Raw genomic sequence first — 56,430 nt, 5'->3', positions numbered from 1 at the left:
TCCAGAAAGAGCGCGTCCACGTCGTGGCGCTCCAGGGCACGCAGCGCTTCGGCGCCGCTGGTGGCCTTGTGGACCTCCCCGATCCGGGAATCCCGGGCGAGCAGGTACGCCAGGGCCTCGACGGCGGGGGCTTCGTCATCGGCGACAACCACATTGACCATGGCCCACAGTCTATTAGGCCCCGGGGTGTAGCTCCGCGCCGGCCGCTTCAGTCCACCAGGTTCCCGGGCTGAGACTTGGGTAGCCGCAGCGTGACCAGCGTGCCGGCACCGGGCGCCGTGTCGACCACCAGGCCGTGTTCGTCGCCGTAAACCTGCCGCAGCCTCACGTCCACGTTGCGCAAACCCACATGGTCGCCTTCGGCGCGGCCGGCCAGCACGGTGCGCAGCCGCTCCGGATCCATGCCCACGCCGTCGTCTTCAATGGTCACCACGGCGTACGCGCCGGCGTCGTGGGCGGTGATGGTGATCTGCCCCGGCCCTTCCTTGGCTTCGATCCCGTGGCGCACCGCGTTCTCCACCAAGGGCTGCAGGGAGAGGAACGGGATGACGGTGCTGAGGACTTCGGGGCCGATCTGCAGGCTGACCCTGAGCCGGTCGCCGAACCGGGCCCGTTCCAGCAGCAGGTAGCGGTCGATCGATTTCAGTTCCTCCGCCAGGGTGGTGAAGTCTCCGTGCCGCCGGAAGGAGTAGCGGGTGAAGTCGGCGAACTCGATCACCAGCTCCCGTGCCCGCGCCGGGTCGGTGAGGATGTAGGAGGCGATGGCGTTCAGGGCGTTGTAGATGAAGTGCGGGCTGATCTGGGCCCGGAGCGCGCGCACCTCGGCCTCCATCAGCAACGTCCGCGAGGTGTCCAGTTCGGCCAGTTCGATCTGCGTGGCCACCCAGGCCGCGACCTCGTTGGTGGCCCGCACGAGCGACGCGGCGACGTGTCCGGTGTAGGCGCCGACGGTGCCGACCACCCGGTCCTGCACCCGGATCGGGGCGAAGACCGCTTCCGTCGGGCCGCCGTTCCGGGCGGCGGCCCCCCGCGGGACCCGGCCCTCCGGCAGCAACTGGTCGCCGCGGAAGACCTGGGTGCGGCCCGATCCGATGGTCTTGCCGGCCAGGCGCAGGGCCGACTCCGGCGGCTGGCCGGCGCCGTCCCAGCCGAGCACATCGTCCAACCCGGTCAACACCAGCACCTCGGAGCCCAACAGGCCGCGCAGGTGCTTGCTCGCCTTGCCGGCGCCGGCCGGCGTCAGTCCGGCGCGCAGGTACTGGCCGGCAAGCCCGGCGGTATGCAGCGTGGCGTAGGTTGCGCGGTCGGCCTCGGAGCCAAGGTCCCGATAGGACCGGGTCAGTTTAAAGCCCACCAGCGCGATCACCGCCACCGCCGCCGCGGCCAGGGCGGCGATGAGCGCGATGTCCACGGCCGGGCTGAGCATGCCCTCCAGCCTAGCCGCCGGACGGCCGGGCCGATTGCAGCTCGGCGCACGGAGGTGCCGTTCACCGCAGCCGGAGAGCCGTTGGGCGACCCGACCCGCCCGGCCGCTGGCCACCGGCCCCGCCAGCTAGCAGAGTGATCGCAGTCACACACGCCACGCGTGTGCCCGAAGAGGAGGAAAAGATGGGCAACAACCCTCACCCGGACGCCGGAACCGCCGCGGCCGTGGACTTCCGAGAGGTCCAAGGCAGTCCGGAATTCACCGAGCTGCGCAGGCGCCACCGCTCGTTCGTGTTCCCGATGGCAGTGGCCTTCCTGCTGTGGTACTTCGCCTACGTGCTCCTGGCCGACTACGCGCACGACTTTATGTCCACCAAGCTGTGGGGCAACATCAACGTCGGCCTGGTCCTGGGCCTGCTGCAATTCGTGAGCACCTTCGCCATCACCACCTGGTACGTCCGCTACGCCAACAGGAAGCTGGACCCGATCGCCACTGACATCCGCCGCAGCCTCGAGGACGAGGGTGTCGGCCTACCGGAGGACACCAAATGAACCACTCCGTCACCATCCCGCTGGCCGTCACGGCGGACGACATTAAGGATTCCACCTGGATCAACATCCTGATCTTCGCGCTGTTCGTCGGCGTGACGCTCGTGGTGGTGCTGCGGGCCAGCCGGAATAACAAGACCGCCGCCGATTACTACGCGGCGGGCCGGTCCTTCAGCGGCGGCCAGAACGGCACCGCCATTGCCGGCGACTACCTGTCGGCCGCATCGTTCCTGGGCATCTGCGGCGCGATCGCGATCAACGGCTACGACGGTTTCCTGTACTCGATCGGATTCCTGGTGGCGTGGCTGGTGGCCCTGCTGCTGGTGGCCGAACTGCTGCGCAACACCGGCAAGTTCACCATGGCAGATGTGCTCTCCTTCCGGCTGCGGCAGCGCCCGGTGCGGATCGCCGCGGCCATCACCACGCTGGCGGTGTGTTTCTTCTACCTGCTGGCCCAGATGGCCGGCGCCGGCGGCCTTGTCTCGCTGCTGATCGGCATCGACTCCAAGCTGGGACAGTCCCTGGTGATCACCGTCGTCGGCGCGCTGATGATCCTCTACGTCCTGATCGGCGGCATGAAGGGCACCACCTGGGTCCAGATCATCAAGGCCTGCCTGCTGATCGCCGGCGCGTTCATCATGACCGTCTGGGTGCTGGCACTGCACGGCTTCAACCTGTCCGAGCTGCTGGGTGCCGCGGTGGATACCGCCGGCAACCCCGAGCTGCTCAATCCGGGCCTGCAGTACGGGGTCTCGGAGGCGTCCAAGCTGGACTTCATCTCGCTGGCGCTTGCCCTGGTGCTGGGCACCGCGGCCCTGCCGCACGTGCTGATGCGCTTTTACACCGTGCCCACGGCCAAGGAGGCCCGCCGGTCCGTGGTCTGGGCCATCTGGCTGATCGGCGCGTTCTACCTGTTCACCCTGGTGCTGGGCTACGGCGCCGCGGCCCTGATCGGCCCGGAAGCCATCAAGAGCGCTCCGGGCGGGGTCAACTCCGCCGCGCCGTTGCTGGCCTTCGCGCTCGGCGGCCCGGTGCTGCTGGGGCTGATCTCCGCGGTCGCCTTCGCCACCATCCTGGCGGTGGTGGCCGGCCTGACCATCACCGCGGCCGCCTCCTTCGCGCACGATATCTACGCGAACGTGGTGCGCAAGGGACAGGTCGACTCGGCAGGCGAGGTCAAGGTGGCCCGCCGCACCGTGGTGGTCATCGGCGTCGTCTCCATCCTCGGCGGCATCGGCGCGCAGGGCCAGAACGTGGCCTTCCTCGTGGCCCTGGCGTTCGCGGTGGCGGCCTCGGCCAACCTGCCCACCATCGTCTACTCGCTGTTCTGGAAGCGCTTCACCACCCAGGGTGCGGTGTGGAGCATGTACGGCGGCCTGGGCGCGGCCATCGTCCTGATCGCGTTCTCCCCGGTGGTCTCCGGAAAGGAGACGTCGATGATCCCCGGCGCGGACTTCGCCATCTTCGGCCTGAACAACCCGGGCATCGTCTCCATCCCGCTCGCTTTCTTCCTGGGCTGGCTGGGAACCGTGCTGGACAAGAACCGCGAGGACGCGTCCAAGCAGGCCGAAATGGAGGTCCGCTCGCTCACCGGCGTCGGAGCGGAGAAGGCCACGGTTCACTGAGACGACGACGGCGGCGCGCGCCTGCTGCAACGCGCCGCCACAGATGACACTGCGGGCCCGGCGGCCGATTGCCGGGCCCGCAGCCGTGCGGGTCGCTTGGCGCTAGCCGGTTGCCCGGGCCCCGCGGGAGAGCAGCGGTTCGATCCGGAACGGGATCAGTTCGTGCATGGCCAGCGACGTGTCGGTCCGCTCCACGCCGTCGATCGCCAGGATCTTGCCGTTGACGCGGAACAGGTCCTCGGCGCCCTCGGAGACGACGCGGGCCAGAATGTCCGCCTGGCCCGTGATGCCGATCGCTTCGAGTACCTCCGGAATGCGGGCCAACTCGTCGGTGATCTGTTGCAGTTTCGGCTGGTGCACGTGGATGTGGATGAAGGCCGCCAGCGGGTAGCCCACGGCGGCGGGATTGATCCGCCGGTCGAAGGAAAGGAATACCTGGTCCTTTTCCAGCCGGGCCATGCGCGCCTGCACCGTGTTGCGGGACAGGCCCAGGATCTGCGCCAGGGCCACGACGGTCCGGCGCGGATCCTGCGTCAGGGCTCCCAGTAACCGCAGGTCGGTGCCGTCCAGATTCCGCATAATGCGCAGACTAGCACGGCCTGCCCGGCCCCGACAGGGCAATCTGCTCAGTTTTTGTCCGGATCATTGCGCTACTTGCGGGATGTGAGTAGTGTCACAATCAACCGCGGGCAAAGGTGCAGGCGGGGCTGTCCGGCGCCGGGAGGTCCACAAGACCTTCCCGGCCCTGAAGACGCAAAGGGAGTGTCGCAAGTGTCCTTACCAGGCACGGACCCGGCCGGTCCGCATCACCAGGAAAGCTACATCCAACTGCTCGCGCCGGACGGCACGCGGGCCCCCAGCGGGGAGTTCGACCCCTGGCTGGAGGATATCGACGGCGACCGACTCGCCGGCCTCTACCAGGACATGGTGGTGGTCCGCCGCCTGGACCAGGAAGCCACCGCCTTGCAGCGGCAGGGGGAGCTCGCCTTGTGGCCGCCGCTGCTGGGGCAGGAAGCGGCCCAGATCGGTTCCGGCCGCGCCCTGCGGAAGGACGACTTCGTCTTCTCCAGCTACCGGGAAAACGGCGTCGCGTACTGCCGCGGCGTGGACCTGACCGATATGATCCGCGTCTGGCGCGGCAACAGGCCCTCCGGCTGGGACCCCTACGAGATCAACATGGCCACCCCGCAGGTCATCATCGGCGCCCAAACGCTGCACGCCACCGGCTATGCCATGGCGGTCAAGTTCGACGGCGACGACGCCGTGGCGGTGACGTATTTCGGCGACGGCGCCACCAGCCAAGGCGACGTGAACGAGGCCATGGTGTTTGCCGCCAGCTTCCAGGCACCGGTGATCTTCTTCTGCCAGAACAACCAGTGGGCGATCTCCGAACCGGTGTCGCTGCAGGCCCAGGGCAAACTCTCCGACCGGGCGCCCGGTTTCGGCATTCCCAGCTACCGGGTGGACGGCAACGATGTCCTGGCCTGCCTGGCGGTGACCCGCCGGGCGTTGGAGCACGCGCGCAGCGGCGGCGGCCCGTCCTTCATCGAAGCGGTCACCTACCGGATGGGACCGCACACGACGGCGGACGATCCCACCCGCTACCGCGACGCGAACGAGCTGGAGGACTGGAAGAGCCGGGATCCGATCGACCGGCTGGCCGCCCATCTGGCGGCCGAGGGCCTGTTGGACGAGGGCCTGCAACAGCGCGTCCGGGACGCCGCCGACCGGGCCGCGGCCGAGATGCGGGCCGGCTGCACGGGTATGGCCGACCCTGCGGACTTGGAGCTGTTCGAGAACGTCTACGTGGCGCCGCACCCCGTGCTGGCGGAACAACGCGCGCACTACGAGCGCTATCTTGATTCGTTCGACGCTGCCGAGGGAGGCCGCTGATGACCACCATGACGTTTGGACGCGCCATCAACACCGGGCTGCGCAAGGCCCTGGAGAACGACCCCAGGGTGGTGATCATCGGCGAGGACATCGGAGCATTGGGCGGGGTGTTCCGCATCACCGACGAACTGCAAAAAGACTTCGGCTCCCACCGGGTGATCGACGCCCCGCTGGCCGAGTCCGCGATCCTGGGCACCGCCGTCGGGATGGCCTACCGGGGCTACCGGCCGGTCTGCGAAATCCAGTTCGACGGCTTCATCTACCCGGCGTTCGACCAGATTGTCAGCCAGGTAGCCAAGCTGCACTACCGCACCCGCGGCCGGGTCAAGATGCCGCTGACCATCCGGGTGCCCTTCGGCGGTGGCATCGGCGCGGCCGAACACCACTCCGAATCCCCGGAGGCGTATTTCACCCACACCTCCGGGCTGCGGGTGGTGGCAGTGTCCAACCCGCAGGACGCCTGCACGATGATCCAGCAGGCCATCGCCGCCGACGATCCGGTGGTCTACTTCGAGCCGAAGCGGCGGTACCACACCAAGGGCGAAGTGGACGAGAATGCGTTGGGCTCCGCGCTGCCGATGGGCAGCGCCCGGGTGGAGGTGCCCGGGTCCGACGTGACCCTGGTGGCGTACGGCGCGCTGGTCCAGACGGCGCGGGAGGCGGCCCAGGCCGCCGAGGACGACGGCGTGTCGGTGGAAGTCATCGACCTGCGCTCGCTGTCGCCGCTGGACTTTCCCACCGTGGAGGCCTCGGTGCGCAAGACGGGCCGCCTGGTGATCACGCACGAGGCGGCCCGGACCGGCGGGCTCGGCGCGGAGATCGCGGCCAGCCTGACCGAGCGCTGCTTCTATCATCTGGAACACGCTCCCGTGCGGATCGCCGGGATGGACATTCCCTACCCTCCGGCCAAGCTGGAGCGGCATCACCTCCCGGACCTGGACCGCATCCTGGACGGGGTGGACCGGGCGCTCGGCAGGCCCAACTCGCTGACCGGACTGGAGGACTGAAGCCGTGGGGATCAAGGTATTCAAGCTGCCGGACCTGGGCGAGGGGCTCACCGAGTCGGAGATCGTCAGCTGGAGCGTGGCGGAGGGCGACGCGGTCCAGCTCAACCAGATCCTGGGCGAGGTGGAAACCGCCAAGGCCGTGGTCGAGCTGCCCTCGCCGTTCGCCGGGGTGGTCCGGACCCTGCATGAGGTACCCGGCACCACGGTCAGCGTGGGGGAGCCGATCGTCTCCATCGAGGTGGAAGAGGCGGGGCAGAGCGACGACGGCGCGAAGGCCGCGGGAAGGCCGCCGGAGCCGCGCCGCGAGGCGAACCTGGTGGGGTACGGTGCTGCCGCCGAAGGGAACGGGCGGCCGGCCCGGCGCCCGCGCAAGACCGGAGGGGCGCCGGCCACCGCGGCGGTGCCGGCCGCCTACCCGGCGACCCTGGCCGGGCGCGCACCGGACACGGAGCCCGCCGGAGCCGCGAATGGTGCGGTTGCCGCCCGGCCGGCCGGGGCGCCCGGCGAGGCCGCGGCCGAACCGTCCGGGAAGATCCCGGAGCGGCCACGCTCCACCCCGCCGGTCCGGAAGCTGGCGAAGGACCTCGGCGTCGAGCTCGCACGGGTGGCCGGGACCGGCGAACGGGGCCTGATCACCCGCGACGACGTCCTGGCCTTCCACGAGGCGGCCGCAGCGGCCCCGGCCGTCGCGGCCCGGGGCGCCGTGTCCGGGACGGCCGGCGGCTGGCTCGGCGGCGCCGCGGAGGCCGAGACGCGGACCCCGGTCAAGGGCGTCCGGAAGCACACCGCCGCCGCCATGGTGGCCAGTGCCTTCACCGCCCCGCATGCGTCCTCGTTCCTCACCGTCGACGCGACGGAGAGCATGGAATTGATCCGGCGGCTCAAGGCGGGCAAGGCGTTCGCCGGGCTGAAACTCACGCCGCTGACCATTACCGCCAAAGCCCTGTGCCTGGCGCTGGAGCGCCGCCCCGAGCTGAACTCCCGCTGGGACGGGGACGCCGGCGAGATCGTGCGGCAGAACTACGTGAATCTGGGCATCGCCGCGGCGACCCCGCGCGGGCTGACGGTGCCGAACATCAAGGACGCGCACCGGATGGACCTGCACAGGCTGGCCGAGGCCCTGGGGGAGTTGACCGAGACGGCACGCGCCGGCAGCACCGCCCCGGCCGAACTGCGCGGGGGGACCATCTCCATCACCAACATCGGGGTGTTCGGCATCGACGCCGGAACGCCGATCCTGAACCCGGGGGAGTCGGCCATCCTGGCCCTCGGCGCGGTGCGCCGGCAGCCGTGGGAATACCGGGGTGAGGTGGCGCTGCGCGATGTGGTGACGCTCAGCCTGTCCTTCGACCACCGCGTGGTGGACGGGGAGCAGGCGGGGCGCTTCCTCGCCGACATCGGCACCATCCTGTCGGACCCGGCCATGGTGCTGGCCATGGTGTGATCAGCCCGGCCATGGTGCTGGCCATGGCGTGATCCCGGTGGGGAGGCGCGTCAGGCCAGTTCGAGGATCTCCTCGGTGACCACGGCGCCGCGGGCGTTGGCGAAGCCCTGGGCCTCGCCGACGGTCCGGAAGCCGAGCTTGTGCAGGACCTTGACCGAGCCAAGGTTGTCCTTGACCACCCGCGCCCGGATGGGACGCGCGGAAAATTCCCGCAGGAAGGCCTCGACGGCCGCGGTGGTGACGCCCTTGCCCCACTGCGACTTCGCCGTCCAGTAGCTCAGTTCCGGGTACCCCTCGTTGGGGTAGGCCAGCACGCTGCCCACCACCTCTCCGTCGACGGTGACGGTGCGCACGGTGATGGACTCGTCGTCGAGCAGGCTCTGCCAGTGAAGATTAAACACGCCGCGGTCAGACGGATTCCGGGCGGCAAATGCCGCCATATGGTTGGCGTCGGGATCCTGCTGGTACTCGAAGAACTCGTCGAGGTCGGCAGGTTCTACAGGACGAAGCTCAATCACAGCAGACCTTTCGGCTAGTTGGTGTCTGATACACCCTACTCGGCTTTCAACGCGGCCCAAGCCATTTGTTCCAGCAGATTGCGGCGCCAGGCTTCCCGCGGCTGCCGGCTCCGGTGGGTCGAATGCGGCGTGGAGTTGATCAGTCCGAAGACCGCGTGTGCGCGGACCCGCAACTGCGCCGCGTCCGCCTCCGGCAGCAGCCGCGCCAGCACGGAAACCCACACCTCCACATAGGTGCGCTGCAGCGTCCGGACCAGCGCCGAATCCTCGGCGGGCAGGCTGTCCAGGTCCCTGTCATGGACCCGGATGACGTCGGGATGCTTCAAGGCAAAGTCCACGTGGAAGGCGACCAGGCCGCGGAGCGCCTCCTCGGCATCCTGCTGGCCGGCCGCCACGTCCTGGCCGCCGTCGAGCAGGTCCTGGCTGACGCCCGTGAGCAGCGCCGCCAGCACCGCATGTTTGCTCTCGAAATGCCGGTAGACGGCCGGCCCGCTGACGCCGGCCGCCGAGCCGAGGTCTTCGATGGAGACGCCGTTGAAGCCGCGCTCGGCGAAGAGGCGGGCGGCGGCGTCCAGCAGTGCGGCCCTGCGGGTGGCCTTGGCCAGGCTGCGGCCGGTCTGGCGCGTCCCGGCGGCATGCGGTGCTGTGGGCATGGATCGGTTCCCTCGAGAAGGTGCTGAATAAGTGCTGGACAAGACACTTAACGGCCACTAGCCTGATTTCAGTTAGTACAGACTAACCAAAATGCGTCCTGCAGGCCAGCTGCCCGGAGCGGGCGGCGGGCCGGACGCGCGACGGCTTCGGCCAGGAAGGTGTCGATGGAGACACTGGCTTCCCGGGTGGACACTACCAGTGACAGCTTCCGGGCCAACGACGAGCAGCAGCGCCGGCTGGCTGCCGACCTGCACGCCCGCCTGGCGTCGGTGGCGGCGGGCGGGCCGGAGAGCTCGCGCCGGCGCCACCTGGAACGGGGCAAGCTGTTGCCGCGGGACAGGGTCGACACGCTGCTGGACGAGGGCAGCCCGTTCCTGGAGATCGCGCCGCTGGCCGCCGAGGGAATGTACGACGGCGATTCGCCTGGGGCGGGGATGATCGCCGGCATCGGCCTGGTGCACGGCCGCCACGTGCTGGTGGTCTGCAACGATGCGACCGTCAAGGGCGGGACCTACTATCCGATGACGGTCAAGAAACACCTGCGCGCCCAGGAGGTGGCGCTGGAGAACAACCTGCCGTGCATCTACCTGGTGGACTCCGGCGGCGCGTTCCTGCCCAAGCAGGACGATGTCTTCCCGGACCGCGAGCACTTCGGCCGAATCTTCTACAACCAGGCCCGGATGTCGGCGGCTAAAATCCCGCAGATCGCCGCGGTGCTCGGTTCCTGCACGGCCGGCGGCGCCTACGTTCCGGCGATGAGCGACGAAACCGTGATCGTCCGCGGCCAGGGCACCATCTTCCTGGGCGGCCCGCCGCTGGTGAAGGCGGCCATCGGCGAAGTTGTCACCGCGGAGGAACTCGGCGGCGGCGAGCTGCATGCGCGGACCTCGGGGGTGACCGACCACCTGGCCGAGAACGATGTGCACGCGCTGGAGATTGTCCGCGACATCGTGGCCACGCTCCCGTGCCGGGCGCCGGCTTGGGAGACGGCGCCCGTGGAGGCCCCGGCGGCAGACCCGCAGGAAATCTACGGAGCCGTTCCGGTGGACGTCAACGCCGCCTACGACGTCCGCGAGGTCATTGCCCGGCTGGTGGACGGCAGCCGCTTCCACGAGTTCAAGCGGGAGTACGGCACCACGCTGGTCACCGGGTTCGCCCGGCTCCACGGGCATCAGGTGGGCATCGTGGCGAACAACGGCGTGCTCTTTTCCGAATCTGCCCTCAAGGGCGCGCACTTCATTGAACTCTGCGACCAGCGCGGCATCCCGCTGGTTTTCCTGCAGAACCTCTCCGGCTTCATGGTGGGCCGCGACTACGAGGCCGGCGGCATCGCCAAGCACGGCGCCAAGATGGTGACCGCCGTCGCGACCGCCCGGGTGCCGAAGCTGACCGTGGTGATCGGCGGGTCCTTCGGCGCCGGCAACTATTCCATGTGCGGCCGCGCGTACTCGCCGCGCTTCCTCTGGATGTGGCCGGCCGCGCGCATCTCGGTGATGGGCGGCAACCAGGCATCCTCGGTCCTTGCCACCGTCAAACGGGACCAGTTGGAAGCCCGGGGGGAGGAGTGGAGCGCCGAGGCCGAGGAGGCGTTCAAGGCCCCCATCCGGGAGCAGTACGAAGCGCAGGGCAACCCGTACTACTCCACCGCCCGGCTTTGGGACGACGGGATCATCGACCCGGCGCAGACCCGGACCGTGCTCGGCCTCGCCCTCGACGTCTGCGCCAACAGTCCCTTGCCCGAGACTTCCTTCGGCCTGTTCAGGATGTGATCAGAGTGTTTGAAACCGTCCTGGTTGCCAACCGCGGCGAAATCGCCTGCCGGGTCATCCGCACGCTGCGCGCCATGGGCATCCGGGCCGCGGCCGTCTATTCGGACGCCGACGCCGGGGCCCGCCACGTGCGCGAGGCCGACATCGCGGTGCGGATCGGGCCCGCCCCGGCCGCCGAGAGCTATCTGCGCATCGACGCGGTGATCGAAGCCTGCAAGGCCACGGGCGCCGAGGCCGTCCACCCCGGCTACGGCTTCCTCAGCGAGAACGTGGCGTTCGCCCAGGCGCTGGAGGCCGCCGGCATCGTGTTCATCGGACCCAACGTGGGGGCGATCGGGATCATGGGGGACAAGATCCGCTCCAAGAACCACGTGGCATCGCATGGGGTCCCGGTCATTCCCGGGATCGCGGAACCGGGGCTGGACGACGACGGGCTGGTCCGGGCCGCCGAAGAGGTCGGCTATCCGCTGTTGATCAAGCCGTCGGCCGGCGGCGGCGGCAAGGGGATGATGGCCGTGCAACGGCCCGAGGAACTGCGCGCCGCGCTCGCCGCCGGGCGCCGGGTAGCCGCCTCCGCCTTCGGCGACGACACGCTCTTCCTCGAGCGGCTGATCGCCCGGCCGCGGCACATCGAGGTGCAGGTGCTGTGCGACCGGCACGGCAACGCCATCCACCTCGGGGAGCGCGAATGCTCGCTGCAGCGCCGGCACCAGAAAGTCATCGAGGAGGCTCCGTCGTCGCTGCTCGACGCTGCCACCCGCGACAGGATCGGCGAGGCGGCCTGCAACGCCGCCCGCTCGGTGGACTACACCGGGGCCGGAACGGTGGAGTTCCTGGTCTCCGACGACGCCCCAGACGAGTTTTTCTTTATGGAGATGAACACCCGGCTGCAGGTGGAACACCCGGTCACCGAGCTGGTGACCGGCCTGGACCTGGTGGAGTGGCAGGTGCGAATCGCCGCCGGTGAGGTGCTCACGCCGGCGCAGTCCGACGTCGTGCTGACGGGACACGCGGTGGAGGCGCGCGTCTACGCGGAGGATCCCTCGCAGCAGTTCCTGCCCTCGGCGGGCACGGTGCTGGCCCTAGAGGAAGCCGCCGGGGAGGGCCTCCGGGTGGACAGTTCGCTGCTGCCCGGACTGGTCATCCCCTCCGACTACGACCCGCTGCTGTCCAAGGTGGTCGCCTGGGGCGAGGACCGGCAGCAGGCCCTGGCACGGCTGGACGGTGCGCTCGCCGACACCATGGTGCTCGGCATCCATACCAACATCGAGCACCTCCGCAGCCTGCTGGCCGACGAGGACGTGCGGGCCGGGCGGCTGGACACCACGCTGATCGACCGGAAGATCGAACACCAGCAGTTCCGCCGGCCCGGTGACGCCGAACTGTCCGTGGCCGCCGTGGACTGGCTGCTCCGACAACAGGACGCGCGGGCCCAGGCATGTGCGGCCGGCGGGGTGGGGTCCGCCTGGCGGAGCGAGGGCTGGCGGCTGAGCGGGCCGCGCCCGGGCACCGTCAGCTTCGACCTCGGCGGAGAGCACCGCGAGGTGACGGTGGCCTGGACGGGGGACGCGGCCGCCGGCGGGCCCGCCGGCGCCGTGGTGACGGCCGGCGGCGGCAGCTACGCCGTCGTGCTCGACCGGGCCGGGCACGCGGCGGAGGTCGACGGACTCCGCCGGCCGCTGCGCCACGCGTTCGGCGCAGACGGCACGATCTGGCTGGGCGACGCCGGCTGGTCGGCCCGGGTGACCGTCCGCGGCCGGGAGCGGCGGCTCGCCGATGCCCTCGCGGGGGTCCGCCAGGCCGAGGGGGAGGCATCACCCGAGGTGCGGTCGCCGATGCCCGGGACGGTGACGTCCGTGGCGGTGGCCAACGGCGAGCGGGTGGTGGCCGGCCAGCCGCTGTTGACGGTGGAAGCCATGAAGATGGAACACCAGCTGAGCGCCGCGATCGCCGGCGAGGCCAGCATCAACCTCAAACCCGGCGACCTGGTCAAGGCCGGCCAGATCGTCGCCGTCGTGCGGGCAGCGGATCCTGTCCCCGAAGAACCTGAACAGAAAGGGGCATGACCATGCCTGACTTTTCACTGAGCGAGGACTACCAGGACCTGGTGGAGACCGTGCGGGAATTTGCCCGCGAGGTGGTGGCCCCGGTATCCGCCAAGCACGACGAGGAGCACAGCTTCCCGTACAAAGTGGTGGCACAGATGGGCGAGATGGGACTGTTCGGCCTCCCGTTCCCCGAGGAGTACGGCGGCATGGGCGGCGATTACTTCGCGCTCGCCCTGGCGCTGGAAGAACTCGGTGCGGTGGACCAATCGGTGGCGATCACCCTGGAGGCCGGGGTCTCGCTGGGGGCCATGCCCATCTACCGCTTCGGGAGCGAGGACCAGAAGCAACAGTGGCTGCCCATGCTGGCCAGCGGCGAGGCGCTCGCCGGCTTCGGCCTGACCGAACCCGAGGCGGGCTCCGACGCGGGCGGCACGAAGACCCGGGCCGAACTCGTGGACGGGCAGTGGGTGGTCAACGGGCACAAGGAATTCATCACGAACTCCGGCACCGACATCTCCCGGCTGGTCACCGTCACCGCGGTCACCGGAACCTCGGAGCGCGACGACGGCTCGCTGAAGAAGGAGATTTCCACCATCCTGGTTCCCACCGACACCCCGGGCTTCACCGCCGAGAAGGCCTACAACAAGGTGGGCTGGAACGCCTCCGACACGCATCCGCTCACCCTCGACAATGTCCGCGTCCCGGAAGAGAACCTGCTGGGCCGCCGCGGCCGGGGCTATGCCAACTTCCTGCAAATCCTGGACGAGGGCCGGATCGCCATCGCCGCGCTGGCCACGGGCGCGGCGCAGGGCTGCGTGGACGAAGCGGTGCGCTACGCCAAGGAGCGCCAGGCCTTTGGCACCAGCATCGGCTCCTTCCAGGCCATCCAGTTCAAGATCGCCCGGATGCAGGCCCGCGCGCACACGGCGCGGCTGGCGTATTACGACGCCGCCGCCCGGATGCTCGCCGGCCAACACTTCAAAACGCAGTCCGCGATTGCCAAGATGGTGGCAGGCGAAGCCGCCATGGACAACGCCCGCGATGCCACGCAGATTTTCGGCGGCTTCGGCTTCATCAACGAATTCCGGGTGGCGCGCCACTACCGTGACTCGAAGATCCTGGAGGTCGGGGAAGGGACCACCGAAGTGCAGCTGATGCTCATCGCCCGCGAACTGGGGCTTTGACGGACCGCGCAGGCCAAGGAGGACGCAGTGATCGACAAGGTAGTAGCTTCCGCCGCGGAGGCCGTGGCGGACATTCCCGACGGCGCCTCGCTGGCCGTGGGCGGCTTCGGCCTGTGCGGCATTCCGGTGGCGCTGATCCAGGCCCTGCACGACGCCGGCACCACCGACCTGGAGACCATCAGCAACAACTGCGGCGTGGACGACTGGGGGCTGGGCGTGCTGCTGGCCGACGGGCGGATCCGGCGCACCATCAGCTCCTACGTGGGCGAGAACAAGGAGTTCGCCCGGCAGTTCCTGGCCGGCGAGCTGGAAGTGGAGCTGACCCCCCAGGGGACGCTGGCGGAGAAGCTGCGGGCCGGCGGTGCCGGGATTCCCGCGTTCTATACGGCCGCCGGGGTCGGCACCCAGGTCAGCGAGGGCGGGCTGCCGCGCAAGTACGACGCCGACGGCGCGGTGGCCAAGGCGTCGGAACCGAAGGAGGTCCGCAGCTTCGGCGGGGCCGACTACGTGCTGGAGGAGTCCCTGCGGCCGGACTTCGGACTGGTGCATGCCTGGAAGGGCGACCGGCTGGGCAACCTGGTGTTCCACGTGACCGCCATGAATTTCAATCCGCTGTGCGCCATGGCGGGCAGGATCACGATCGCCGAGGTCGAGGAACTCGTGGAACCGGGCGAACTGGACCCCCAGCAAATCCACACCCCCGGCATCTTCGTCCAGCGGGTGGTGGTGGCGCCGGAAGTGGAAAAGCGGATCGAAAAACGCACGGTGCGGCTGGCCGGCCAAGACACCGCGACCGGGAAGTAAGGAGCACGCCATGGCGCTGACGCGCAACGAACTGGCCGCCCGGGTGGCCCGGGAACTGGAAAACGGGCAATACGTGAACCTGGGCATCGGCATGCCCACCCTGATTCCGAACTACATCCCGGACGGCGTGGAAGTCATCCTGCATTCGGAGAACGGGATCCTCGGTGTCGGCCCGTATCCGACCGAGGAGAACATCGACCCGGACCTGATCAACGCGGGCAAGGAGACCGTGACGCTCAACCGGGGAGCGGCGATCTTCGACTCCTCCGCTTCCTTCGGCATGGTGCGGGGCGGGCACGTCGACGTGGCCGTTCTCGGCGCCATGCAGGTGTCCCGGACCGGAGACCTGGCCAACTGGATGATCCCCGGGAAGATGGTCAAGGGCATGGGCGGTGCCATGGACCTGGTCTTCGGTGCCAAACGGCTGATCGTCATGATGGAACACGTGGACAGGGACGGGAATCCCAAGATTTTGACCGAATGCACGCTGCCGCTCACCGGCAGGGGCTGCGTGGACACCATCATCACCGACCTGGCGGTCATCGACGTCGCGGAGCAAGGACTGGTGCTGCGCGAGACGGCCCCCGGCGTCGAGGTGCAGGACGTCGTGGCCGCCACCGGCACCGAACTCCGGGTCGACCAGTACCAGGCGGGTGCCCGGTGAACACTGATGCCGGGGCAGCGGCCACGCCGTCGGAAGCCGCCGGGGCGCAGAAAGTGATCATCCAGCGCGGGCTCTACTTCGAGGAGATCGAAGCGGATGTCATCTACGCGCACCGGCCGGGCCGGACTGTCACCGAGGCGGACAACGTCTTCTTCACCACCGCCACCATGAACAACCAGGCGCTGCACCTGGACGCGGCGTGGGCGGCGGAGCAGCCGTTCGGCCAGCGGCTGATGAATTCCATGTTCACCCTCGCCACGGTCGTGGGCCAGTCCGTCGGCCAGCTCACCCAGTCCACGATCGTGGCTCAACTGGGCATGACCGACGTGACGTTCCCGCACCCGCTCTACCACGGGGACACCCTGTACACGGAGACGGTGGTCACCGACAAGCGGCTGTCCCGGTCCCGGCCCGGCACCGGCGTGGTGAACATGCACCATACCGGCCGGAACCAGCACGGGGACGTGGTCGCCACGGTGACGCGCAGCTGCCTGATGTGGACCAAGGACGGCCACGCGCACGCCATCGCGGGCTCGGAAACGGCCGACGCCGAACTGTGGGACGGCCGGCCCGGGGACGGAATCCGATGACCGGCTTCGCCATGGGGCCGGCCATCCTGTTTTGTCCGGCGGACCGCCCGGACCGGTACGGCAAGGCGGCCGCACGCGCCGACGCGGTGATTCTGGACCTGGAGGACGCCGTTGCCCCGGGCGACCGTGCGGCGGCCCGGGCGGCCATCATCGAGAACCCGCTGGACCCCGAACGGACGATCGTGCGGGTCAACGCGGCCGGCACCGCCGACCACGCGCCGGACCTGGACGCCGTCCGGCGGTCCGGGTACCGCACCATCATGCTGGCCAAGGCGGAGGACGCGGCGGCCGCCGTCGGCCTCGGGGAGTACTCGGTGGTGGCCCTGTGCGAGACGGCGCTGGGCGTGCTGCACGCCGCGGAGCTGGCACGCTGCGCGAACGTCACCGCGCTGATGTGGGGAGCCGAGGACCTGGTCGCCTCATTGGGCGGCAGTTCCAGCAGGTTCGCGTCCGGAACCTACCGGGACGTTGCCCGGCAGGCGCGTGCCCGGGTCCTGCTCGCCGCCGGCGCCTACGGCAAGGCCGCCATCGACTCGGTCTACCTCGACATACCGGACCTCGGCGGGCTCGCGGCCGAGGCTGAGGACGCCGTCGCCTCGGGCTTCGCGGCCAAGGCCATCATCCACCCCAGCCAGGCCGACGTGGTGCGGGCCGCCTACCGTCCGGGCGAGGAGGAAACCGACCGTGCGGCCGCGCTGCTGGCCGCCGCCGCCACCGAATCCGGGGCCTTCCGGTTCCGCGGCCAAATGGTCGACGGGCCGGTCCTCAAGCACGCGGAGCAGATCCTGCGGCGGGCGCGGCAAACCCCGTCGTGACGTCTGATCGGGACGTAGGCCCGTCCTGACGCCTGCTCGGGACCGGCAGGCCCGTCCTAACGGCTGATCGGGACGTAAAACTTTTCCGGCCGGCCCGCTGCCCCGTACCGCGGGGTGATCCGTGCCTCGCCGCGCGAGACCAGGTACTCCAGGTACCGCCGCGCGCTGACCCGGGCCAGGCCCAGCCGCCCAGCGACCTCGGACGCAGAGGAGGCCGCGCCGGCCGCATTCAGGTCGGCGATCACCGCCTCCAGGGTGGGCAGGGACAGGCCCTTGGGCAGCGGGCCCGCGGCCCCCGAGCCGGACAGCGCCATGGCGGAAAGCGCGGTGCGGCCGGCGTCGCTTCCGGAGGCGGCGGCAGCGCGCGGCAACAGGCGGGGTGCGCCCGAGGCACCGCGGGGCGCCGGGCCTGCAGCGGTTGCGTCCGCGTCCCGCCGGGCGGACTCCCTGCCGGCATCGAGCTGCGGCGCGAGCAGCCGGTCGATGCCGTCCTGGTCCAGCACGGCGGAGTCGTCGCTGCCGCTGATTTGCCGGCGGTGTTCCACATAGGCGTCCAGCCGCTCCATCAGAACCCGCGCGTTGAACGGCTTCACGAGGTAGTGGAGCACTCCGCCGGCCATCGCGGCCCGCACCGTGTCCAGTTCGCGTGCCGCAGTAATCGCGATGACGTCGACAGGTTCCCCGGGAAGGTTCCGGACCGCGCGCAGGACTTCGATGCCGCTCATGTCCGGCAGGTGGATGTCCAGCAGCACCAGTTCGGGGCGAAGCGCCGCGACCATGGCCAGGCCCTCGGCCCCGGTGTACGCGGTGCCCACGGCGTCGAAGGCCCCGTGGGCCAGCAGGAAGCCGGTGTGCACCCCGGCAACTTCTTTGTCGTCGTCGATGACGACCGTGCGGATCTGGCTCATGGGACCGGAACTCCCTGCGCGCGGGCGTTGGGCGGGGTGGGCGAGAACGTGACCGTGAATTCGGCGCCGCCGGAGGCCGAGGCCGCCACCCGGGCGCTGCCGCCGCGCCGCGCCGCAACGCGGCTGACCAGCGCGAGGCCGAACCCCCGGCTGCCCGGCAATGCGGCCTCCTTGCCCGAGACGCCCGGCTCGAAGATGCGGTGGTATTCCTCCGCCGGGATGCCGGGGCCGTCGTCCGCGACCGTGATGGTGCAGCCGGCCGGGCCGCTGGCGACGGCGACGGTGATGGTTCCCTGCATCCCCACGGCCTCGATGGCGTTGTCGATCAGGTTCCCGAGCACCGTGACCGCATCGGTGGTGCCGTCCGGGGCGAGCTCGGACGCCGGATCGATGAGCAGCCTGATGTCCTTTTCGTCGCAGATGGTGGTCTTGGCCATCAGCAGGCTGGCCGCGTCCGGGTCCGTGATGCCCGGGGCCAGTTCGCCCGCCACCACCGACCCGCCGTGGCCGGAACGCGAGATGAAGTCCACCGCCTGTTGCGCGCGGCCCAGTTCCAGCAGGCCGGAGATCACATGCATCTTGTTGGAAAATTCGTGCGCCTGGGCACGCAGGGCCTGGGTGACATCCCGTGCGCCGTCCAAATCCTGCAGCAGCTGGTGCAGTTCGGTGCGGTCCCGCAGGATGAGGACGCTGCCCACGCGTCGCGAGTCCACGGTGGCCGCGTTGGCCCGGGCCAGCAGCACCCGTTCGCCGGCGAGGACCGTTTCGTCGGCGCCGCCGGTGGCCGCGAGCATTGCTGCCAGCTCCGGTTCCAGGATGGTGGTGGCTGGCTGGCCCAAGGCGCTGTCGGAGACCTCCAGGAGCCGTTTCGCCTCATCGTTGAGCAAGGCGAGGCGCCCGCGGTCGTCGACGGCGACCACGCCCTCGCCGATGCCGTGCAGCATCGCGTCGCGCGTCTCGAGCAGGGCGGCGATCTCCTCCGGCTCGAGCTGATAGATCCGCCGCCACACCAGCCGCGAGATGTAGATCGCGCCCGCCGATCCCACCAGTGCCGCCGCGATGAGCCAGGCCAGCAGAACGGGCAAGTCGTCGTTGAGGTCATCGCGCAGCGTCGATTCCAAGGTGCCGACCGACGCGGTGCCGATCACTGTGCCGCCCGACCGGTCATAGACGGGCACCTTCACCCGCCACGACTCGCCCAGCGTGCCGGTCTGCCGGCCGACGAACGTCTCGCCGGACAACGGGATCGACGGGTCCGTGGAAACCATCTGCCCGATCAACGCCGGGTTCGGGTGGGAGTAGCGGATCCCGCGGTCGTCCGTGACCACCACATAGGTCACGCCCGTGGACTGCGCGATGAGCTCGGCGATCGGCTGGATGGTCTCGCTGGGGTCTTCGTCGTCGAAGGCGTCCACAATGGACGGCAGTTGCGCCACCGAGCGTGCCACGCCGATCATCCGTCCCTCGTAGGCGTCGCGGATCTGCTGCTCCTGCATCGAAATGGCGACCGAGCCGGCCACCAGCACGACGGCGAGCAGGATGGACAGCTGCAGCACAAACAGCTGGGTCCGCAGCGACAGGGATTGGAACACACCACCATTTTCGCATGCTGTTAGCTGCGCCACTTTGCAGCCGTTATCCGGTGCCTCAGGGGCGGGGCGCGGTCGTGACCACAATGACCAATACGGCCACAATGACCGCATTCTTCCCGCGCGGCGCACCGGTCCCTACGCTGGGGCGCACGGCATGGTGATGCCCATCACGCCGGCTGGAGGAGGAAGAACCTACATGAAGCTCGACCGTACGATGAGACGCCGTTCGGCCCTGGTGGCCGCCGCGGCAGCATCCGCCCTGGTCCTGGCCGCCTGCGGCTCCACTACTGGCGGCGGTGGCGGTGCCGAAGAAGCCGGCATCGACAAGCTCAACATCATTGTCCCGGCAGACCCGGGCGGCGGCTGGGACCAGACCGGCCGCGCCATCCAAAAGGATCTGCAGGAGAACGACCTGGTTTCCAGCGCCTCGGTGGTCAACATCGGCGGCGCCGGCGGCACAAACGGGCTGGCGAAGCTGGCCACCGAACAGAACCCGGACACCCTGATGGTGATGGGGTACGTCATGGTCGGGGCCGTGGAAACCAACAAGTCGAAGAACCGGATCGAAGACACCACGCCGATCGCCCGGCTCACCGAAGAGCCGCTCGTCGTCGTTGTTCCCGCCGACTCGCCGTACCAGACAATCGACGACCTGATCGCCGACGTCAAGGCCAAGGGCAAGGGCGTCTCCATCACCGGCGGGTCCGCCGGCGGCGCCGACCACATCCTGGCCGGCCTCATGCTGAAGGAAGCCGGAATCGGCGCCGACAGCCTGAACTACATCCCGTACTCCGGCGGCGGGGAGTCGCTGGCGGCGCTGCTGGGCAACAAGGTCTCGGCCGGCATCTCCGGCGTGGGCGAGTACGCGGAGCAGGTCAAGGCCGGCAAGCTGCGTGCCCTGGCGGTCTCCGGTCCGGAGGCCGCGCCGCAGTTGCCCGAGGTCAAGCCCCTGAAGGAGCAGGGCATGGACGTGGTGCTCACCAACTGGCGCGGCGTCGTGGCTCCCGGGTCCATCGACGACGCCCAGGCGGAGAAGCTCACGGCGCTGATGACCGAGCTGCACGAAACCGACGCGTGGAAGGAAACCCTGTCCACCAACAACTGGGGCGACGCGTTCCTGGCCGGCGAAGAATTCGCCAGCTTCCTGACGGAGGACATCGAGACAGTCACCGCGACCCTGACGGATATCGGTCTCGTGAAGTAATCATGGCCTCTTCCACTACTGGAGCGGTCCGGGGCGGCACTGCCGCCCCGGGCAAGCCGCTCGGAGAAATAATCTTCGCGGCCGTGATCCTGAGCATCGGGATCGTCGGCTTCGTGGCCGGGGCAGGGATCGAAACGCCCGACTCGGCCAGCGACATCGGACCCCGGGCGCTGCCGTACATCGTCTCCGGCCTGCTGGTGGCCGTCGGTGCCGGGCTGATCGTGCAGCTGCTGCGCGGCGTCACCGGCGAGGCCGAAGAGGGCGAAGACATCGATCCGGATGTCAAGACGGACTGGCTGACCGTCGCCAAGATGGCGGGCGCCGTCGTCGTTCATATTTTCCTGATCGTGCCGCTGGGCTGGCCGGTTGCCGCGGCGGTGCTGTTCGTCGGCGCTGCGTGGGCGCTCGGCGCCAAGCCGCTGTGGCGTGCGGCCGTGGTCGGGGTGGTCATGGCGCTGCTGCTGCAGTTCGCGTTCGCCGGGCTCCTCGGCGTCTCGCTGCCCGCCGGCGTGCTCGAAGGGGTGCCGTTCCTGAATGGATAACTTCTACGCCCTCCTGGAGGGCTTCTCCGTGGCGATGCAGCCGATCTACCTGCTGTACGCCCTGGGCGGCGTCCTGGTCGGAACGGCGGTGGGCGTGCTGCCGGGTATCGGGCCGGCGATGACCGTTGCCCTGCTGATGCCGATCACGTACAGCCTCGAGCCGACGGCGGCGATCATCGTCTTCGCCGGCATTTACTACGGCGGCATGTACGGCGGCTCGACCACGTCGATCCTGCTGAACACGCCCGGTGAATCCGCCTCCATCGTCACCGCGCTCGAGGGCAACCGGATGGCCAAGGCCGGCCGCGGCGCCGCGGCGCTGGCGACGGCGGCGATTGGCTCCTTCATTGCCGGCACGGTCGCGACGGTGCTGCTGAGTTTCGTGGCGCCCTATGTTGCCGCGTTCGCGGTGCAGATCGGGCCGGTGGAGTACGTCGCCCTGATGGTCGTGGCGTTCCTGACCGTGGGCGCGCTGCTGGGCGCCTCGGTGCTGCGCGGCCTGGCCTCGCTGGGGCTGGGACTGTTCATGGCGTTCATGGGCGTGGACCTGATGACCGGCCAGCAGCGCTACACCTTCGGCAGCCCGTTCCTGGCGGACGGGATCGACGTGGTGCTGGTGGCCGTGGGGCTGTTCGCGCTGGGCGAGGCGCTGTACGTGGCGTCCCGGCTGCGGCACGGGCCCGTCAAGGTCATCCCGGTGACCGGCGGCTGGACGTCGTGGATGAAGAAGGAGGACTGGCGGCGGTCCTGGAAGCCGTGGCTGCGCGGGACCTTCATCGGCTTCCCGATCGGCACCATGCCGGCCGGCGGCGCCGACGTGGCCACCTTCCTGTCCTATGCGTCCGAGAAGAAGCTGGCCCGGGGCGCGCGCAAGAAGCAATTCGGGCGCGGCGCCATCGAGGGCGTGGCCGGGCCCGAGTCGGCCAACAACGCGGCCGCGGCCGGCGTGCTGGTCCCGCTGCTGACGCTGGGCATTCCGACGACGGCGACGGCGGCGATGATGCTGGTGGCCTTCCAGCGCTACAACATCCAGCCCGGGCCGCTGCTGTTCGAGGTCGAGGGTGCCCTGGTCTGGGCACTGATCGCCAGCCTCTACGTTGGCAACCTGATGCTGCTGGTGCTGAACCTGCCGCTGGTGGGCATCTGGGTGAAGATCCTGCAGATCCCGCGGCCGTACCTCTACGCCGGCATCCTGGTCTTCGCGGCCATGGGCGCGTTCTCGGTGAACTTCACCCCGGTCGACGTGTTCGTGCTGCTGGTGGTGGGCGTGCTGGGCTTCTTCATGCGCCGGTACGGCTACCCGATTGCCCCGCTCGTGGTGGGCATGATCCTGGGGCCGATTTTCGAGAGCCAGCTGCGGCGTTCGCTGGCCATCTCCCAGGGGGATCCGATGGCGCTGGTGTCCACCCCGATCTCGGCCGGCATCTACGTCGCGCTGGTCATTATCTTCGTGCTGTCCTTCTGGATGAAGAAGCGCCAGCGCGTGATGGAATCGGCGATGCTCGACGACGAGAACCCCCAAGGCAAGGAGGTCAGCGCATGACGACGATAGTGGTGGGGTATGTTCCTAACGCCCTGGGCGACGCCGCACTGGCCGCCGCCATCGACGAGGCCGGCCGCCGTTCGGCGAAGCTGCTGGTGGTCAACACCACCCGGGCCGACCGGTTGGTGGACCCAACGTATGCGGACGCCGCCGACGTCACCCGGCTGGAGTCGGTCCTGGCGGGGGCTGGCGTCGATTTCAGCATCAGGCACGGCATCTCGGACGGGCTGGCCGCCGACGACGTGCTCGACGCCGCCGAAGAGTCCGGGGCGGACCTGATTGTCATCGGGGTGCGCAACCGGACGCCGGTAGGCAAGCTGGTGATGGGTTCCACGGCGCAAACGATCCTGCTGGGCGCCTCCTGCAACGTGCTGGCGGTCAAGCAGGGGTAGCCGGCGGCGCGGCTTCGATGGCTTGCTACAGTCGTCAACCCCGCGCTCGCGGGGGAGCGCCGAGGCGCTGACATCGACGCCGGTGCAGGGTTTGGCTGCCGGTGCAGGGCCCACAAACCCTGCACCGGCAGATTTTCCCTGCACCCGGCGCCATGTCCGGGCGGGTGAGGAGCAGGTTCCCGCGGCCGGGGGGTTGTCGTCGAGATGACCCGCCGTAAAGGGCGATCCCGCCACCAGGTCAGGGGATATAACCGGTGATCTCGCCACCAGGTCAGGGGATGGCTTCGAGATCACCCCGGATAACCGGTGATCTCGAAGCCAAGGGGTAACTTGGACGCCACACAGCCCGTGCTCCGCGGCCGGACCGCCGGTGCTGGATAATTGAGCGCATGGAGTTCCGAGACCCGCCCCGCGCCGCCCCGCTTCCCGCCCGACGCAGGGTAGTGCTGCTGGGTTCCACCGGTTCGATCGGCACGCAGGGGATCGACGTCGTGGACGCGGCCCCGGAACGCTTCGAGGTCACGGCGCTCGCCGCCGGCGGCAACGTGGAACTGGCCGCCCGGCAGGCGGTCCACACCCGGGCCCAGGCCGTCGGAACCGCCGCCGGAACGGTGGACGAACTGGCAACGGCCATCAAGGCCGCCGCGGCGGACGCCGGGGTGTCCGGCTACTCGCCGGAGCTCTTTGCCGGCCCCGACGCCGCGGCGAGGATCGCCGCCTGGCCGGACGCCGACGTCGTGCTTAACGGCATTACCGGGTCCATCGGCCTGGCCCCCACGCTGGCCGCGCTCGGTGCGGGCCACCTGCTGGCACTGGCCAACAAGGAGTCCCTGATTGCCGGCGGACCCCTGGTCAAGCAGGCCGCGCGGCCGGGGCAGATCGTGCCGGTGGATTCGGAACACTCGGCGCTGGCGCAGGCGCTCCGCTCGGGCACGGCCGCCGAGGTGGAACGGCTGATCGTCACCGCTTCCGGCGGGCCGTTCCGCGGCTACAGCAGGGCGGAGCTGCGCGACGTCACCCCGGCGCAGGCGCTGGCGCACCCGACCTGGGACATGGGCCGGATGGTCACCACCAACTCGGCGACCATGGTCAACAAGGCGCTGGAAGTCATCGAAGCGCACCTGCTCTTCGACGTCCCGCTGGAGCGGATCGACGTGGTGGTGCACCCGCAGTCGGTGGTGCACTCGATGGTGCAGTTCACCGACGGATCCACCATCGCGCAGGCCTCGCCGCCGGACATGCGCCTGCCGATCGCGCTCGGCATGGGCTGGCCGGAGCGGGTGCCCGGCGCCGCGCAGCCGTGTGACTGGAGCCAGGCCAGCAGCTGGACCTTCGAGCCCCTGGACGAGGAGGTCTTCGGCGCGGTGCGGCTGGCCAAGGAGGCGGCAGGCCGCGGCGGGACCTTCATGGCCGTGTACAACGCGGCCAACGAGGAAGCCGTTGACGCCTTCCACGACGGCCGGATCCGCTTTGACGAGATCGTGGAGACGGTGGCTGCCGTGGTGGACGAGCACGCGCCGTCCGGTGAACTGACCGTGGCCGCAGTGCTGGCCGCAGAGGACTGGGCACGCTCGCGGGCCCACGAACGTTTGGCTATGTTGTGACCATTCTGCTTTTCATTCTCGGCGTCCTCTTCGTGGCCGTCGGCATCGCCGTGTCCATCGCCCTGCACGAGGTGGGCCACCTGCTGCCCGCCAAGCTGTTCAAGGTGCGGGTCACCCAGTACATGGTCGGCTTCGGCAAGACCCTCTTCTCCCGCCGGCGCGGCGAGACCGAATACGGCGTGAAGGCCATCCCGCTCGGCGGCTACGTCTCGATGATCGGCATGTACCCGCCGGCCAAGGACGGCACCGGCCGCAGCGGCGGCAGCGGAGGCGTCGACGGCGGCGTCGCGGTCCGCCGGTCCAGCACCGGCATGTTCCAGCAACTGGCCAACGACGCCCGGCAGGCCGAAGCCGAGCGGCTGCAGCCCGGCGACGGAAACCGGATGTTCTACAAGCTGCCGGTCTGGAAACGGATCATCATCATGCTCGGCGGTCCGTTCGTGAACCTGGTCATCGGCACGGTCCTGATCGGCATCGTACTGGTCGGCTTCGGCACCGCCCAGGCCACCACCACCATCGCCCAGGTCAATAAATGCGTGGTCCCGGCGTCGCAGGCCGCCGAAACGGGACAAACCGACTGCCTGCCCAGCGATCCGGAGGCTCCCGCCACGGCGGCGGGGATCCGGCCTGGGGACACCGTCACCGCCTTCGACGGCAGGCCGGTCACCGACTGGTACCAGTTGACCACCTGGATCCGGGAGGCGGCGGGGGAGCAGACGCCGATCACGCTGCAGCGCGACGGCCGGGAAATCACCACCACCATCACCCCGATCCTCACCGAACGCCCGGTATACGACGACGCCGGGCAACCTGTGCTCGACGGCGACGGCGAGCCGGTGACGGAGCAGGCGGGCTTCGTGGGGATGGGCGCCACCACCGCGCTGGTACCGCAGCCGGCCGGCGACGTGCTCCCGGCCGTGGGGGAGAACCTGCAGGCGATCACCGGCGTGGTGCTCCATCTGCCGCAGCGGCTGGCCGACGTGGCCGAGGCCGCTTTCAGCGATGCTCCGCGGGACCCGAACGGGCCGATGAGCGTGGTGGGCGTGGGCCGGATTGCCGGCGAGATCAGCGCGATGGACGAGATTCCCTTCGAGGCGCGGGCGGCCTCGCTGATCGGGTTGGTCGGCTCGGTCAACCTGGCGCTGTTCGTGTTCAACCTGATCCCGCTGCTGCCGCTCGACGGAGGGCACGTGGCCGGCGCGCTCTGGGAGGCCATCCGCCGCGGCTTCGCCAAGCTGTTCCGCCGCCCGGATCCGGGGCCGGTGGACATCGCCAAACTGCTCCCGCTGACCTACGTGGTGGCCGTGGTGCTGATGGGCATGGGCGCCCTGCTGATTTACGCGGACATCGTCAAACCGGTCAACATCTTCGGCTGATCCCGCCGTCACGGCGGCGCCGCGGCGAAACCGCCGCCTCCCTGATCCGGCACGACGGCGGTGCTCGCCCGTGTGCGCGGCAGGCCCGTGTGCGCGGCGCGCCCGCCGTTGGTTGGAACCCGGCCCTTCGCCGTGGTTAGACTGGCCGGAACCGGCGAAGGGAGCCACAACCCGTGAGCACGGCACCGCGGACAGTCCGCACCGCAGCGAGCCTTTGGGGCACCGCCCGGGCGGAGACGATGGGCCGCAGGCCCCGGTTCAGGACCGGCGCCGCCGCCGTCCTGGCGGCCGCTGTTGCACTTGCCGGTTGCACCGCGCCGGGCGAGGCGCAGGATCCGCCATCATCGGCAGCGTCAACAGAGGCTGCCCCGGATCGCGTGCAGTTGAGGGCCGGTGCCGCCGATCCGCAGGTGATTGCCGGATCCGACGCCGAAGCATCGCTCGCTGCCAGCCAGGCGTTGTTTGACTCCAGTCCCGTGGCGTTCGTCGCGCCTCCCGACGATGCCGAGGCCATAGCTGCCGCGGCTGCCGAGTCGGTACCGATGGGTGTGCCGCTGCTGTTGGCCGGAGACGGGCTGGCCGAAGAGCTGGAGCGCCTCGGCGTCCGCCAGGTCAAGGCTTTCGGGCAGCCGCCCGCCGAACCGGTGGGCTCCCCGAGCGCCGCGCCGGAGGCCGGCTCCAGGGCAGGGCCCTCCGATTCGACCAAGGCCGGCTCCGCGGCCGGGTCCTCCGCCTCGGGCGCTGCCGGCTCGGCCGCTGGATCCACCGCCTCTGCCATCCCCGGCTCCGCGGCCCTGAATACCGCATCGACGGGGTCCGACGCCGACCCGGACCGCGGCCTCGAGGCGTGGGCCCCGCTGCTGACGGACGCGGAAATCCTGCCCCCGGACGGGGACGTGGAGGCGCCCGAGCGTGCCGAGGAGCCCGCGGCCGTCTCGGTGTTGACGGCCAAGGACGGCGGGCGGGACTATCCCGCGACCCTGGCGGTCGTCGAAGCGGCAGGCGCCCGGGTCTTCCAGGACCCGCACGCAGACCCGCGGCGCGGCAGCGAGACCATCGACTTCCTGCGCCAGGAGCCCGACAACCGCGTGCTCGCCGTTGGCAAGGACTTCGGCAGCGGCGACACCTTCGCGCGCCGGACCACGGCGGCGCTGACCGTGCCGGAGCTGCCCGGCGGCGGGCAGTTGGCCTTCCCGTCCCGGCGGATGGTGGCGCTGTACGGTCATCCCTCCGGACCAGCCCTCGGCGCGCTCGGCGAGCAGGATGCCAAGGCGTCAGTGCAGCGCGTGAAGAAACTCGCCAAGCAGTACCAACCGCACAGCAAGGAACCGGTGGTCCCGGCGTTCGAGATCATCGCCACGGTTGCCAGCGCCTCGGCCGGAAAGGACGGCGACTATTCGGAGGAGACGGATCCGGACGAGCTGCGCCCCTGGATCGACGCCGCCGGCGAGGCCGGGGTGTACGTGGTGCTGGACTTGCAGCCGGGCCGGTCGGACTTCCTCACCCAGGCCAGGATGTACGAGGACCTGCTGAAGGAACCGCACGTGGGCCTGGCCCTGGACCCGGAATGGCGGCTGGGCAAGGGGCAGCGTCACATGGAGCAAATCGGCTCGGTGTCCGCTGCGGAAATCAACCGGGTCGGCGACTGGCTGGCGGAGCTTACCCGCAAGAACTCCCTGCCCCAGAAGGTGCTGATCCTGCACCAGTTCCAGTACCAGATGATTTCGGACCGCCAGAAGCTGGAAACCGGCCACGAGGAGCTGGCCCTGGTGCTGCACGCCGACGGCCACGGCGGGCCCGACCAGAAACTGGACACCTGGCGCGTCCTCCGGGAGGACCTGCCAAAGAACATCTGGATGGGCTGGAAGAACTTCTACGACGAAGACACCCCGACCTTCAGCCCGGAACGCACCTACACCGGCGTGAAGCCGGCTCCGTGGTTCGTTTCCTACCAGTAGCCCCGCCTCCTACCGATAGCCCGCCCGCACCACCGGCGGCCACCGCAGCCCGCCCGCATCCACAGCCGGCCTACCGATAGCCCTCCCGCATCCACCGGCGGGTAAGGTGAAGGCCATGAGTGTCTTTGCCGTCGAATACGTCTACGCCGCCGATTCCGAGTCCGGCCGGGACGAATACCGTCCCTCCCACCGCGCCTGGCTGGGCGGCTTCCTGGACCGGGGCCGCCTGCTGGCCTCCGGCCCCTACGCCGACGGCACCGGTGCCCTGCTGATCTTCACCGCCGAGGACGAAGCCAGCCTGCTGGAGGAGCTGAAGCAGGATCCGTTCAACGTCAACAACTTCGTCTCCGGCCTGAAAGTCACCGACTGGAAGCCCGTCACCGGGGCGTTCGCCGACCACGCATGATCCTTCCCACTCCCGCAGCATGTGCCAACGCCCGGCGGGGAGGGGATAATGAAACCTGATCAGCAACTGCCTACCGGCACATGGAGGACGTTTTGACCTCGGTCAATCTTGGAATGCCAGCTTCACCACCGCCAGTCCTGGCGCCGCGCCGCAAGACCCGGCAGATCAAGGTCGGGTCCGTCGGGGTCGGGTCGGACTCGCCCATCAGCGTGCAGTCGATGACCACCACGCCCACCACGGATATCAATGCCACGCTGCAGCAGATTGCCGAACTGACGGCCTCCGGTTGCGACATTGTCCGGGTGGCCTGCCCCAGCGCCGATGACGCCGAGGCCCTGCCGATCATCGCCAAGAAGTCCCAGATTCCGGTGATCGCGGACATCCACTTCCAGCCCAAGTACGTTTTTGCCGCCATCGATGCCGGCTGCGCCGCCGTCCGCGTCAATCCGGGCAACATCCGCAAATTCGACGACCAGGTCAAGGAGATCGCCGCGGCCGCCAAGGCCGCCGGCACCTCCATCCGGATCGGCGTCAACGCCGGTTCCCTGGACCCGCGGCTGATGCAGAAGTACGGCAAGGCGACCCCGGAGGCGCTGGTGGAATCCGCCGTCTGGGAGGCGTCGCTGTTCGAAGAACACGACTTCCACGACTTCAAGATCTCGGTCAAGCACAACGACCCGGTGGTCATGGTCCGCGCCTACGAACTGCTGGCCGAACGCGGCGACTGGCCGCTGCACCTCGGCGTCACCGAGGCCGGTCCCGCGTTCCAGGGCACCATCAAGTCCGCCACCGCCTTCGGGGCGCTGCTGTCGAAGGGGATCGGGGATACCATCCGCGTGTCCCTGTCCGCCCCGCCGGTAGAAGAGATCAAGGTCGGCCTGCAGATCCTGCAGTCGCTCAACCTGCGGGAACGCAAGCTGGAAATCGTTTCCTGCCCCTCCTGCGGGCGCGCACAGGTGGACGTGTACAAGCTGGCCGACGAAGTCACTGCCGGGCTCGAAGGCATGGAGGTGCCGCTGCGGGTCGCCGTGATGGGCTGCGTGGTCAACGGGCCGGGCGAAGCCCGCGAAGCCGACCTGGGGGTGGCCTCCGGCAACGGGAAGGGCCAGATCTTCGTCAAGGGCCAGGTCATTAAGACTGTTCCCGAAGACCAGATTGTGGAAACGCTGATTGAAGAAGCACTGCGGATTGCCGAGGAGATGGGTGACTCCGATGGCGAGAATGCTGTCAAGGGTAGCCCCGTGGTTAACGTCAGCTAGCCGCGACACGGCGGGTGCGGCAGGGGCCGTGCCCGTCGATCAGCATGCCGGAATACGGCCGCTGGCGGACGCCGATACCGCGGACCTTTGGGCGTTGGTGCGCGCCGATCCGGTAGCCAACGTCTTCCTCGCCGCCCACCTGGAGACCGCCGGGACCGCCGGCCCCACCCCGTCCGGTGCCCACATCCTGGGAATGTACGACGACGGCGTCCTCACCGGGGCCTGCTGGGCGGGCGTGAACGTGGTCCCGTCCGGGCTGGATGCCGAACAGGGCGCCCGGCTGGGCGCCCACCTGGCCGCCGGCGGACGGCGCATGTCCTCCATCTTCGGGCCCGCCGAGGGCGTGCTCGGCATCTGGTCCTCGTACCGGCACGCCCATCCGCGGGCCTTCGACGTCCGGCCCAACCAGCCGCTGATGGAGCTGCGCGGAACTCCCGCCGTGCCCGCGGACCCGCAGGTGCGGTTCTCCACCGACGACGACTTTGAGGTGCTGGTGCCCGCCTGCGTCGCGATGTTCGAGGAGGAAGTCGGGTACTCGCCGCTGATCGGCGGCGGCCAGCACTACCGGCAGCGTGTGGCCACCCTGATCGGGAAGGGACACTCGCTGATCCGCCGGGACGGCCAGGGGCAGGTCGTGTTCAAGGCAGAACTGGGCAACGTCAGCGCCGACGCGGTGCAGATCCAGGGCGTCTGGGTGAACCCCGCCTACCGCGGCCGCGGTCTGGCAGCCGGCTGCATGGCCGCCGTCGTCGAGCTGTCCCGCAAGTACGCGCCGGTCGCAAGCCTCTACGTTAACGATTACAACCACCGGGCCATGGCCGCCTACGCCGCGGTCGGCTTCCGGCAGGTCGGCACCTTCGCCACCGTCTTGTTCTAGCCGCGGGTCCAGGCGCGCCGCGGCCGCCCCGCCGCACGGGCCTGCGGCTGTCGCTGGCACGCGCGCGGAGCCAGTAGATTAGAAGGCAGTTGAATTTCGCGGGCCGCTGCCGGCCCAACCCTTGAGAAACGGATTCCTGCAGTGGTACTTCGCCTGTCCAGCATGTTCCTGCGCACCCTGCGCGATGACCCGGTAGACGCAGAAGTTGCCAGCCACAAGCTGCTGGTGCGCGCCGGCTACATCCGCCGCGCCGCCCCTGGCATCTACTCCTGGCTGCCGCTGGGCCTGAAGGTGCTGGCCAAGGTGGAGGCCGTGGTCCGCGAGGAGATGAACGCCATCGGCGCCCAGGAAGTCCATTTCCCGGCGCTGCTGCCGCGCGAACCGTACGAGGCGACGAATCGCTGGACCGAGTACGGCGACGGGTTGTTCCGCCTGCAGGACCGCAAGGGCGCGGACTACCTGTTGGCCCCCACGCACGAGGAAATGTTCACCCTGCTGGTCAAGGACCTGTACTCCTCGTACAAGGACCTGCCGGTGACGCTGTACCAAATCCAGAACAAGTACCGCGACGAGGCCCGCCCGCGCGCCGGGCTGCTGCGCGGCCGCGAATTCATCATGAAGGACTCCTACTCCTTCGACGTGGACGACGAGGGCCTGGACGTCAGCTACGACGCGCACCGGCGCGCCTACCTGCGGATCTTCAAGCGCCTGGGCCTGGAAGTGGTGACCGTCAAGGCCACCTCGGGCGCCATGGGCGGGTCGAAGAGCGAGGAGTTCCTGCATCCCACCGAGATCGGCGAGGACACCTTCGTGCGTTCGCCCGGCGGCTACGCCGCAAACGTGGAGGCCGTCACCACCGTGGCGCCGGAGCCGGTGGACTACGCCGATGCCCCGGCTGCCGAGGTCAAGGACACCCCGGATACCCCCACGATCGACACCCTGGTGGCCGCGGCCAACCAGCTGGCACCTCGCGCGGACGGGGAATGGACCGCCGCGGACACGTTGAAGAACGTCGTCCTGGCCATCAAGCTGCCCACCGGCGAGCGGAGTTTGGTGGTCATTGGCGTACCGGGCGACCGCGCCGTCGACCTCAAGCGCGTCGAGGCGAACATCGGTGCCTTCCTCCCGGTGGGCGGCGAAGTCGAGGTCGAGGCGGCCACCGAGGAAGACCTGAAGAAGCATCCGGGTCTGGTCAGGGGCTACATCGGTCCCGGCGAGAGCCTGGACGCCGCGGTCCTCGGGACCGAGTCGGCCACCGGCCTGCTCTACCTCGTGGATCCCCGGGTGGTGCCCGGCACGCGCTGGATCACCGGCGCCAACGAGGACGGCAAGCACGTGTTCGGCCTGGTGGCCGGCCGCGACTTCGGCTGGGACGGCGTCGTCGAGTCGGTCGAGGTCCGCGAAGGGGACCCCGCGCCGGACGGCTCCGGTCCGCTGGAGGCGGCCCGCGGCATCGAAATGGGCCACATCTTCCAGCTGGGCCGCAAATACGCCGAGGCGCTGGGCCTGCAGGTGCTGGACCGCAACGGCAAACTGGCCACGGTGACCATGGGCTCCTACGGCGTGGGCGTCACGCGTGCGGTGGCCGCGCTGGCCGAGGCCTATCACGACGACAAGGGCCTGACCTGGCCGCGCAACGTGGCCCCGGCCGACGTCCACATCGTCGCCACAGGGAAGGGCACGGAGATTTTCGAGGCAGCCAACAGGCTGGCCGAGGAACTGTCCGCCGCCGGCGTCGATGTCATCTACGACGACCGGCCCAAGGTCTCCCCGGGCGTGAAGTTCTCCGACGCCGAACTCATCGGCGTGCCCACCATCGTGGTGGTCGGCCGCGGGCTGGCCGACGGCGTCGTGGAAGTCAAGGACAGGGCCACCGGGCAGGCCGAAAACGTGCCGCTGGCCGAGGCTGCCGGGCAGTTGGCAGCCCTGGCCGGGAGGTGACCTCCGGCCTCGAGGAACTGCAGCTGGCCACCCTCGCCCTCGTGGTCGTGGGTGGCTTTGCCGCCGGCTGGGTGGACGCCGTGGTGGGCGGCGGCGGCCTGCTCCAGTTGCCGGTGCTGCTGCTGGTCCCCGGCATCAGCCCGGTGCAGGCGCTGGCCACCAACAAGATGGGCTCCATCTTCGGCACCACCACCAGCGCGGTCACCTATTACCGCAGGGCGCACCCGGACCTGAAAACGGCGCTGCCGATGGCCGCCGTCGCGCTGGCCGGGAGCTTCGGCGGGGCGATCGTGGCCACCGTGCTGCCCGCCGAGGTATTCAAGCCGATCATCGTCGCCGCGCTGATCGCGGTGGCCGTCTTTACCGCGCTCCGTCCGACGGCGGGATCGTTGACCCGGCTGCGCTACAAGGGCGCCCGGCATCTGGGCACGGCCGCCGGAATCGGGCTGGTCATTGGCTTCTACGACGGCCTGATCGGCCCCGGTACGGGCTCGTTCCTGATCATCGCGATGGTGGCGCTGCTCGGCTACAACTTCCTGGCCGCCAGCGCCAAGGCCAAGATCGTGAACATGGCCACCAACCTGGGCGCCCTGGCCTTTTTCCTGCCGAGCGGGGCGCTGCTGTGGGGGCTCGGGCTGGTGCTCGGCGTCGCCAACATGGCCGGCGGTTACGTCGGTGCGCGGATGGCCGTCTCACAGGGCAGCAAGTTCATCCGGGTGGTCTTCCTGGCCGTGGTCGCGGCCCTGATCCTCAAACTTGGCTACGACGTGTTGCAAGAGAACGTGCTGGGCCGCTGATCCCGACCGGAGGGGCGGTCAGCTGTCCGCCCCTCACGAGTCGGTGGCGGGCGCGGCCGGCAGCTCGTCGTCCAGTCCCGGGGCCGGCGGCACGACGCCGCTCGAGGCCGCCAGGTCCGCCGTGGCGGCGGCGAGGCCGGACACCGCGTGCTCCCGCACCCTCCCGCTGCTGAGCGCGACCAGGTCGGCCAGCGGCCGGAGGGCGGTCTCCTCGGCGCCCTGCAGCGCCGGCAGCGGATCGGCCGCGAAGTCGCTGCCCAGGGCATACGCCGGCTCCGGCAACGGCAGGGCGAGGCATTCGGCCGCCGCCACCGCCCGCCAGTTCGCGGCGGCGTCGGCATGCGCCGCGAGGCGTTCGGCGGCGACCGCACGTTCGGCGCCGGCGAGGCGCGGCAGCACCGTTTCATAGGCGTAGGCCAGGCGCTCGTGGCTGCGGACGACGGCGGCCAAGGCCTCCGCCGTCGACGGCGCGCCGGGCGACGGCGACCGGGGCCCGTCCCCGGCCGGAGCGGAAGGCGCGGCGCAGCCGGGGGATGCGGGCGGTATCTCCGGGGCGTCCCACGGCGCAGCCACTTCCGCCCCGCCGGCCAAAACCTGCGCCTGCGCGAACACCGCGGAGCCGATCGAGGCCAGCAGCCGGGCCAGCCCCGGGTCCGCCTCCTGGGCGTCGGCCAGCAGGTCGCCGGCCAGCCCGGCCAGCTCCCCGGGACCGGGTGGCTTTACGGCCGGGGCCGGGCTGCCGGCAGAGCCGGCGGGGGAAGACGGGGCCGCGGTGTCTGGTGCGGCAGGGGACCCGGACGGCCAGGACGTGGTCAGCCTCAGCAGGTCCGCTTGCGTCCGGAGCAGGTCGGCGGTGGGGGAGGCGCCGTCGTCGTCGTGTTCCTCGAAGGCCGAGGCCAGGCCCTCCAGCCCGGCCAGGGCGTCGAGGCGTGCTTGCTCGGTGGTGCTCGGGGGCGGGGCGGGGTCGGTGATGCTCGCCACCACGGTGCCGGTGCTGACCACGATCGCCGCGGTGAGCAACAGCAGCGGCGCCCGGCGCCACGCCCGGGATGGCGCGGCCTGCTTGCCGCCGCGGCGCCTTGAAGTAGATCCCACAACTGAAGATGATGTCACGGGTTCGGCGTCGGCTGCACCGGCGGTGGCGGGTACTGGCGGCGGGGAGGCCACCAGTGACGGTAAAGTCGCTAGTCTAGAAGCGAGACTTACGAAACAGGGAGGCAGCATGGCCCAGCGGCGCGATCACAGCGGCGTGCCCACTACCGGAGGGACATCCGGTACCGACACGTCCGCGGAGGCCGCACGCCTGAAAGAGCTGCTGGAACCGTCCGTCGCCGCGCACGAGTTGTTCCTCGAGGATGTGGAAATCCGGCACGTCGGATCACAGCGCATCATCCACGTCGTCGTGGACCTGCCCGAGGACCAGACCGGCGGCGTGGGGCTCGATGCCATCGCCGAGGTGTCGCAGGCCCTCTCCAAGACGCTGGATGAGGACCCGCGCGACGACGGCCGGGCCTACAGCCTGGAGGTATCCTCGCCGGGGCTCAGCCGGCCGCTCACCCAGCTGCGCCACTGGCGCCGGAACGTGGGCCGGCTGGTCAAGGTCAAGCTGGTCGCCGGCGACGACGTTGCCGGCCGCCTGCTGGAGGTCGGCGAGGCCGGCGTGACCGTTCGGCCGGAAGAAGCGCCGAAGAAGGGCATGAAGCCCCGTCCCGGCGAACCGGTGCACCTGGACTTTACGAACATCCGCTCCGGCAAGGTCGAAGTGGAGTTCGCCCCGGTAGACGACGACACGATTGCTGCCGCCGACGGCGAGCTGGAGAACGAGGAGGAGGCCTGAGATGGATATCGATATGAGCGCCCTGCGGCTGCTTGAGCGCGAACGCGAAATTCCGCTGGACCTGCTGATCCCTACGATCGAGCAGGCCCTGCTGGTGGCCTATCACAAGTCGCCCGGCTCCATCGACCAGGCCCGGGCGGAGCTGGACCGCAAGAGCGGCCACGTCACCATCTGGGCGGCCGAGGTGGACGACGACGGCACCGTGATCGGCGAGTTTGACGACACGCCCAGCGGGTTCGGCCGGATCGCGGCCAGCACGGCACGCCAGATCATCCTGCAGCGGCTGCGCGACGTCGAGGACGACAACGTGCTGGGTTCCTTCCGCGGCAAGGAGGGGGAGCTGGTGTCCGGTTTGATCCAGCAGGGTCACAACCCCCACATGGTGCAGGTGGACCTTGGCACGGTGGAGGCGCTGCTGCCGCCGCCCGAACAGGTCCCGGGGGAGAGTTACGTGCACGGCACGCGCCTGCGCGCCTATGTGGTGGACGTCCACCGCGGCATGAAGGGCCCCTCGATTACGCTGTCCCGTTCGCATCCCGGCTTGGTGCGGAAGCTCTTCGAGCTGGAAGTACCCGAGATCGCGGACAAGAGCGTGGAGATTGTTGCCCTGGCGCGGGAGGCCGGCCACCGGACCAAGATCGCCGTCAAGGCCAACGTGCCCGGACTCAATGCCAAGGGTGCCTGCATCGGCGAGATGGGTTCCCGCGTGCGGGCCGTCATGACCGAGCTGCACGACGAAAAGATCGACATCGTCGACTTCAGCGAGGATCCGGCGACGTTCATCGCCAGTGCGCTGTCGCCGTCGCGGGTCAGCTCGGTGACCATCACCGACCCGGAGACGCGTTCCGCCCGGGTCGTGGTGCCGGATTACCAGCTTTCGCTGGCGATCGGCAAGGAAGGGCAAAACGCCCGGCTCGCGGCAAAACTGACGGGCTGGCGGATCGACATCGTGTCCGACGCAGCGATGGCCCAATAGCGCTGGAGAAGCAAAAACCACGCCCGGTTTCGGGCCTGCAACACGCCCGGTTCGTTGGCCGGGCACTGGAAGCGGTAGAATATCCATGGCCGGGTTTCCCGACAGTCAAAAGCCCTTGCAGGCGCACGCCCAGGCGGCCACGCCGCCCCAGCGGACCTGCATAGGCTGCCGGCGCCGGGAAGACCAGGCCGTTCTGCTGCGGCTGGCAGTCGAAGAAGTCGACGGTGTTCCCACCGTCGTCGTCGATCCGGCCCGCCGCAGGCCTGGACGCGGTGCCTGGATGCACCGCGGACCGGATTGCATGGAACTGGCTTTGAAACGGCATGCCTTCGGCAGGGCCTTCCGGGCCGCTGTTGACAGCAGCACTGTTGCAGACCAGTTCCGTGCTGACGACGAGGCGGCCACCGCGGCCGGCCCCGTCACCCCAACCGTCCAACCTGAAAGCGGGTCAGAAAACTGATGGAAACCCGATGAGTGCCAAGTGATGAGTACTTCATTGTGCTCCGCCCGCGGCCTTTCAGCCCATTCTGCTGAAAGCCGCAGCAAGAATTAGACGGTTCGTGCCCGGCAGACCTGCCTCGTGCGGACCGAGACAGGAGAAATGTGGCCAAGGTCCGCGTACACGAGCTCGCCAAAGAGCTCGGTATTACCTCGAAAGATGCAGTATCCAAACTGCAGGAGCTGGGCGAATTCGTCCGCTCAGCGTCATCGACCATTGAGGCACCCGTCGTGAAGAAGCTTCGCGACGCGTTCCCCGCCGCCGCCCCGAAGGGCGAGCAGGCGGCCCCCAAGACAGCCCCCAAGGCAGCAGCGCCCAAGCCGGGAGCGAAGCCCGCTCCCAGCGCGCCGGCTGCCCCGGCTCCGGCCGCCCCGGCTCCGGCCGCGGAAGCCACCAAGCCGTCGCCTGCCGCTCCGGCAGCACCGGCTCCCGCCGCTCCGGCGGCTCCGGCAGCGGAAGCGGCGCAGCAGCGTGCAGAAGCACCGGCTGCCAAGCCGGGATCGGCCGCTCCGCGCCCCGGCGGTCCCGCCGCGGCCCGGCCCGGTGCCCCGCGCCCCGGTGGCCCGCGCCCCGGCAACAACCCCTTCGCTACGTCCCAGGGCATGCCCCGCGGCCGCGGCGACCGCGACGCCGAGCGTGCACCGCGTCCGGGCAACAACCCCTTTGCAACCTCGCAGGGCATGCCCCGTCCGGGCGGCCCGCGTCCTCCGGCAGCCGGCCAGGGCGGTCCCCGTCCGGCCGCACCGCGTCCCGGCGCCGCACCGCGTCCGGGTGCTCCCGCGCGGCCGGGCGCACCTCGTCCCGGCGCACCGCGTCCCGGCGGTGCCCGTCCTACACCGGGCATGATGCCCAACCGCACCGAGCGACCGGCTCCGGCCGGCCGCGGCGGCGGCGCTCCCGGACGTCCGGGCGCTCCGGCCCGCCCCGGAGCCGGCGGACCGGCACCGGCCGGCGGCGGTTTCGGCAAGGGCGGCCGCGGACGCGGCGGTACCCAGGGTGCCTTCGGCAAGGGAGGCGCCGGCCGCGGCAAGCAGCGCAAGTCCAAGCGCGCCAAGCGCCAGGAACTGGAGCAGATGAGCGCACCGTCGCTGGGCGGCGTCTCGGTACCCCGCGGCGACGGCAGCACCGTTGTCCGGCTGCGCCGCGGCTCCTCCATCACCGACTTCGCCGACAAGATCGAGGCGAATCCGGCAGCGCTGGTTACGGTCCTGTTCCACCTCGGCGAGATGGCCACCGCCACGCAGTCGCTGGACGAGGACACCTTCGAGCTGCTGGGCGTTGAACTGGGCTACAAGATCCAGGTTGTCTCCCCGGAGGACGAAGAGCGCGAACTGCTTGACTCGTTCGACATCGACCTCGACGCCGAACTCGAGGCCGAGGGCGAAGCCGACCTCGAGCGGCGCCCCGCCGTCGTGACGGTCATGGGCCACGTGGACCACGGTAAGACCCGCCTGCTGGACGCCATCCGCAACACCCGGGTGGGCGAAGGCGAACACGGCGGCATTACCCAGCACATCGGCGCCTACCAGATCGACTTCCAGCACGATGACCGGGACCGGAAGATCACCTTCATCGACACCCCGGGCCACGAGGCGTTCACCGCCATGCGTGCCCGTGGCGCGAAGGTCACCGACATCGCCATCCTGGTGGTGGCCGCGGACGACGGCGTCATGCCGCAGACCGTGGAAGCGCTGAACCACGCGCAGGCTGCCGGCGTGCCCATCGTCGTCGCCGTGAACAAGATCGACAAGGAAGGCGCCAACCCGGAGAAGATCCGCGGCCAGCTGACCGAGTACGGCCTGGTTCCGGAGGAATACGGCGGCGACACCATGTTCGTGGACGTCTCGGCACGCGAGGGCCTGCACATCGAGGATCTCCTCTCGGCCGTGCTGCTGACCGCCGACGCGGCGCTGGACCTGCGGGCCAACCCGAACAAGGACGCCCGCGGCATCGCGATCGAGGCGAACCTGGACAAGGGCCGCGGCGCCGTGGCGACCGTACTGGTCCAGTCCGGAACGCTGCGGGTGGGCGACGCCATCGTCACCGGCAGCGCGCACGGCCGTGTCCGTGCCATGTTCGATGAAGACGGCGCATCCGTCACCGAGGCCGAACCGTCGCGTCCGGTCCAGGTGCTGGGTCTGTCCACCGTCCCGCGCGCCGGCGACACCTTCCTGGTGACCGACGACGAGCGGACCGCCCGCCAGATCGCCGAGAAGCGTGAAGCCGCGGACCGCAACGCAGCCCTGGCCAAGCGCCGCAAGCGCATCAGCCTCGAGGACTTCGACAAGGCCGTGGCCGAGGGCAAGGTCGACACCCTCAACCTCATCCTCAAGGGCGACGTGTCCGGTGCCGTGGAGGCGCTGGAAGACTCGCTGCTCAAGATCGATGTGGGCGAGGATGTCCAGCTGCGCGTCATCCACCGCGGTGTCGGTGCCATCACGCAGAACGACGTCAACCTGGCCACCGTGGACAACGCCATCATCATCGGCTTCAACGTCAAGCCGGCCGAGCGGGTGGCCGAACTGGCCGACCGCGAGGGCGTGGACATGCGCTTCTACTCGGTCATCTACGCAGCGATCGATGACATCGAACTCGCGCTGAAGGGCATGCTGAAGCCGGAGTACGAAGAGGCACAGCTGGGCACGGCCGAAATCCGCGAGATCTTCCGTTCCTCCAAGTTCGGGAATATCGCAGGCTCCATCGTCCGCTCGGGCACCATCCGCCGCAATACCAAGGCGCGTGTCACCCGCGACGGCAAGGTCATCGGCGAGAACCTCACCGTTGACTCGCTCAAGCGGTTCAAGGACGACGCGACCGAGGTCCGCGAAGGATTCGAATGTGGCATCGGACTTGGGTCGTTCAACGACCTCAAGGAAGGCGACATCATCGAGACCTTCGAAATGCGCGAAAAGCCGCGCGTCTAGCAGTCGGCCTGCAGCGGGCGTCCGGTGGCATCGCCGCCGGGCGCCCGCTGTTCCGCCATCAACACGAGAATTGAGGAGGGGTCATGGCAGACCCAGCACGCGCCGCCAAGATGGCCGACCGGATCAAAGTTGTGGTGGCCCAGGCGCTCGAGCGCCGGGTCAAGGATCCCCGCTTGGGATTTGTAACCATCACGGACGCCCGGGTGACCAACGACCTGCAGCACGCCACCGTCTACTACACGGTGTTCGGCGACGCCGAGGAGCAGGACGGCACCCGCAAGGCACTTGAATCCGCCAAGGGCGTCCTGCGGGCGGAAGTGGGCCGGAACATCACCGCCCGGCTCACGCCCACGCTGGAGTTCGTCGCGGACGAGATCCCGGTGAACGCCAGCCACCTGGAGGAGCTGTTGCGGGCCGCGAAGGCCAAGGACGCCGAGGTGGCGGCCCTGGCCGAAGGCGCCGCCTTCGCCGGCGAAGAGGACCCGTACCGCAAGCCCGAAGACGAGGACGAGGATGACGCCGGCCGCGGACCCCGTCCGGAATAGCGGCTTCCGCGCCCACTAACGGCCGCCGCGGCCCGACGGCCGTCGCACCAAAGGGTGGGCCGCCTGCTGTGCGCAGGCGGCCCACCCTTTTCCGGTATCGGCAGCGCGGATCAGTGCAGCCGGATCTTGATGACCTCGCCGGCGGGCGGTGTCTTCCCGGTGAAATCAGGCAGTGCATTCGTCGTCGCGTAGAGCCGGTCGCCGCGGATCTCCAGCGCACCCGGGGTGGTGGTCTCGAAGTACGTCCGCACCTTGTCGTGGCCCTTCTTCAGCACGGAGATCTTGTTGCCGAACATCTCGGCAATGTAGATGTCGCCGCGTGAGCTGACCGCCAGGTTGGTGGCGCCGGACAGGCCCCCCGCCAGCTGCACGACCTCCCCGGTGTGGGCATGGACCTTGAAGACGCGCCCCAGCGCGCCGATGCTCCCGTCTTCGGGACCGCCCGGCAGCGAGGTGACGTACAGCCAGCCGTGCCGGCCCAACTCCACGTCCGTGGGCACCGGCTCCAGGTAGTACTTCTGGCCGACCACGCAATCCGGCAGGCCCATCCCTGCCGCCAGCGCAGCGGTGACCCGGAAGGATGCCGGCGGCAGCACCGCTACTGTGCTGACCCGCTTGCTGTCCTTGTCGACCTTCAGGATGGCGTTGCCGCCGGCGTCGGCGACATAAATGCTGTGCCTGTTGGCGGCCGTGGCATAGGCGTTGGAGTCGACGTTGCCCTTGTACTTGGCCGGGATCCCCTCCGGAATCTTGTCCAGGCACTGCCGGTCCTCCACATGGCGGAAGCCGTAGGTGACGCGGCCGTCCGGGTTGTGCTTCTTCTCATACGCCGCCACGTCGGCGATCTTCTTCGGCGCGGCCTCGTCGTCGTGCAGGTCCAACGACTTGATCCACTGCACGTTCGGCAGCCCGTCCATGCCCCCGGCACCGGTGCCCTCGGAGAAGTAGAGGGTGTGCCTGTAGAGGGAGGCGGACGCGACCTGGGGGCCGCCGGAGCGGTACAAGACTTCGGGATCGCCCTGGCGCTTGATCCGGTTCAGGACGCCGGCGAAGTTCTGTGTCACGAACAGGCCGTGCCGGCCGGCCGCAAGACTCAGCGGCGATTGCAGCCCCTCGGCAAGCACGGTCGCCGACGGAGGCTCCGGGTTCTCCCGGTGGGCCGATGACGGTGCCAGTCCGGTGCCGAACGCAAGTCCGAGCGCCAGGGGAAGGGCGAGATACAGCGATGGTTTTTTCACGATGAAGCTCCTGAAGAGAGCCGCGGGGCACCCCGGACGACTCGCAGGCGGGCGGAGTGGCCGGAGAACAAGGGCAAGTGATGCCGAAGAGGCGACTGTGCCGCTGGCCTGCTGAGATCCCTTGGAGGCCGCATCGACGGCACGCAGTGTGCTCAAAATATTGCAGCCCCCGGAGGCTGTCAACGATGTACGCTTTAAGCCCCGACCGGCCGTGTTCGCGGGACGCCATATACTGAAAGGCGTGACTTCTGGCCTGCTCCGTTCCGGATTGATACTCGTCGACAAGCCGCAGGGGTGGACCAGCCACGACGTTGTCGGGCGCATGCGCCGCCTGGCCGGAACGCGGAAGGTCGGCCACGCCGGCACCCTGGACCCCATGGCCACGGGCGTGCTGGTGGTCGGCGTCAATAAGGCCACCCGGCTGCTGACCTACATCGTCGGCGCCCCCAAGACGTATGACGCGACCATCCGGCTGGGCCAGTCGACAGTGACCGACGACGCCGAGGGCGACGTCACCGCGGAAACCATCGCCGCGGCCGTGACGGAACAGCAAATCAGGGACGTCGTCGCCGAACTGACCGGGGAGATCCTGCAGGTGCCGAGCAGCGTCTCGGCCATCAAGGTCAACGGCCAGCGGTCCTACGCGCGCGTGCGCGCCGGACAGGACGTGGTGTTGGCCGCCCGGCCGGTCACGATCCACCGGTTCGAGGTTCACGGCATCCGCCGCGGCCGCGGCGGGAAGGTGCAGGACGTGGACGTCACCGTCGAATGCTCGTCGGGCACCTACATCCGGGCCCTGGCCCGCGATCTCGGGCAGCGGCTGGGCGTCGGCGGGCACCTGACGGCCCTGCGCCGGACCCGAGTAGGGCCGTTCCGGATCGAAGACGCAGCCACGCTGGATGAACTGGCCGAGGACCTGCAAATGACGGGACTGGACGAGGCCGCCCGGGTGCTGTTCCCGGTCCGGGAACTCAGCGCCACCGAGGCCGACGACGTCTCGCACGGCCGTCGCATCCCGGCCGCGGGAGCACCCGGCGCGACGGCGGCGTTCGCCCCGGACGGATCGCTGGTGGCGCTGCTGGAAGACAACGATGCGCAAGCCAGGCCCCTGCTGGTGTTCGCACCGGGAAACGAGGCGGAAGCACAGTGATCATCGACGGTTTTTTCATCGCCGGCACGGTGGTCACCCTGCTTGCCGCCGTCGTCTGCGTGGTTGCCGCCCTCCTGAAACACGGCCCCAACGACGTCACGATTCTCTCGGTCGCCGCGGTGGAGCTGTTTCTGCTCGTCTACGGGGCGGCCGGTATCATCAGACAGGCTTCCGGTGAGCCCGTCAGCGGGGAAACCTGGGAATTCTGGGGCTACCTGATCACCGCCTTGCTGGTCCCGGTAGCAGCCTTCTGGTGGGCCATCATGGACCGCAGCCGGTGGAGCAACGTGGTGCTGGGGGCGGCGGGAATCACGGTCTTCGTGATGCTGGTGAGAATGGAACAAATTTGGGACGGAGCGATCGCCGTATGAAATCCGGCCAGGAACAACAACGGGCCAGGCACACCCGGGACGTGAACGCCGCCGCCGGCCGCGCCACCGGTCCCGGGCGGCTCCTGGTGGCGGTCTACGGGGTCTTCGCGCTCTCCGCCACCGCCCGGGCGGGCTACCAGATAGCCACCAAGTTCTCGGAAGCGCCGGTGGCCTACCTGCTGTCCGCCTTCGCCGCCGTCGTGTACATCCTGGCGACCGTTACGCTGGCCAGGTCCGGCACCCGCTCCTACTGGCTGTCGGTGGCCGCCGTGAGCATCGAACTCGTGGGAGTCCTGGCCGTCGGGCTGCTGAGCGTGCTGGATCCCCAGCTGCTTCCGCAGGACACGGTGTGGTCCGGCTTCGGCAAGGGCTACGGATACATCCCCCTGCTGCTGCCGGTCATCGGCCTGTGGTGGCTGTGGCGGCACCGGCCGGCGGCGGGCCCGAAGCCCCCCGAAGGTCGTCCATAATGGAAGGGGTCCCGGCGACGGGGCCGCACCCGCTGAAGGCCCCGATCGACGAGGAGTTTACTGTGCACTACTGGAAAGACCTGGCCGACGTACCCCGCGGCTATGGTCCGTCAGTGGTGACACTGGGAAATTTCGACGGCGTCCACCGCGGTCACCAGCAGGTGCTGCGCCGCCTGGTGGAGACCGCTTCCGCCCGCGGGACGCGGGCGGTGGCGATTTCTTTCGATCCGCATCCTTCCCAGGTCCATCGACCGGACGCCGCCCCGCAGCTGATCATGGGACTGCAGGACCGGGTCGAGGCGCTGGAGGCCAGCGGCCTGGACGGGCTGCTGATGATGACCTACACGCTGGAACTGGCCGGCGAAACCCCTGAGGAGTTCGTCCGCAAAGTCTTCGTGGAGACCCTCGGCGCGACCGCCGTCGTGATCGGCCACGACACCCGGTTCGGGAAGAACAACGCCGGCGACCTGAACACCATGCAGGAACTGGGCCGCCAGTTCGGCTTCACCGTCGAGGTCGTCGACGAATATGAGACCGATGCGGACCTCGACGCCGCCGGCGGCGGCCGGCGCTACTCGTCGTCCTGGGTCCGGGAAGCCCTCGCCGCCGGGGATGTCGCCACGGCGGCGGACGTGCTCGGACGCACCCACCGGATGCGCGGCGAAGTGGTGCACGGCGACGCCCGCGGCCGCGAACTGGGTTTTCCCACCGCGAACCTATCCAAGCATGCAACAGGCATGATCCCCGGCGACGGCGTCTACGCCGGCTGGCTGGTGGACCAGCACGGCACCAGGTGGCCGGCCGCCATCTCGGTGGGCTCGAATCCGACCTTCGAGGGTGCCAGCCGCCGGGTCGAGGCGCACGTCATCGACCGGCCGCAGGAGGACACGGACGACTTCGATCTCTACGGGCAGCAGGTGGTGGTCGAGTTCGTGGAACGCCTGCGCGGCATGGTGGCCTACACCGGTCCCGAGGCCCTGATCGCGCAAATGCGCGACGACGTGGTGCGTACCCGAAGCCTGCTTTCGACAGACTAAGCCCGCAACAGGTAAACTGGCCGATGGATTCGGCTGCGGTCCGTGGCGGCTGTATCCCTCCGTGCTCTGCTGCCGGCAAGCCTCTGGCGGCCGGCGGAGACTGCGGAGCCCCCGGCAGCGAAGTGCTGACTCGGGCCTCACGGCACAACTTCTAGGAGTTACTGTGGCATTAGACGCCGCGCTCAAGCAGGAAATCATCAAGGAATACGCCACGCACGAGGGCGACACGGGTTCTCCCGAGGTTCAGATCGCTGTTCTGTCCCGTCGCATCTCCGACCTGACGGAACACCTGAAGATGCACAAGCACGACCACCACACCCGCCGGGGCCTCATGGCACTGGTCGGCCGCCGTCGTCGCATGCTCACCTACCTGCGTGACACCGACATCACGCGCTACCGTTCGCTCATCGAGCGCCTCGGCCTGCGCCGCTAGTCAGTGACGGAGGCGGCTCTTCCGTCCACTGCCAAAGGGGACAGGAGAGCCGCCTTTTTCCTACCGCGCCGGTTTGCGGCGCGGCAGGAGCACGGCCGCCGGGAGACCGCCGGCCGACAACTACATCAACTGGAGACTTTCGGTATCGCGGCATTCGCGGTCCTCGGTAGTGGCTTCCGGGACGCCCCTTGGGGGCTTGCCCGTAGGTCTCGATCGAAGACCGGGTGGCGTACAGGCAGGCTGGCCGTTAAACGGCCTCGCAGGTTTGGGCAGATACCGGCAGCCTCCGCACTCGAAGAAACGGAGGTGACTCTCTTGGAGGGTCCCGAAATTCAGTACTCAGAAGCTGTCATCGACAACGGCCGGTTCGGCCAGCGCGTAATTCGGTTCGAAACCGGCCGCGTAGCCCAGCAGGCGGCCGGCTCGGCGATGGTCTACATCGACGAAGACACTGCACTGCTCTCCGCCACCACGGCGGGCAAGTCCCCGCGCGAAGGCTTCGACTTCTTCCCGCTGACCGTCGACGTGGAAGAGCGGATGTACGCCGCCGGCCGCATCCCGGGCTCGTTCTTCCGCCGCGAAGGCCGCCCGTCCACCGAAGCGATCTTGGCCTGCCGCCTGATGGACCGCCCGCTGCGCCCCGCCTTCGTCAAGGGGCTGCGCAACGAGGTCCAGGTAGTGGTGACCGTGTTGGCCATCAATCCCGACGTCATGTACGACGTCGTCGCGATCAACGCCTCCTCCATGTCCACCCAGCTGAGCGGCCTGCCGTTCTCCGGCCCGATCGGCGGCGTCCGCGTGGCGCTCGTGGACGGCCAGTGGGTGGCCTTCCCGAAGCACTCCGAACTGGAGCGCGCCGTGTTCAGCATGGTGGTGGCCGGGCGCATCGCCGCCGGCAACGACATCGCCATCATGATGGTCGAGGCTGAGGCCACCGACAACGCCTGGAACCTGATCAAGGAAGAGGGCGCCACCGCGCCCACCGAAGAGGTCGTGGCCGAGGGCCTCGAGGCCGCCAAGCCGTTCATCCGGGCGCTGTGCGAGGCCCAGTCCGACCTGGCCGCCCGCGCGGCCAAGCCGACGGTCGAATTCCCGATCTTCAAGGACTACGAGGACGATGCCTTCGCCGCCGTGGAGTCCGCCGCAGCTGCCAAGCTGACGGAAATCTTCTCGATCGGCGACAAGCAGCAGCGCAACGAGGCCGCAGACGCCTTCAAGGCCGAGATCCTGGCGCAGCTGGCCGGCACCGAGACGGCGGAATTCGCCGGTCGCGAGAAGGAAATTTCCGCGGCCTTCAACGCCGTGACCAAGAAGGTTGTCCGCCAGCGGATCCTCACCGAGCAGGTGCGCATCGACGGCCGCGGGCTGAGCGACATCCGCAAGCTGACCGCCGAGGTCGAGGTCCTGCCCCGCGTCCACGGCTCGGCCATCTTCGAGCGCGGCGAAACCCAGATCCTGGGCGTCACCACGCTGAACATGCTGAAGATGGAACAGCAGATCGATTCGCTGTCGCCGGTGACGCGCAAGCGCTACATGCACAACTACAACTTCCCGCCGTACTCCACCGGTGAGACCGGCCGCGTGGGCTCGCCCAAGCGCCGCGAAATCGGCCACGGCGCGCTGGCCGAGCGCGCCCTGGTGCCGGTGCTGCCGTCGCGTGAAGAATTCCCGTACGCCATCCGCCAGGTCTCCGAGGCGCTGAGCTCCAACGGCTCCACCTCCATGGGCTCGGTGTGCGCCTCCACCCTGTCCCTGCTCAACGCCGGCGTGCCGCTGAAGGCCCCGGTGGCCGGCATCGCCATGGGACTTGTCTCCGACCAGGTCGACGGTGAAACCCGCTACGCGGCGCTCACCGACATCCTGGGCGCCGAGGATGCCATGGGCGACATGGACTTCAAGGTCGCCGGTACCTCGGAGTTCGTTACCGCCATCCAGCTCGACACCAAGCTCGACGGCATCCCGGCGTCCGTGCTGGCCGCCGCCCTGAAGCAGGCCCGCGAGGCACGGCTTCACATCCTCGGCGTGATCAATGCCGCGATCGACCAGCCGGACGAAATGAGCGAATTCGCCCCGCGGATCATCTCGGTCAAGATCCCGGTGGACAAGATCGGCGAGGTCATAGGCCCCAAGGGCAAGATGATCAACCAGATCCAGGAAGACACCGGCGCGGACATCTCCATCGAGGACGACGGCACCGTGCTGATCGGCGCGACCGACGGCGCGGCCGCCGAAGCCGCCCGCGCCGCCGTCAACGCGATCGCCAACCCGCAGATCCCCGAGGTGGGCGAGCGCTACCTGGGCACGGTCGTGAAGACCACCACCTTCGGTGCCTTCGTGTCGCTGACCCCGGGCAAGGACGGCCTGCTGCACATCTCCGAGCTGCGCAAGCTGGCCGGCGGCAAGCGCGTGGACAACGTCGACGACGTGGTGTCGGTGGGCCAGAAGGTCCAGGTCGAGATCACCAAGATCGACGACCGCGGCAAGCTGTCCCTCGCCCCCGTGGTGGCCGAGGACGCGGCAGCCGACGAGGCGTCGGCCGAAGAGGCCGTGGCCGAGTAAGCATGACCGTCGTCGCCCTGCCGCTGGTCGGCAGCATGCAACATGCCGACGCCACCGAGCTCGGCGGGTCGGACCCCACACTGGTCCACGGCGAACCTGGCGGCGCCATCGTGCGCCGCTCGGTGCTGCCCGGGGGAGTGCGGGTGCTGACCGAAGCGATGCCCGGCCAGCGGTCGGCGACGATCGGGTTCTGGGTTGGTGTTGGCTCGCGGGATGAAGCCGCGGGCCAACACGGCTCGACCCACTTTCTGGAGCATCTGCTCTTCAAGGGCACCAGGCGCCGGACGGCGCTGGACATCGCCTCCGCCTTCGACGAGGTCGGCGGCGAATCCAATGCGGCCACGGCCAAGGAAAGCACGTGCTACTACGCCCGCGTCCTGGATTCGGACCTGCCGATGGCCATCGACGTGATCGCCGACATGATCACCTCCGCGGTCCTTGACCCGCAGGAGCTGGAGCAGGAACGCGGAGTCATCCTCGAAGAGATCGCCATGGACAATGACGATCCCGCGGACGTGTGCCACGAAAAATTTGTGGAGGCGGTGCTCGGCGGGCACCCCCTGGGCCGACCGATCGGCGGGACGCCGGAGGCGATCAAGGCGGTCGCCCGCGACTCGGTCTGGGCCCACTACCAGCGCTACTACCGGCCCGACGAGCTGGTGGTCACCGCTGCCGGCGGACTGGACCACGACGCGGTGTGCGCCCAGGTGCTCGCCGCCCTGGAGTCGGCCGGCTGGCACCTCGAGGCCGGTGCGGTCCCGGTGCCCCGGCGGGAGACGGCGGCCGCGGCCATCGCCCCCGTCGCCGGCACCTACGTGCACCGCCGCCCGGTCGAGCAGGCCAACATCGTCATGGGCTGCCCGTCCATTAACGCCACCGACGAGCGCCGCTTCGTCATGAGCGTGCTCAATGCCGTGCTGGGCGGCGGCATGTCCTCCCGGCTCTTCCAGGAGATCCGGGAAAAACGGGGCCTGGCCTACGCCACCTATTCGTTCTCCGGCGCCTACGCCGATGCGGGCTACTTCGGCATGTATGCCGGTTGCTCGCCGGCCAAGACCGGCCAGGTCATCGACCTGCTCGGGGCCGAACTCGACCGGCTGGCGGCCGACGGCATTTCCGCCGACGAGCTGCGCCGGGCCGTCGGCCAGCTTTCCGGCGGCATCGTGATGGCCCTGGAAGACAGCGGTTCCCGGATGTCGCGGCTGGGCCGCGCCGAACTGGTGTCGGGGGAGTTCCTGGACATCGACGAGTCGCTCGCCCGCATCGAGGCCGTGACCGCCGAGCAGGTCCGGGAACTCGCCGGCGAGCTGGCCGCGGCGCCGCGTGTGGTCACCGTCGTCGGCCCCTTCGACTCGGCGGCGGACTTCGGCCGCTAACCGGGAATTCGGCCGGTAACCGCGCCCCTGCCCGCCTCGGCGGCCGGCAACCGGCCGCCGCCCGCCTCCTCGGAGATGAGGGCGGCGCGGTCAGCCGCCGGCGAACGGCGGCAGGATGTCAATCACGTCGTCTGCCGCGAGCGGCGCCTGCCGGTCCTTCCACGCCACCTCGTTGCGCAGGAAACTGCTCCGGGCCAGGACCGACTCCATGGAGGGGGCGGACGATCTGCCCGGCGCGGCCGCCATCGGACGCCCGCCTCCGGCCGCGGGGCCGGCACCGGCGGGCACCGGTTCCTTCGCCGCCGCCGGGCTGTGCCGGGCGATGACCTCGCGCAGCACCGTGTCCAGCGTGCTGCCGTCGGGCAGCGGCAGGGATTCCTCCTCGACGCCGGCGGCGGCCTGCGCCGCCCCGAAATACCGGATGATCATCTATCCGCCTATCGCACTCATGGTCCGGTCCGGCTGGACGAAGTCCGTGCCGCCCAAACCCGCATGATCCATACCGTGGGCCTTGGGTTTGCCCCACATCGCAGTCCGCCACCGTTCCGCCACCGCCTCGTCGTCCGCGCCGGAGCGCAGGAGGTCCAGCAGGTCCGTTTCCTCGTGCGAGAACAGGCAGGAGCGCACCTTGCCCTCGGCCGTGACCCGGGTGCGGCGGCAGTCGGCGCAGAACGGTTCCGTCACGGAGGCAATGATGCCCACGGTGCCGGCGACGACGTCGGGGCGGTTCCGCCGCCGTACCTCCCACCGTTCCGCCGGGGCGCCGTCGCGTGCGCGCGGATCCGGGGAGAGCAGGAAGTCCGGCTCCAGCAGGGCGCGGATCTCGGCCGCCGCCAGCATGTTCTGCCGGGTCCAGCCGTGGTCGGCGTCCAGCGGCATCTGCTCGATGAACCTCAGCTCGTAGCCCCGTTCCACCGCCCAGTCCAGCAGCGCGGGCGCCTCGGCGTCGTTGATTCCGCGCATCAGCACCGCGTTGATCTTCAGCAGGCCCAGGCCGGCCGCGTCGGCGGCTTCGATGCCGGCGAGCACCCGGTCCAGGAAGGGGCGGCGGGTCAGCTGCGCGAACGTCTCCGGGTGCAGCGAGTCCAGCGAGACGTTGATCCGGGTCAGGCCGGCCGCCTTCAGGGCGGCCGCCTTCTTCTCCAGCCCGAGGGCGTTGGTGGTCAGCGACACCGGCAGGTCGGGGTGGTTGTTGCGCACGGCAGCGATGATGTCCACCAACCCTGCACGGACCAGGGGTTCGCCGCCAGTCAGGCGCAGTTCGCGCACGCCCAGCCGCCAGACGGCGATCCGGACCAGCCGGACCACCTCGTCGTCGCTGAGGACCTGTTCCTTGGCCAGCCAGTCCAAGCCTTCGGCCGGCATGCAATAGGTGCAGCGGAGGTTGCACTTGTCGGTCAGCGAGATCCGCAGGTCGGTGGCCACCCGGCCAAAGCGGTCCACCAGCGCCGGGCCGGTCCCTGCAGGGCGCGCCGGGGACGCGGCGGACGCGGTTCCGCCGGGAACCTGCGGCATTCCCAGATCAACGCTCATACCTCGAGGGTACCCGGCGGAGGGCAGCGGATGCGGGATGGCCCCGGCGGCGGCGACACCGGGCGCAACCGGAAGGTGTCGCGTTCCGCATTTGCGGAACTATACTGCTTCCCATGACGCAGATACGCATCTCGGATGCTGCGCGCTTCCTAGGGGTCAGCGACGATACCCTGCGGCGCTGGATCGACGCCGGCGCCCTGGCCAAGCACCGGGACGCCTCCGGCCGGGCGACGGTGGACGGCGCGGAGCTGGCCGCCTTGGCCCGGGAGCAGGCTGCCCTGCCGCAGGATCCCACCGGGATCGGCAGCTCGGCCCGCAACCGTTTCGTGGGGATCGTGACCGATGTCCGGCAGGACGCGGTGATGGCCCAGGTGGAGCTGCAGTGCGGTCCGCACCGGGTGGTGTCCTTGATGAGCGCCGAAGCCGTGCGGGACCTCGGCATCGAACCGGGGTCGGTGGCGGTGGCCTCGGTCAAGGCGACCATGGTCGCCGTCGAGACGCCGTCGGGGAGGAGCTGAGGTGCGCCACTGGCAGCGCCTGGCCGGCCCGGCGGCGGCCGCCGCCTGCGTCCTCGCGGGCAGCGCGTGCGCGGCGCCGGGGCCGTCGGGGGCGGGCGCGGCCGGCGGGGCGGACGGTTCCGGGCCGGAGGGCACGGTGACCGTTTTCGCGGCGGCGTCGTTGCACTCCGTCTTCTCCGGGCTGGCCGACGAGTTCGAGGCCGGCCACCCTGGCGTGGAGGTGCGCCTGAACAGCGGGGGTTCTTCCGACCTCGCCGCCCAGATCCTGGCGGGGGCCCCGGCGGATGTTTTCGCGACGGCCGACCAAACAACCATGGACCTGGTTGCCGGGCACGGACTGAACGACGGCCCGCCGGTGGTCTTCGCCACCAACGTGCTGCAGATCGCGGTGCCCGCCGCGAACCCCGCCGGCGTCTCGTCGCTGGACGACCTGGCCGACCCCGGGGTCAAAACCGTGCTGTGCGCACCCCAGGTTCCCTGCGGCGCCGCGGCCGCCGCCGTCCAGCACGCCGCCGTCGTGGATATCCCGGCGGTCAGCGAAGAGCAATCGGTCACCGACGTCCTGGGCAAGGTGCTCTCCGGCCAAGCCGACGCCGGCCTGGTGTATGCCACGGACGTGCAGGGCGCCGGAGGCAAGGTCCGCGGCATCCCCGTTCCGGAAGCCGGGCAGGCGGTCAACGCCTACCCGATCGTCGGCCTGAAGGGGACGGACAACCCGGCGGCAGCCGAAGCCTTCGTGGATCTCGTCACCGGGGACGCCGGCCGGCGGGCGCTGGCGGCGGCCGGATTCGGCCCGCCGTGACCGCAGCGCGGCGGCCGGGCCCGACCAGGGCGCCGGGCGGGAATGCGGACAACCTTCGGGACGAACGGGAGAACATGACGACGACGACGGCGGTGCGCGCCCCGGCGCCCTACTGGGTGTATCCGCTGGCTGCGGCCGGCGCCGTCTTCGTCCTGCTGCCGCTGGCCGGGATGGCCGCGCGCGTGAACTGGCTGGAGTTTCCACGGCTCGTGACCTCCGAGCCGGCGCTGGCCGCGCTGGGCCTGAGCCTGCGGACTGCCGCCGCCAGCACGGCCTTGTGCATCGTGCTGGGCATCCCAATGGCGCTGGTGCTGGCGCGCAGCAGTTTCCCCGGCCAGCAGGTCGTCCGGTCGCTGGTGCTGTTGCCCCTGGTGCTGCCGCCCGTCGTCGGCGGCCTTGCCCTGCTGTATACGTTCGGGCGCCGCGGGCTGCTGGGCGGCACCTTCGAAATGATCGGCCTCGAGATCGCGTTCTCCACCACCGCCGTGGTGCTCGCGCAGTCCTTCGTGGCGCTGCCGTTCCTCGTGTTGAGCCTGGAAGGTGCGCTGCGCACGGCGGGCACCAGGTATGAAACGGTCGCGGCGACGCTGGGCGCCCGGCCGTCCCGCGTCCTGCGCACGGTGACCCTGCCGCTGGTGCTGCCCGGGCTGCTCTCCGGGGCGGTGCTGTCCTTTGCCCGGTGCCTGGGCGAGTTCGGAGCCACGCTGACTTTTGCCGGAAGCCTGGAGGGAGTCACGCGCACGCTCCCGCTGGAGATCTACCTGCAGCGGGAAACCGATGCCGATGCCGCGGTGGCGCTGTCGCTCGTGCTGGTGGTGGTCGCCGTCGCGGTGGTGATGCTGGTCCACCGCAGGAGCGGTCCGGGCCGGGCGGCGGGTCTCCCATGAGCCTGGAACTGACCGCGCGGCTGCCGTCCCGCGGCTTCGACGCCGACTTCAGCGTCGCGGACGGAGAAACCGTCGCGGTGCTCGGCCCGAACGGGGCCGGCAAGTCGACCCTGCTGGGCTTGGTTGCCGGGCTGCTGCGTCCCGCCTGGGGCCGGGCGGAACTGGACGGCAAGGTCCTGTTCAGCGCCGGGCAGGCGCAGCCGGACCGCTGGGTGCCTGCCCATGCCCGCGGCGTCGGCCTGCTGGCGCAGGAGCCGCTGTTGTTTCCGCACCTGGGCGTCGAGGCCAACGTTGCCTACGGGTTGCGCAGCCGGGGAGCCTCCCGGGCCGATGCCCGCAGGGCCGCCCGGCATTGGCTGGCGGAAGTGGAAGCCTCCGGGCTGGCCGACCGCCGGCCGGGAGAGCTGTCCGGGGGCCAGGCGCAGCGCGTCGCGGTAGCCCGTGCGCTGGCGGCCGACCCCTCGCTGCTGCTGTTTGACGAGCCAATGTCCGCCCTCGATATCACGGCGGCCCCAGCCCTGCGCAGGCTGCTCCGCCGGGTGCTGGCTGGGCGGAGCGCCGTCATCGTCACCCACGAGCCGCTGGATGCGCTGCTGCTGGCGGACCGGGTGGTGGTCATGGACGGCGGGCGGATCGTCGAGCAGGGGCCGGTGCGCGAGGTGTTTGCCCGGCCGCGCAGTGCCTTCGCCGCCGGCATGACCGGCCTGAACTTCGTCACCGGCACCGCCACGGAGACCGGACTGGCCGGCGCCGACGGGACGCACTGGAGCGGCGAAGCCGAAGCCGGGCTGCGTCCCGGGGACCCCGCGGCGGCGGTGTTCCGTCCTGCCTCGGTGGCGCTGTTTCCCGACCTGCCGGCCGGCAGCCCGCGCAACGCCGTGGCGGCCACCGTGACCGAACTGGTCCCGCACGGCGGCCTGGTCACGGTCAGGGCCGGTGCGCTGGCCGCGGAGGTCACGCCCGCCGCGGTTTCCGACCTGTCGCTGGGGCCGGGGGAACGCGTGCACTTTGTGGTCAAGGCGGCCGAGGTTTCGATCTACCCGCGCTGACTGTTCGGTCCGGGGAAGCCCCGCGGTGCCGCCCGGGGCCGTCACCTAGGATGGCAGCAGAACATGCACGCGCGGCACCCTTTCCGGCACCCGGCCGTCGGTTCCGCCTGCGACAAGGAGGGCCAGTGACACAGAGCGTTGCCGGGCATTGCGCCGTCGTCGAGGAATTGCTCGGTCACGCCGCACGGGACTGCCTCGCCGGGAGCGAGACGGTGGACCTGGCGGCGGCCCTCGGGCGGGTGCTGGCCGCCGACGTGGCCGCGCCGATGAGCCTGCCGCCCTTCGCGAACTCGCAGATGGACGGCTACGCGGTCCGCAGCGCGGAGACCGCCGGGGGAGCCGGGTTCGCCGTGGCCGCGGCGATTCCGGCCGGCTATGCCGCCCCGGCGCTGCCGCCGGACTCTGCCGCGCCGATCATGACGGGGGCGATGCTGCCCGCGGGGGCGGACGCCGTCGTGCCGATCGAGGAAGCGGTGCCGGACTCTTTCCTGGCCGAGGGCGAGGGAGGCACGGTGACCCTGCCGGAAACCGCGGCCGGCCGGTTCGTCCGCGCCGCCGGCAGCGACATCGCCGCCGGCGACCTCGCGCTGGCGGCCGGAACGTTGCTGAAGGCGCCGCAGCTGGGCCTGCTCGCGGCGCTCGGCCTGGCCTCCGCCGAAGTGCGGCCGCGGCTGCGGGTGCTGCTGCTGAGCACGGGCGACGAGGTGGTGGCCGCCGGCGCCCGGCTGCGGGCCGGACAGATCTACGATGCCAACAACACCCTGCTGGCGGCCTCGCTGCGGGAGGCCGGCTGCGAGGTGGTCTCCAGCCGCATCCTGGCCGACTCCGCGCCCGAGTTCCGCCGCCGGCTCGACGACGACCTGCGCCGCCACGGCGCCGACCTGGTGCTGACCTCCGGCGGAATCTCCAAGGGCGCCTTCGAAGTGGTCCGGCAGGCGCTCGAGCCCGATGGGGTGGCTTTCTCCTCGGTGGCGATGCAGCCGGGCGGGCCGCAGGGCGCCGGCCGGATCGGTGACGCGGTCTTCCTCGCCTTCCCGGGCAACCCGGTCAGCTGCCTGGTCTCGTTCGAGATGTTCCTGCGGCCGGCGCTGACGGCGGTGCTGGGAGCCCCCGCTCCGCGGGCGGTGCTGCGCGCCCCGCTGGCGGAAGCCGCGGAGTCGCCGGCCGGCAAACACCAGGTGCGGCGCGGCCGTTACGACGGCGGACGGGTGCAGCTGGTGGGCGGAGCGGGGTCCCACCTGGTGCACGCGCTGGCGCAGTCCAACGCGCTGGTCCACCTGCCCGTGGGGGTGGAGCGCGCCGAAGCCGGCCAGGACGTGGAAATATGGCTGCTATGAGTGAAGCAGAACGCCTGACCCACGTCCGCGAGGACGGCACGGCGCACATGGTCGATGTCAGCGGCAAGGACGAAACCACCCGGGAAGCCACGGCGCAGGCCGTGCTAACCACCCGCCCCGACGTGGTGGAACTCCTGGCCGCCGGTTCGCTGCCCAAGGGCGACGCGTTGGCCGTCAGCCGGGTCGCCGGGATCATGGCGGCCAAGCAGACGCCGCAGCTGATCCCGCTGTGCCACCCGCTGCCGATCAGCAAGGTCACGGTCGACTTTTACCCGGCCGCGGAGTCCGTGCGGATCGAGGCGACGGTGAAGACGCGCTCGGTCACCGGCGTGGAAATGGAGGCGCTGACCGCCGCCTCGGTGGCGGCACTGAGCCTGTACGACATGGTCAAGGCCGTGGACAAGCACGCGGTCATCTCCGACATCAAGGTGCTGGCAAAATCCGGAGGCAAGAGCGGGGACTGGGCGCTGTGAGCGCCAGGACCGCCGGCATCATCGTTGCCTCCACCCGCGCCGCGGCCGGCGCCTACGAGGACGAATGCGCCCCCTTGATCTCCGAGTGGCTGGCCGGGCACGGCCTGGCGGCCGGCGTCCCCCAGATCGTCGCCGACGGCGAACCCGTCCGCCAGGCGCTGCGGAAGATGCTCGCCGCCGGGCCCCGAGTGATCGTCACCAGCGGAGGCACCGGACTGGCCGCCGACGACCGCACCCCGGAGATCACCGCCGTCGCGCTGGAACGGGAGTTGCCCGGCGTGATGGAAGCTATCCGCGACTACGGGCGCACCAAGACCCCGCTGGCCGCGCTGAGCCGGGGCGTGGCCGGAACCGCCGGGTCCACCTTTGTGGTCAACCTGCCCGGCTCTCCCGGGGGAGTGCGCGACGGCCTGGCCGCCCTGGATCCGCTGATCGGGCACATCTGCGCGCAGCTGGAAGGCGACACCGACGCCGGCCATGCCGGCTGACGCCGCACCGGGCCGGCCAAGGGATACTGGAAGCATGCAGCCGATGAGAGGACAACCATGACCAGCACGGTGCTGTACGCCGCGGTGACCGGCGAGGCGATCGACGCGGGCGAGGCGACGGCCGCCGTGGATTCGGCCGACTGCGGTGCGGTGGTCAGCTTCAGCGGAGTGGTCCGCAACCACGACGGCGGCCAGGCCGTGGCCGCGCTGTCCTACTCCGCCCACCCCAGCGCCCAGCGCGTGATCGCCGAGGTCGCGGGGCGCATCGCCGCGGATCACGACGGCGTGCGCATCTGGGTGGCGCACCGCACCGGCCCGCTGGCGATCGGCGACCCGGCCCTGGTCGCCGCCGTCGCGTCGGCGCACCGCGCCGCGGCCTTTGCCGCCTGCTCGGAACTGGTGGACCGGATCAAGGAAGAGGTGCCCGTGTGGAAGGAACAGCACTTCGCCGACGGCAGCACCGAATGGGTCGGCATCGGGCAGTAGCGATACGCTGGAGGACATGACTGAGCAACTTGCGGTGGCCGTGCTGGGCGCCGG

At 69.9% G+C, this 56,430-nt stretch carries 56 protein-coding genes (2 of these 56 running past the window's edge); 45 read left to right on the top strand and 11 right to left on the bottom strand.

Going from position 1 to position 56,430, the window contains the following annotated elements; all coding sequences use genetic code 11:
* Together AC5RVZ_RS23350 and AC5RVZ_RS23345 are read right to left on the bottom strand one after the other, a co-directional pair.
* Nucleotides 1–161: the start of a LytR/AlgR family response regulator transcription factor gene (locus tag AC5RVZ_RS23350; RefSeq protein WP_493977696.1), read on the bottom strand. It extends 562 nt beyond the left edge of the window; only the first 161 of its 723 coding nucleotides appear in the window; its start codon is at nucleotides 159–161; the stop codon falls past the left edge of the window.
* A gap of 47 nt (nucleotides 162–208) precedes the next feature.
* Entirely contained in the window at nucleotides 209–1,426 is a 1,218-nt protein-coding gene (locus AC5RVZ_RS23345) for a sensor histidine kinase (RefSeq protein ID WP_494068029.1), read from the bottom strand.
* 182 nt (nucleotides 1,427–1,608) lie between these two features.
* Between AC5RVZ_RS23345 and AC5RVZ_RS23340 the strand changes: the two genes are divergently transcribed.
* Both AC5RVZ_RS23340 and AC5RVZ_RS23335 read left to right on the top strand, forming a co-directional pair.
* On the top strand, nucleotides 1,609–1,977 hold the full coding sequence (locus tag AC5RVZ_RS23340) for a DUF485 domain-containing protein (protein WP_494068028.1): 369 nt from the start codon (nucleotides 1,609–1,611) through the stop codon (nucleotides 1,975–1,977).
* Nucleotides 1,974–3,599, top strand: coding sequence for a monocarboxylic acid transporter (locus AC5RVZ_RS23335; protein WP_494068027.1), 1,626 nt, complete (start codon nucleotides 1,974–1,976; stop codon nucleotides 3,597–3,599). The genes AC5RVZ_RS23340 and AC5RVZ_RS23335 overlap by 4 nt, the downstream gene beginning before the upstream one ends.
* 102 nt (nucleotides 3,600–3,701) lie before the next feature.
* Here the strand turns inward: AC5RVZ_RS23335 and AC5RVZ_RS23330 are convergent, their stop codons facing one another.
* A complete protein-coding gene (locus AC5RVZ_RS23330; RefSeq protein ID WP_494068026.1) occupies nucleotides 3,702–4,178 on the bottom strand; it encodes an Lrp/AsnC family transcriptional regulator in 477 nt (158 codons plus the stop codon).
* Between the two features lie 192 nt (nucleotides 4,179–4,370).
* Between AC5RVZ_RS23330 and pdhA the strand changes: the two genes are divergently transcribed.
* From pdhA to AC5RVZ_RS23315, 3 genes are read left to right on the top strand one after another with little or no spacing between them, the layout of a single operon-like run.
* Nucleotides 4,371–5,492 carry a pyruvate dehydrogenase (acetyl-transferring) E1 component subunit alpha gene (gene pdhA / locus AC5RVZ_RS23325; protein ID WP_494068025.1) on the top strand — a complete coding sequence of 374 codons (1,122 nt, stop codon included), beginning with the start codon at nucleotides 4,371–4,373 and terminating at the stop codon, nucleotides 5,490–5,492.
* Nucleotides 5,492–6,499 (top strand): alpha-ketoacid dehydrogenase subunit beta, encoded by a 1,008-nt coding sequence (locus AC5RVZ_RS23320; RefSeq protein WP_494068024.1) that lies wholly within the window; start codon nucleotides 5,492–5,494, stop codon nucleotides 6,497–6,499. The genes pdhA and AC5RVZ_RS23320 overlap by 1 nt, the downstream gene beginning before the upstream one ends.
* 4 nt (nucleotides 6,500–6,503) lie before the next feature.
* Complete coding sequence (locus tag AC5RVZ_RS23315) at nucleotides 6,504–7,943, top strand: dihydrolipoamide acetyltransferase family protein (protein WP_494068023.1); 1,440 nt, start codon at nucleotides 6,504–6,506, stop codon at nucleotides 7,941–7,943.
* Between the two features lie 50 nt (nucleotides 7,944–7,993).
* Here AC5RVZ_RS23315 and AC5RVZ_RS23310 read toward each other — a convergent pair whose 3' ends face one another.
* Nucleotides 7,994–8,461, bottom strand: a complete 468-nt coding sequence (locus tag AC5RVZ_RS23310; RefSeq protein ID WP_494068022.1) for a GNAT family N-acetyltransferase — start codon at nucleotides 8,459–8,461, stop codon at nucleotides 7,994–7,996.
* Between the two features lie 35 nt (nucleotides 8,462–8,496).
* The gene (locus AC5RVZ_RS23305) at nucleotides 8,497–9,114 is read right to left on the bottom strand and encodes an SACE_7040 family transcriptional regulator (protein ID WP_494068021.1); all 618 of its coding nucleotides are present in this window, start codon (nucleotides 9,112–9,114) and stop codon (nucleotides 8,497–8,499) included.
* A 165-nt stretch (nucleotides 9,115–9,279) separates the two neighbouring features.
* Between AC5RVZ_RS23305 and AC5RVZ_RS23300 the strand changes: the two genes are divergently transcribed.
* Genes AC5RVZ_RS23300 through AC5RVZ_RS23270 form a run of 7 tightly spaced genes read left to right on the top strand, consistent with a single transcriptional unit; the run spans nucleotide 9,280 to nucleotide 16,989 of the window.
* Entirely contained in the window at nucleotides 9,280–10,884 is a 1,605-nt protein-coding gene (locus AC5RVZ_RS23300) for a carboxyl transferase domain-containing protein (protein WP_494068020.1), read from the top strand.
* On the top strand, nucleotides 10,881–12,950 hold the full coding sequence (locus AC5RVZ_RS23295) for an acetyl/propionyl/methylcrotonyl-CoA carboxylase subunit alpha (protein ID WP_494068019.1): 2,070 nt from the start codon (nucleotides 10,881–10,883) through the stop codon (nucleotides 12,948–12,950). Before AC5RVZ_RS23300 ends, AC5RVZ_RS23295 begins: the two co-directional genes overlap by 4 nt.
* Before the next feature lie 2 nt (nucleotides 12,951–12,952).
* A complete protein-coding gene (locus AC5RVZ_RS23290; protein ID WP_494002449.1) occupies nucleotides 12,953–14,116 on the top strand; it encodes an acyl-CoA dehydrogenase family protein in 1,164 nt (387 codons plus the stop codon).
* A gap of 27 nt (nucleotides 14,117–14,143) precedes the next feature.
* Nucleotides 14,144–14,920 (top strand): CoA transferase subunit A, encoded by a 777-nt coding sequence (locus tag AC5RVZ_RS23285; protein WP_494068018.1) that lies wholly within the window; start codon nucleotides 14,144–14,146, stop codon nucleotides 14,918–14,920.
* 10 nt (nucleotides 14,921–14,930) lie between these two features.
* Complete coding sequence (locus tag AC5RVZ_RS23280) at nucleotides 14,931–15,584, top strand: CoA transferase subunit B (RefSeq protein ID WP_494068017.1); 654 nt, start codon at nucleotides 14,931–14,933, stop codon at nucleotides 15,582–15,584.
* On the top strand, nucleotides 15,581–16,174 hold the full coding sequence (locus AC5RVZ_RS23275) for a MaoC family dehydratase (RefSeq protein ID WP_494068016.1): 594 nt from the start codon (nucleotides 15,581–15,583) through the stop codon (nucleotides 16,172–16,174). Before AC5RVZ_RS23280 ends, AC5RVZ_RS23275 begins: the two co-directional genes overlap by 4 nt.
* Nucleotides 16,171–16,989 carry an HpcH/HpaI aldolase/citrate lyase family protein gene (locus AC5RVZ_RS23270; RefSeq protein ID WP_494068015.1) on the top strand — a complete coding sequence of 273 codons (819 nt, stop codon included), beginning with the start codon at nucleotides 16,171–16,173 and terminating at the stop codon, nucleotides 16,987–16,989. Before AC5RVZ_RS23275 ends, AC5RVZ_RS23270 begins: the two co-directional genes overlap by 4 nt.
* A gap of 56 nt (nucleotides 16,990–17,045) precedes the next feature.
* Here the strand turns inward: AC5RVZ_RS23270 and AC5RVZ_RS23265 are convergent, their stop codons facing one another.
* Together AC5RVZ_RS23265 and AC5RVZ_RS23260 are read right to left on the bottom strand one after the other, a co-directional pair.
* Entirely contained in the window at nucleotides 17,046–17,897 is an 852-nt protein-coding gene (locus tag AC5RVZ_RS23265; protein WP_494068014.1) for a response regulator, read from the bottom strand.
* The gene (locus AC5RVZ_RS23260) at nucleotides 17,894–19,489 is read right to left on the bottom strand and encodes an ATP-binding protein (RefSeq protein ID WP_494068013.1); all 1,596 of its coding nucleotides are present in this window, start codon (nucleotides 19,487–19,489) and stop codon (nucleotides 17,894–17,896) included. The genes AC5RVZ_RS23265 and AC5RVZ_RS23260 overlap by 4 nt, the downstream gene beginning before the upstream one ends.
* A gap of 196 nt (nucleotides 19,490–19,685) precedes the next feature.
* Between AC5RVZ_RS23260 and AC5RVZ_RS23255 the strand changes: the two genes are divergently transcribed.
* The 12 genes from AC5RVZ_RS23255 to AC5RVZ_RS23200 all read left to right on the top strand — a co-directional run bounded on the left by AC5RVZ_RS23255 (nucleotide 19,686) and on the right by AC5RVZ_RS23200 (nucleotide 33,388).
* Nucleotides 19,686–20,693, top strand: coding sequence for a Bug family tripartite tricarboxylate transporter substrate binding protein (locus AC5RVZ_RS23255; protein WP_494068012.1), 1,008 nt, complete (start codon nucleotides 19,686–19,688; stop codon nucleotides 20,691–20,693).
* A gap of 83 nt (nucleotides 20,694–20,776) precedes the next feature.
* Nucleotides 20,777–21,235 carry a tripartite tricarboxylate transporter TctB family protein gene (locus AC5RVZ_RS23250; protein WP_494068011.1) on the top strand — a complete coding sequence of 153 codons (459 nt, stop codon included), beginning with the start codon at nucleotides 20,777–20,779 and terminating at the stop codon, nucleotides 21,233–21,235.
* Entirely contained in the window at nucleotides 21,228–22,778 is a 1,551-nt protein-coding gene (locus AC5RVZ_RS23245) for a tripartite tricarboxylate transporter permease (RefSeq protein WP_494068010.1), read from the top strand. The genes AC5RVZ_RS23250 and AC5RVZ_RS23245 overlap by 8 nt, the downstream gene beginning before the upstream one ends.
* On the top strand, nucleotides 22,775–23,170 hold the full coding sequence (locus AC5RVZ_RS23240) for a universal stress protein (RefSeq protein ID WP_493977715.1): 396 nt from the start codon (nucleotides 22,775–22,777) through the stop codon (nucleotides 23,168–23,170). The genes AC5RVZ_RS23245 and AC5RVZ_RS23240 overlap by 4 nt, the downstream gene beginning before the upstream one ends.
* 389 nt (nucleotides 23,171–23,559) lie before the next feature.
* Complete coding sequence (gene dxr / locus AC5RVZ_RS23235; protein WP_494068009.1) at nucleotides 23,560–24,774, top strand: 1-deoxy-D-xylulose-5-phosphate reductoisomerase; 1,215 nt, start codon at nucleotides 23,560–23,562, stop codon at nucleotides 24,772–24,774.
* On the top strand, nucleotides 24,771–26,150 hold the full coding sequence (locus tag AC5RVZ_RS23230) for a M50 family metallopeptidase (protein ID WP_494068008.1): 1,380 nt from the start codon (nucleotides 24,771–24,773) through the stop codon (nucleotides 26,148–26,150). Before dxr ends, AC5RVZ_RS23230 begins: the two co-directional genes overlap by 4 nt.
* Nucleotides 26,151–26,323: 173 nt before the next feature.
* Nucleotides 26,324–28,108, top strand: coding sequence for a hypothetical protein (locus tag AC5RVZ_RS23225; RefSeq protein WP_494068007.1), 1,785 nt, complete (start codon nucleotides 26,324–26,326; stop codon nucleotides 28,106–28,108).
* A gap of 115 nt (nucleotides 28,109–28,223) precedes the next feature.
* Nucleotides 28,224–28,514, top strand: a complete 291-nt coding sequence (locus AC5RVZ_RS23220) for a YciI family protein (protein WP_494068006.1) — start codon at nucleotides 28,224–28,226, stop codon at nucleotides 28,512–28,514.
* A gap of 92 nt (nucleotides 28,515–28,606) precedes the next feature.
* On the top strand, nucleotides 28,607–29,773 hold the full coding sequence (ispG, locus tag AC5RVZ_RS23215) for a flavodoxin-dependent (E)-4-hydroxy-3-methylbut-2-enyl-diphosphate synthase (RefSeq protein ID WP_494068285.1): 1,167 nt from the start codon (nucleotides 28,607–28,609) through the stop codon (nucleotides 29,771–29,773).
* Nucleotides 29,774–29,801: 28 nt separating this feature from the next.
* A complete protein-coding gene (locus AC5RVZ_RS23210; protein ID WP_494068005.1) occupies nucleotides 29,802–30,650 on the top strand; it encodes a GNAT family N-acetyltransferase in 849 nt (282 codons plus the stop codon).
* Nucleotides 30,651–30,791: 141 nt separating this feature from the next.
* Nucleotides 30,792–32,591, top strand: coding sequence for a proline--tRNA ligase (locus AC5RVZ_RS23205; RefSeq protein WP_494068004.1), 1,800 nt, complete (start codon nucleotides 30,792–30,794; stop codon nucleotides 32,589–32,591).
* The gene (locus AC5RVZ_RS23200) at nucleotides 32,588–33,388 is read left to right on the top strand and encodes a sulfite exporter TauE/SafE family protein (RefSeq protein WP_494068003.1); all 801 of its coding nucleotides are present in this window, start codon (nucleotides 32,588–32,590) and stop codon (nucleotides 33,386–33,388) included. The genes AC5RVZ_RS23205 and AC5RVZ_RS23200 overlap by 4 nt, the downstream gene beginning before the upstream one ends.
* A gap of 33 nt (nucleotides 33,389–33,421) precedes the next feature.
* On the opposite strand, the gene AC5RVZ_RS23195 is transcribed toward AC5RVZ_RS23200, so the two are convergent.
* Nucleotides 33,422–34,483 (bottom strand): DUF4439 domain-containing protein, encoded by a 1,062-nt coding sequence (locus tag AC5RVZ_RS23195; protein WP_494068002.1) that lies wholly within the window; start codon nucleotides 34,481–34,483, stop codon nucleotides 33,422–33,424.
* A 127-nt stretch (nucleotides 34,484–34,610) separates the two neighbouring features.
* Between AC5RVZ_RS23195 and rimP the strand changes: the two genes are divergently transcribed.
* From rimP to rbfA, 5 genes are all read left to right on the top strand, one after another.
* Nucleotides 34,611–35,225, top strand: a complete 615-nt coding sequence (gene rimP / locus AC5RVZ_RS23190) for a ribosome maturation factor RimP (RefSeq protein WP_494068001.1) — start codon at nucleotides 34,611–34,613, stop codon at nucleotides 35,223–35,225.
* 1 nt (nucleotide 35,226) lies between these two features.
* A complete protein-coding gene (gene nusA / locus AC5RVZ_RS23185; protein WP_494068000.1) occupies nucleotides 35,227–36,201 on the top strand; it encodes a transcription termination factor NusA in 975 nt (324 codons plus the stop codon).
* 85 nt (nucleotides 36,202–36,286) lie between these two features.
* Entirely contained in the window at nucleotides 36,287–36,661 is a 375-nt protein-coding gene (locus tag AC5RVZ_RS23180) for a YlxR family protein (protein WP_494067999.1), read from the top strand.
* 143 nt (nucleotides 36,662–36,804) lie between these two features.
* Nucleotides 36,805–39,624 (top strand): translation initiation factor IF-2, encoded by a 2,820-nt coding sequence (gene infB, locus AC5RVZ_RS23175; protein WP_494067998.1) that lies wholly within the window; start codon nucleotides 36,805–36,807, stop codon nucleotides 39,622–39,624.
* An 83-nt stretch (nucleotides 39,625–39,707) separates the two neighbouring features.
* The gene (gene rbfA, locus AC5RVZ_RS23170) at nucleotides 39,708–40,169 is read left to right on the top strand and encodes a 30S ribosome-binding factor RbfA (protein ID WP_494067997.1); all 462 of its coding nucleotides are present in this window, start codon (nucleotides 39,708–39,710) and stop codon (nucleotides 40,167–40,169) included.
* A 110-nt stretch (nucleotides 40,170–40,279) separates the two neighbouring features.
* Here rbfA and AC5RVZ_RS23165 read toward each other — a convergent pair whose 3' ends face one another.
* Nucleotides 40,280–41,407 (bottom strand): ScyD/ScyE family protein, encoded by a 1,128-nt coding sequence (locus AC5RVZ_RS23165; protein ID WP_494067996.1) that lies wholly within the window; start codon nucleotides 41,405–41,407, stop codon nucleotides 40,280–40,282.
* Between the two features lie 241 nt (nucleotides 41,408–41,648).
* On the opposite strand from AC5RVZ_RS23165, the gene truB reads away from it, so the two are divergent.
* The 7 genes from truB to AC5RVZ_RS23130 all read left to right on the top strand — a co-directional run bounded on the left by truB (nucleotide 41,649) and on the right by AC5RVZ_RS23130 (nucleotide 48,803).
* Complete coding sequence (gene truB / locus AC5RVZ_RS23160; RefSeq protein ID WP_494067995.1) at nucleotides 41,649–42,557, top strand: tRNA pseudouridine(55) synthase TruB; 909 nt, start codon at nucleotides 41,649–41,651, stop codon at nucleotides 42,555–42,557.
* Nucleotides 42,558–42,559: 2 nt separating this feature from the next.
* Complete coding sequence (locus tag AC5RVZ_RS23155; protein ID WP_494068284.1) at nucleotides 42,560–42,928, top strand: hypothetical protein; 369 nt, start codon at nucleotides 42,560–42,562, stop codon at nucleotides 42,926–42,928.
* Nucleotides 42,925–43,398 (top strand): hypothetical protein, encoded by a 474-nt coding sequence (locus tag AC5RVZ_RS23150; RefSeq protein WP_494067994.1) that lies wholly within the window; start codon nucleotides 42,925–42,927, stop codon nucleotides 43,396–43,398. Before AC5RVZ_RS23155 ends, AC5RVZ_RS23150 begins: the two co-directional genes overlap by 4 nt.
* A gap of 62 nt (nucleotides 43,399–43,460) precedes the next feature.
* Nucleotides 43,461–44,435: a bifunctional riboflavin kinase/FAD synthetase gene (locus AC5RVZ_RS23145; protein WP_494068283.1), complete on the top strand. Its 975-nt coding sequence runs from the start codon at nucleotides 43,461–43,463 to the stop codon at nucleotides 44,433–44,435.
* A 163-nt stretch (nucleotides 44,436–44,598) separates the two neighbouring features.
* Nucleotides 44,599–44,868: a 30S ribosomal protein S15 gene (rpsO, locus tag AC5RVZ_RS23140; protein ID WP_493968104.1), complete on the top strand. Its 270-nt coding sequence runs from the start codon at nucleotides 44,599–44,601 to the stop codon at nucleotides 44,866–44,868.
* Between the two features lie 315 nt (nucleotides 44,869–45,183).
* Nucleotides 45,184–47,427, top strand: coding sequence for a polyribonucleotide nucleotidyltransferase (locus AC5RVZ_RS23135; protein WP_494068282.1), 2,244 nt, complete (start codon nucleotides 45,184–45,186; stop codon nucleotides 47,425–47,427).
* A gap of 2 nt (nucleotides 47,428–47,429) precedes the next feature.
* Nucleotides 47,430–48,803, top strand: coding sequence for a M16 family metallopeptidase (locus tag AC5RVZ_RS23130; protein WP_494067993.1), 1,374 nt, complete (start codon nucleotides 47,430–47,432; stop codon nucleotides 48,801–48,803).
* A 90-nt stretch (nucleotides 48,804–48,893) separates the two neighbouring features.
* On the opposite strand, the gene AC5RVZ_RS23125 is transcribed toward AC5RVZ_RS23130, so the two are convergent.
* Both AC5RVZ_RS23125 and moaA read right to left on the bottom strand, forming a co-directional pair.
* Nucleotides 48,894–49,232 (bottom strand): MoaD/ThiS family protein, encoded by a 339-nt coding sequence (locus tag AC5RVZ_RS23125; protein WP_494067992.1) that lies wholly within the window; start codon nucleotides 49,230–49,232, stop codon nucleotides 48,894–48,896.
* Nucleotides 49,233–50,336, bottom strand: a complete 1,104-nt coding sequence (gene moaA, locus AC5RVZ_RS23120; RefSeq protein WP_494067991.1) for a GTP 3',8-cyclase MoaA — start codon at nucleotides 50,334–50,336, stop codon at nucleotides 49,233–49,235. It lies immediately after the preceding gene.
* 113 nt (nucleotides 50,337–50,449) lie between these two features.
* Here moaA and AC5RVZ_RS23115 point away from each other — a divergent pair, with 113 nt between their 5' ends.
* From AC5RVZ_RS23115 to dapB, 9 genes are all read left to right on the top strand, one after another.
* Nucleotides 50,450–50,854: a TOBE domain-containing protein gene (locus AC5RVZ_RS23115; protein WP_494067990.1), complete on the top strand. Its 405-nt coding sequence runs from the start codon at nucleotides 50,450–50,452 to the stop codon at nucleotides 50,852–50,854.
* Between the two features lies 1 nt (nucleotide 50,855).
* Nucleotides 50,856–51,656, top strand: coding sequence for a molybdate ABC transporter substrate-binding protein (modA, locus tag AC5RVZ_RS23110; protein ID WP_494067989.1), 801 nt, complete (start codon nucleotides 50,856–50,858; stop codon nucleotides 51,654–51,656).
* A 74-nt stretch (nucleotides 51,657–51,730) separates the two neighbouring features.
* A complete protein-coding gene (locus AC5RVZ_RS23105) occupies nucleotides 51,731–52,543 on the top strand; it encodes an ABC transporter permease (RefSeq protein ID WP_494067988.1) in 813 nt (270 codons plus the stop codon).
* Nucleotides 52,540–53,592 carry a sulfate/molybdate ABC transporter ATP-binding protein gene (locus AC5RVZ_RS23100; protein ID WP_494067987.1) on the top strand — a complete coding sequence of 351 codons (1,053 nt, stop codon included), beginning with the start codon at nucleotides 52,540–52,542 and terminating at the stop codon, nucleotides 53,590–53,592. Before AC5RVZ_RS23105 ends, AC5RVZ_RS23100 begins: the two co-directional genes overlap by 4 nt.
* A gap of 125 nt (nucleotides 53,593–53,717) precedes the next feature.
* Entirely contained in the window at nucleotides 53,718–54,929 is a 1,212-nt protein-coding gene (locus tag AC5RVZ_RS23095; protein ID WP_494067986.1) for a molybdopterin molybdotransferase MoeA, read from the top strand.
* Complete coding sequence (gene moaC, locus AC5RVZ_RS23090; protein WP_494067985.1) at nucleotides 54,926–55,402, top strand: cyclic pyranopterin monophosphate synthase MoaC; 477 nt, start codon at nucleotides 54,926–54,928, stop codon at nucleotides 55,400–55,402. The genes AC5RVZ_RS23095 and moaC overlap by 4 nt, the downstream gene beginning before the upstream one ends.
* Nucleotides 55,399–55,890, top strand: coding sequence for a MogA/MoaB family molybdenum cofactor biosynthesis protein (locus tag AC5RVZ_RS23085; RefSeq protein ID WP_494067984.1), 492 nt, complete (start codon nucleotides 55,399–55,401; stop codon nucleotides 55,888–55,890). Before moaC ends, AC5RVZ_RS23085 begins: the two co-directional genes overlap by 4 nt.
* 57 nt (nucleotides 55,891–55,947) lie before the next feature.
* Entirely contained in the window at nucleotides 55,948–56,376 is a 429-nt protein-coding gene (locus AC5RVZ_RS23080; protein WP_494067983.1) for a molybdenum cofactor biosynthesis protein MoaE, read from the top strand.
* 16 nt (nucleotides 56,377–56,392) lie between these two features.
* A protein-coding gene (gene dapB / locus AC5RVZ_RS23075) for a 4-hydroxy-tetrahydrodipicolinate reductase (RefSeq protein ID WP_494067982.1) crosses the window boundary here: on the top strand, nucleotides 56,393–56,430 show its start. Its footprint extends 718 nt past the window's final position; only the first 38 of its 756 coding nucleotides appear in the window; the start codon lies at nucleotides 56,393–56,395; its stop codon lies beyond the right edge, outside the window.

The sequence above is a fragment of the Arthrobacter sp. Cza30 genome (genome assembly GCF_059090765.1).
The sequence above is the reverse complement of the archived record's forward strand: the minus strand, read 5'-3'. Positions and strand labels throughout refer to the sequence as shown.

Coding starts and splice junctions, on each gene's coding strand:
- AC5RVZ_RS23345 (WP_494068029.1), bottom strand. CDS start 1,426: ATGCTCAGCCCGGCCGTGGACATCGCGCTCATCGCCGCCCTGGCCGCG.
- AC5RVZ_RS23340 (WP_494068028.1), top strand. CDS start 1,609: ATGGGCAACAACCCTCACCCGGACGCCGGAACCGCCGCGGCCGTGGAC.
- AC5RVZ_RS23335 (WP_494068027.1), top strand. CDS start 1,974: ATGAACCACTCCGTCACCATCCCGCTGGCCGTCACGGCGGACGACATT.
- AC5RVZ_RS23330 (WP_494068026.1), bottom strand. CDS start 4,178: ATGCGGAATCTGGACGGCACCGACCTGCGGTTACTGGGAGCCCTGACG.
- AC5RVZ_RS23320 (WP_494068024.1), top strand. CDS start 5,492: ATGACCACCATGACGTTTGGACGCGCCATCAACACCGGGCTGCGCAAG.
- AC5RVZ_RS23305 (WP_494068021.1), bottom strand. CDS start 9,114: ATGCCCACAGCACCGCATGCCGCCGGGACGCGCCAGACCGGCCGCAGC.
- AC5RVZ_RS23300 (WP_494068020.1), top strand. CDS start 9,280: ATGGAGACACTGGCTTCCCGGGTGGACACTACCAGTGACAGCTTCCGG.
- AC5RVZ_RS23290 (WP_494002449.1), top strand. CDS start 12,953: ATGCCTGACTTTTCACTGAGCGAGGACTACCAGGACCTGGTGGAGACC.
- AC5RVZ_RS23280 (WP_494068017.1), top strand. CDS start 14,931: ATGGCGCTGACGCGCAACGAACTGGCCGCCCGGGTGGCCCGGGAACTG.
- AC5RVZ_RS23270 (WP_494068015.1), top strand. CDS start 16,171: ATGACCGGCTTCGCCATGGGGCCGGCCATCCTGTTTTGTCCGGCGGAC.
- AC5RVZ_RS23265 (WP_494068014.1), bottom strand. CDS start 17,897: ATGAGCCAGATCCGCACGGTCGTCATCGACGACGACAAAGAAGTTGCC.
- AC5RVZ_RS23255 (WP_494068012.1), top strand. CDS start 19,686: ATGAAGCTCGACCGTACGATGAGACGCCGTTCGGCCCTGGTGGCCGCC.
- AC5RVZ_RS23245 (WP_494068010.1), top strand. CDS start 21,228: ATGGATAACTTCTACGCCCTCCTGGAGGGCTTCTCCGTGGCGATGCAG.
- AC5RVZ_RS23240 (WP_493977715.1), top strand. CDS start 22,775: ATGACGACGATAGTGGTGGGGTATGTTCCTAACGCCCTGGGCGACGCC.
- dxr (WP_494068009.1), top strand. CDS start 23,560: ATGGAGTTCCGAGACCCGCCCCGCGCCGCCCCGCTTCCCGCCCGACGC.
- AC5RVZ_RS23220 (WP_494068006.1), top strand. CDS start 28,224: ATGAGTGTCTTTGCCGTCGAATACGTCTACGCCGCCGATTCCGAGTCC.
- rimP (WP_494068001.1), top strand. CDS start 34,611: ATGGCCCAGCGGCGCGATCACAGCGGCGTGCCCACTACCGGAGGGACA.
- nusA (WP_494068000.1), top strand. CDS start 35,227: ATGGATATCGATATGAGCGCCCTGCGGCTGCTTGAGCGCGAACGCGAA.
- AC5RVZ_RS23180 (WP_494067999.1), top strand. CDS start 36,287: ATGGCCGGGTTTCCCGACAGTCAAAAGCCCTTGCAGGCGCACGCCCAG.
- rbfA (WP_494067997.1), top strand. CDS start 39,708: ATGGCAGACCCAGCACGCGCCGCCAAGATGGCCGACCGGATCAAAGTT.
- AC5RVZ_RS23150 (WP_494067994.1), top strand. CDS start 42,925: ATGAAATCCGGCCAGGAACAACAACGGGCCAGGCACACCCGGGACGTG.
- AC5RVZ_RS23130 (WP_494067993.1), top strand. CDS start 47,430: ATGACCGTCGTCGCCCTGCCGCTGGTCGGCAGCATGCAACATGCCGAC.
- AC5RVZ_RS23125 (WP_494067992.1), bottom strand. CDS start 49,232: ATGATCATCCGGTATTTCGGGGCGGCGCAGGCCGCCGCCGGCGTCGAG.
- moaA (WP_494067991.1), bottom strand. CDS start 50,336: ATGAGCGTTGATCTGGGAATGCCGCAGGTTCCCGGCGGAACCGCGTCC.
- AC5RVZ_RS23115 (WP_494067990.1), top strand. CDS start 50,450: ATGACGCAGATACGCATCTCGGATGCTGCGCGCTTCCTAGGGGTCAGC.
- AC5RVZ_RS23105 (WP_494067988.1), top strand. CDS start 51,731: ATGACGACGACGACGGCGGTGCGCGCCCCGGCGCCCTACTGGGTGTAT.
- AC5RVZ_RS23100 (WP_494067987.1), top strand. CDS start 52,540: ATGAGCCTGGAACTGACCGCGCGGCTGCCGTCCCGCGGCTTCGACGCC.
- moaC (WP_494067985.1), top strand. CDS start 54,926: ATGAGTGAAGCAGAACGCCTGACCCACGTCCGCGAGGACGGCACGGCG.
- AC5RVZ_RS23080 (WP_494067983.1), top strand. CDS start 55,948: ATGACCAGCACGGTGCTGTACGCCGCGGTGACCGGCGAGGCGATCGAC.